Source organism: Corynebacterium sp. 1103A, from assembly GCF_055700955.1.
Genome location: NZ_JASTTF010000009.1, coordinates 1 through 57,234, shown reverse-complemented (window position 1 = coordinate 57,234; position 57,234 = coordinate 1). Strand labels below are relative to the sequence as shown.

Below are 57,234 nucleotides of genomic sequence, written 5' to 3'. Positions count from 1 at the left end.
CGACCCGAAGTTGCGCCCGTACTGATAGCTATCATCACCCCACGCGGAGTTGAGGGAGCTATCGTTTTCCTCCCGCCGCCAGTCGATAAGATCCTCTGGGATCTCGGCGAGGAAGCGACTGGCGGGGTTGGTCATCGGGTTGCCCCAGGAGGAACGAATGATAGCGCGGGTGACGTAGAGCTGCGCCCGCGCGCGGGTAATGCCCACATACGCCAGCCGGCGTTCTTCGCTCAGCTCCTTCGGGTCCCCCAGCGAGCGCATGTGCGGGAACTGGCCGTCCTCCCAGCCGGTAAGGAAGACCACCGGAAACTCCAGGCCCTTCGCCGTGTGCAGGGTCATCAGCGTTACCACGCCGGAGTCTTCATCCGGGATCTGATCGGCGTCAGCAACCAGGGAGACCTTTTCCAAAAACGCCTGCAGGGAGCCCGGCGCTGCCTGCCCGTCGTCGGCCGGGTCGGCCCCCGGCGCGGCATCGGAGCCGTCGAAGGCCATCTGGTTGGCCGCCTCAGAGGAGAACTCCCGCGCCACGGATACCAGCTCGTTGAGGTTGTCCAGGCGCGCGCCGTCCTGCGGGTCGTTGGAGTTTTCCAGCTCGGCCCGGTAGCCCGTGGCATCAAGCAGCAGGGAGATTAGCTCGCCCAGGTCCGGCTGCCCGGTGACCTGGTTGGTCATACCCGGCAGCTGGGCCTGGATGCCGTCCATCATCTCCGTGAACTTGCTCACGGCGTTGACCGCGCGGGTGCCCAGGCCGTTTACCTTACCGGCTGCCCCGTCGAGCAGGGCCTTGCCGAAGCTGACCCCGAGGTTCTCCGCGTGCAGCGCGATCTGGGCCTGGGCCTTGTCCCCGATGGCGCGCTTGGGCACGTTGATGATGCGCCGCAGGCTCACCGTGTCGTCCGGGTTGTCCAAGATCCGCAGGTAGGCCACGACGTCGCGGATTTCCTTGCGCTCGTAGAAGCGTGTGCCGCCCACCACGCGGTAGGCGATCCCGGAGCGGATGAAGATATCCTCCAGCGCCCGGGAGGCGTTGTTGGTGCGGTACATGATGGCGATGTCGTTGAGGTTGCATCCGCCGTCGACCAGCTTGTCGATCTCCGCGGCGATGAAGCGGGCCTCGTCGTGCTCATTGTCCGCGACGTAGCCAATGATCTTCTCGCCCTGGCCGTGGGCAGTCCACAGGTTTTTCTCCCTCCGGTTTTCGTTCTTGGCGATGACCGCGTTCGCCGCGTTCAGGATGGTCTGCGTCGACCGGTAGTTTTGTTCCAGCAGGATTGTCCGGGCCTGCGGGTAGTCCCGCTCGAATTCCTGGATATTGCGGATGGTGGCGCCACGGAAGGCGTAGATGGACTGATCCGAGTCACCGACCACGCACAGCTCCGGCGCTGGGACCGCCTGGTCCGGGCTCCCCTGCCCGTTGTCCGTGGCGGCGCCGTTGCCCTGGCCGACCAGCGCGGCGACGAGCGCGTACTGGGCGTGGTTGGTGTCCTGGTACTCATCAATGAGCACGTGGCGGAAGCGGCGGCGGTAGAACTGCACCACCTGCGGGTGCTGCTGAAAAATCCGGACGACCTCTCCGATGAGATCATCGAAGTCGACCGCGTTGGCCGCGCGCAGGCGGCGCTGGTATTCCGCGTAGACCCCGACGACGGTCGTGTCGAACGGGTTCTTGGTGGCCGCGGCCTCCTCCGCGGCCCGCTGCGGGCCGATGAGCTCGTTCTTGTAATTCGAGATCTGGTTGGCCAGGACTCGCGGGGTGAACTTCTTAATATCCAGCTGCTGGTCCTTGGCAATCATGGACAAAAGGCGGCGGGAATCATCCCCGTCGTAGATGGTGAAGTTGGTATTCAACCCCGGCACCAGCTGCGCCTGGGCGCGCAGGATCCGCACGCAGATGGAGTGGAAGGTGGCCACCCACATCCGCTCCGCGACGGGGCCGACCAGCTGGCCGACGCGCTCTTTCATCTCCGCGGCGGCCTTGTTAGTAAAGGTAATAGCCAAAATCTCCCAGGGCGCCACGTTCCGCGAGCGCATCAGGAAGGCGATCCGGCGGGTCAGCACCGCGGTCTTTCCGGAACCGGCGCCCGCGACGATAAGCAGCGGCGAGCCGGTGTGGGTCACCGCCGCGGCCTGCTGCGGGTTCAGCCCCTCGACGAGCGGGCCTACGTCAGGCTGCGGGGCTTGGCCGGGCTGGGACGCGGCCGCGGGCGCGGCGGGCCGGCCGAAGGGGTTGCGGTCTGCGGGCTGGGAAAATGGCGAGGAATCATTCATGATGACTACCAACCTACTAGCCGGCCCCGACACACAGCCGAGCGGAGTTACTTTTTGGCTGCCCAGGTGGCACAATTGGGTTATGTCAGACGCGGTACACAACGAGCTCGCCAACCTTGAGGTCCGGACGCCCTCGGGCACGGACGATCCCCTCTCGGATCAGGAAATCCAAAAATACCGGGAAGAGATCAACCGGATGGACCAGATCATCCTGGAGGCTATCAAGCACCGCACCGCGGTTTCCCAAGCCATCGGCCGGACCCGCATGGGGTCTGGCGGCACCCGACTGGTGCACACGCGGGAGATCGCCATCCTCAACCAGTTCCGCGACGAGCTGGGCGAAGAAGGCCCCGCCATCGCCTCAGCGCTGCTGCGCATGGGCCGCGGCCGCCTGGGATAATCGTCCCTACCCCCGCGCCCGTTTTGGGCAATCCGTACAGTAATCTATACGCATGAACGCCGTCTTAATAGCCGTCATCGTCATGCTCGTCCTCGCGCTCCTGCGAGTTCATGTGGTCGTTGCGCTCTTCCTCGGCGCCCTCACCGGCGGGCTCCTGGCCGGCATGGGGCTGGACGGCACCATGCTCGCCTTCCAGGACGGCCTCGGCGGCGGCGCCAAGATCGCCCTAAGCTACGCCCTGCTGGGCGCCTTCGCCATGGGCGTGGCCTCGGCCGGGCTCCCCCACCTGCTGGCCAACTTCCTGGTCAAGCGCCTGGGCAACCAAGACGGCGAGCTCAACAAGGCCGCCGTGGCCACCACCAAGTGGATCCTGGTGCTGGGGCTTATCGCCATGGCCGTGATGAGCCAGAACCTCATCCCGGTCCACATCGCCTTCATCCCGCTTTTGGTCCCGCCGCTGCTGACCGTCATGAACAAGCTGCGCCTCGACCGCCGCCTGATCACCTGCTGCCTGACCTTCGGCCTGGTGACCACCTATTTCTTCGTACCGGTGGGCTTCGGGTCCATCTACCTCAACGACATCCTGCTGTTCAATATCTCCGAGGCCGGCTTGGACACCAGCGACCTGTCCATCATGTCCATCATGGCCATTCCGGCCGTGGGCATGCTGGTCGGCCTGCTCATCGCCATCTTCTTTACCTACCGCAAGCCGCGCGACTACGCCGATACCCCGATTTCGGACGACGCCCCGGACTCTCAGGAAATCTCGCCCTACCGGGTGACCATCTCCGTCATCGCGATCATCGCGACCTTCGCGGTCCAGGTCATCATGCAGGCGCTCGACTTCGAGGCCGACGGCCTGCTGGTCGGCTCGCTGATCGGCCTGGGCATCCTGCTCATTTCGGGTACCGTCGACTGGCGCCAGGCCGATGACGTGTTCTCCCAGGGCATGAAGATGATGGCGCTGATTGGCTTCATCATGATTACCGCCCAGGGCTTTGCCTCGGTCATGACCGCGACGGGCGAGGTCGAGACCTTGGTCGACGCCACTGCCGAGATCTTCGGCGAGCACCAGTTCTGGGCCGCCGGCGGCATGCTCCTGGTGGGCCTGGTGGTCACCCTGGGCATCGGTTCCTCCTTCTCCACCTTGCCCATCATCTCCGTTATCTACGTCCCGCTGTGCGTGTCACTGGGCTTCAGCCCCGCCGCGACCGTTGCCATCATCGGCACGGCCGGCGCGCTGGGCGACGCCGGCTCCCCGGCCTCCGACTCGACGCTCGGCCCGACCGCGGGTCTGAACGCCGACGGCCAGCACGACCACATTCGGGATTCGGTCATCCCAACCTTCCTCCACTTCAACATCCCGCTGCTGGTGGCGGGCTGGACGGCCGCTCTCATCCTCTAACGACGCCCGCAGAAGTCTTCGACTACGGTTGTGGTTAGCACTTAGCAAGCGTTTAGACACCGGAAGAAAGGCCGCAGAAGCCAATCGTCATGGATTATTCCAACACCGCCTACGCCACTGTTTCGACCATCACCAGCACTGCCGAGTGGAAGGCACTTTCGCAGCTCGCCGCCGGGGCAACCGCCCTTAACCTCCGCGAGATCTTCCGGGCGGAAGAATCCCGCGCGGACAACCTCTCCTTCGCCGCCGCGGGCCTGCACGTCGATTTGTCGAAGAACCTGGTGGACCAGGAAATCCTCGGCGCCCTCATCGCCCTGGCGGAGGCCGCCGGCGTGGAGCAGGTTCGCGAGGCCATGTTCGCCGGCGCCCACATCAACAACACGGAGGACCGCGCGGTGTTGCACACCGCGCTGCGCCTGCCGGCCGAAGAAGACCTCACGGTCGACGGCCAGGACATTGCCGCCGATGTCCACGAGGTCCTGGGCCGGATGCGCGATTTCGCCACCGCGCTGCGCTCCGGCAAGTGGCTGGGGCACACCGGCCACACCATCAAGAAGGTCGTCAACATCGGCATCGGCGGCTCAGACCTGGGCCCGGCCATGGCGGCCCGCGCACTGCGCTCTTACGAGGTAGCCGGGATTAGCGCGGAGTTCGTCTCCAACGTCGACCCGGCCGACCTAGACGCGGTCCTGGACCGCCTCGACCCGGAGTCGACGCTGTTCATCATCGCCTCGAAGACGTTTACCACCCAGGAGACCCTGGCTAATGCCCACGCGGCACGGCGCTGGCTGCTGGAGCAGTTCGACGGCGACGAGTCGGCTATCCGCAAGCACTTCGTGGCGGTGTCCACCAACGCGGAGAAGGTCGCCGAGTTCGGCATCGACACGGAGAACATGTTCGGCTTTTGGGAATGGGTCGGCGGCCGCTACTCCGTGGACTCGGCCATCGGGCTGTCGTTGATGTGCACCATCGGGCCGCTGGACTTCATGCGCTTTGTGGAAGGCTTCCGGGCCATGGACGAGCACTTCGCCGAGGCACCGTTGAGCACCAACGTCCCGGTGTTGATGGCGCTGCTGGGCATCTGGTACACCAACTTCCTAGGGGCCGAATCCCACGCGGTGCTGCCCTATTCGGAGGATCTCTCCCGCTTCCCGGCCTACCTGCAGCAGCTAACCATGGAATCCAACGGTAAGTCGGTGCGCCGCGACGGCTCAGCGGTGGACACGGCGACCTCTGAGATTTACTGGGGCGAGCCGGGCACCAACGGCCAGCACGCCTTCTTCCAGCTGCTCCACCAGGGCACCCACCTGGTCCCGGCGGACTTCATCGGCTTCGCCCAGCCGCACCGGGATTTCCCGACGGCTGACGGCACCGGCTCCATGCACGATCTGCTGATGAGCAATTTCTTCGCCCAGACCAAGGTGCTCGCCTTCGGCAAGACCGCCGAGGAGCTCGCCGCGGAGGGCGTCGATGCCGCGCTTATCCCCCACAAGGTCATGCCCGGCAACCGACCGAGCACCACCATCCTGGCCGAGAAGCTCACCCCGCAGGCGCTCGGCGCGCTCATCGCGCTCTACGAGCACATCGTTTTTACCCAGGGCGTCATCCTGGGGCTGAATTCCTTCGACCAGTGGGGCGTGGAGCTCGGCAAGCAGCAGGCCAACGACCTGGCCGCCGCCGTGCGCGGCGAGGACACCACCGCTTCGGGCGACGCGTCCACCGACGCGCTCATTCAGTGGTACCGCGCCCACCGGGGCTAGCCCACTAGCTACATCCGGATCATCGGCTCGAAGCCGGCGGGGATGCGGTCGTTCGGCACGATCTGCTTGCCGAACGGGAAGCAGGTGATCGGGATGAGCTTGAGGTTGGCGATAGCCAGCGGGATACCGATGATGGTGATCGCCTGGGCCGCGGCCGTGGTCAGGTGGCTCAGCGCCAGCCACACGCCGGCGACGATAAACCAGACGACGTTGGAAAACGTCGACATGCCGCTGGACCCGCCCACCGGCTGGACCACGGCCCGGCCGAACGGCCAAATGGCGTAGGCCGCCATGCGAAAGCTGGCCACGCCAGCCGGGATGGTGATGATGAAGATGCAGGCCAGAACGCCGAATATGAAATAGGCCAGTGCGAGCCACAGGCCGCCGAACAAGAACCAGATGATATTGAGTAGCAAACGCATACCCGCGATCCTAGCGCGCTCACGGCCGCCGCGTCGGCCCCTAGCCACGCCCCGCTTGCCCTAGTAGTTCGGCTGACAGTGCGGGCAGAACCAGATGACCCGCTCCAGTTCCCCCTCGTCGCCACCCTGGTCCGGCCCGCCCAGGAATCCTTTCTCGATGCGGGTGCCGCACCGCCGGCAGCGTGCCCGATTGCGGCCGAAGACGTAAGAGGTCTCGCCCGCCTGGCGCACGCCGGTGGTCACGCGGATGGGGCTTTCGCGGTTGGCCCACATGATTCGCCGGGCAATATCGATGACGGCGTCCAGGTCCACCCGCCCCACGGGCGTGCCCGGGTGGAGCCCCGCCAGGAAGCAGATTTCGGCGCGGTATTCGTTGCCGATGCCCGCCACGTTGGACTGGTCCAGCAGCGCGGTCCCGATTGACCGCTCCGGGCGGGCCACCAGCCGGCGCAGCGCCTCGTCGCGCCCGCCGGCCCCCTCCCAATTCGGGTCCAAGATGTCCGGGCCCAGGCCGGCGACCCAGCCGGCGTAGTCATCAGCGGCCATCACCTCGACCAGGCCCAGCCAGTGGCCGACCAGCTCGATATCGCGCGGTTGGTGCGCCAGCTGCAGGACCACCCGCGCGCTGTGGCCCGGCTTGCGCCAACGCTGCCCCACATAATGGATGGCCCATTGCCCCTCCATCTTCAGGTGCGTGTGCAGCAGGCGCTGCCCAAACTGCATGAACAGGTGCTTGCCGTAGGGCCACACGCGCTCGCAGATCTCCCCGTCAAAGCGCACGGTGGCATACCTCGGCACCCGCAGGGAGCTGCGTGTGACCTGCCGGCCGCGCATGAACTGCAAGCGGCTGGATAGCTGCAGGACGGAATCACCTTCGGGCATCTCGCCTCCTTAAGTTAGTAATCCTCTTCCCCATTGTCTGCCTCGACCGCGTCGTCGTCGAAGCTGGCGATCACGTCGGTTACCCGCCGGCCCTTCCGCGACGGCACGGATCCCGACCCGGGGCTTTGCTGGGCCCGGCGGCTGCCGCGGGGCGCACTGGTGCGGGGCGCGGCGGCGGTGGCGGCGATCCGCAGGCCGCGGGGGCTCAGACCCGCGCTGGCGGCACGCAGCGCCTCGGCCTCTGGGGCCTGGAAGGCGGCCACGCCGTTGACCTTTTCGACGATCAAGGGCTGGAGGCGGCCAGCGGCGATGAGTTCGCGCAGCCCGCCTAACGCCCGCTGCAATGCCTCGGCCGGGTCGACGCCTTCCGGCAGCACGTGTGGGAAGGTGGTCAGGGACTTGCCGCCGCGGCTTAGGTGCACGATGGGCAGCCCGTCGACCAGCGTCACGAGGGCGCCAGCGGCGCGGTTGGGCTTGCCGGGGGTCTCCGGCCAGGCCAGGGCCGCGCCATAGGGGTTGGCCGGGTCGCAGGCGGCGAGCACTACGGTGTCCGGCTCGTGGCCAGACGGCCAGCCGGTGACATCGGGACTGTCCTGCTCCCCGCGCAGGCGGTCGATGACCGCGGGCACGGAAAACTGCGCCGCGCCGAGGCCCTCAATGACGTAGCCGCGCATGGCCTTGCCGGATTCCTCGAAGCCGGACAGGACCTTGTAGGCTAGGGCGAAACCGCCCAGGACGTCCTCGGCCACGACGCTGCCGCGGGTGACCACGCCGTAACGGTCCAGCCAGGCTTCGCCGTGCGCGACCGAGCGCGCCGTCGGATCCTGCGCGGCCGGCGGGGTGAGCGCCCAACGCCCGCCCACGTCCGGCGGGGTGCTCACCCGCTGCGCTTGTGCAAAGGACGTCCTCCCCATTCGCAGACGCGAGCGGTTCGGCCGGCGCCTGGCGCGGTGGGCTGCCTTGCCGCCGGTCTTGCCGGCCAGGCGGGCGCGCACCGGGGCGAAGGAATCCGGGGAGACCGCGCCGGCCTCCACCAGCTGCCACAGCGCCTGGCGGACCTCCTCCTCGGTGCCCGGCGCGTCGGCGGCCAGTTCCCCGAAGTGGAAGGCCCCGCCCGTGCCCAGGTGTTCCAGGAGCGCACGCTCCAGGATGGAATAGCCTTCCGGCTCGTTCTGCGGCAGCAGCTGGGCGGCGTAGTCCGCCGGCAGGAGCATGATCCAAGGATCGGCCGAGCCAGCCTTGCCCGCGCCGACGATGAGGACCTCGCCGGACAGCGTGAGCTCGTCCAGGTGGGCGGGCGAATAATCCCCCACCCGGGCCGGCAGGATGAGGTTCTCCCAGGCCGAGGCCGGGGCCTTGGCCCCGGCGATCTGTTCGATGACCGCCAGGACCCCGTCGGCCCCGCGCAGCGCCGGGCGAGTGCCGGCCGGGGCGACCTGCTGCCAGACGGGCAGGAAGCGGGCGAAGGCGGTGGCGCTAACCGGCTCGGTCGCCGCGCGGGCGGCGGCCAGGGAACGGCTGCGGATTACCTTGAGGACCTCGGCCGCGCAGTACTCGGTCTCCTCCACCCCGGCGCGGTAGTGGCCCTCAACCACCTTGTCCAGGCCGGTGATGACCCCGTAGGCCGCAGAGACCGACAGCCCGAAGGCGGCCGCGGCCTCGCTGATCAGGAACGGCCCGCGGGTGCGCGCCCAGCGGCTGAGCAGCTGCGGCAGCGCGTCGGTGACCGTGTCCACCTGTGCCGGCACCCCGGGCGGGACCGGGATACCCAGGCCGTCGCGCAGCAGGGCGGCGTCATTGACCTGCGCCAGGTGCTCGGTCCCGGCGATGCGCACGCGCATCACGCGGCCGGCCAGGGCGGCATCGATAGAGCTTAACGGAACGTCCGTGCGCTCCGGCAGATCCTCGATGGCCACCGGGCCCAGGGTGCGCAGCAAGTCTGCCACCTCCTCGGCGGTTCGGGCCCGGCGGTCGGGGGCGGTGCGCTGGAGCTGGGCGTGGACTTCGGCGATGATGTCGGCATCCAGCAGCTCGCGCAGCTCCACCGTGCCCAAAAGCTTGGCCAGCAGGGACGGGTCCAGGGCCAGCGCCGCGGCGCGCTTTTCCGCCAGCGGCGAGTCGCCCTCGTACATAAAGGCGCCGGTGTAGTTGAACAGAAGCGTCGAGGCGAACGGCGAGGGGCTGTCCGTGGTGACTTCTGCGATCCGGATGCGCCGGTGGCCCAGCTCGCGCATGACCTCCTGCAGGGCGGGCAGGTCGTAGACGTCCTGGAGACATTCGCGCACGGTCTCCAGGATGATGGGGAAAGACGGGTACTTCCGGGCCACGTCCAGCAGCTGCTCGGCGCGCTGGCGCTGCTGCCACAGCGGGGCGCGCTTGCCGGGGTTGCGGCGCGGCAGAAGCAACGCGCGGGCGGCGCACTCGCGGAAGCGGGAGGCAAAGAGCGCGGAGCCGCCGACCTGCTCGGTGACGATGTCGGTGATGTCGTCGGCGTCAAAGTTAAACAGGCTGGCGTCCGGTTCTCGGTCGGCCTCCGGCAGGCGCAGGACGATGCCGTCGTCGCCGGCCACGGCTTGGGCGTCCATGCCGGTGTTCTCCGCCACGCGGGCGCCGACCGCCAGCGCCCAGGCGGCGTTGACCCCGCGGCCGAACGGGGTGTGCAACAGCACGCGCCAGTCGCCTAGCTCGTCGCGGAAACGCTCGAGCAGCAGGGTCGTATCATCCGGGATGAGCCCGGTGGCCTCGTACTGCTCACCCAGGTAGGAAACGATGTTGTCCCGCGCGCGGACGTCGACGTCGGCGAGGATTCCCGGGTCCTGGTGGACGTCCCGGCGCCAGGCGCCCAGCGCCCGGCCGAGTTCGTAGGGGCGGCCGGCGGCGTCTCCGTTCCAGAAGGGCAACCGCCCGGTGTGCCCCGGCGCGGGGCTAACGCGCACCTGGTCGCGGGTGATGTCCTCGATCCGCCAGGAGCTAGCACCCAGGGTGATGATGTCGCCCACGCGGGACTCGTAGACCATCTCCTCGTCGAGCTCGCCCACCCTGCGCGGGGCCTGGTTTTCGGCGCCGGAGACCAAAAAGACGCCGAACATGCCGCGGTCCGGGATGGTGCCGGCATTGGTCACCGCCACGCGCTGCGCGCCCGGGCGCGGGGTGAGCACGCCGCCGACGCGGTCGTAGACCACCCGGGGTTTGAGTTCCGAGAAATCCGTCGAAGGGTAAACGCCGCTGACTAGATCGAGCACGGCGTCGAATACCTCACGCGGCAGGTCCCGGTAGGGCCAGGCCCGCCGGACCGTGTCGTACCAGTCCTCCACCCCCAGCCCGTCCGGGGCGGCGGCGACAGCGGCCACAGTCTGCTGCGCGAGCACGTCCAGGGGGTTGGACGGGGTGTGCAGACGCTCGATGAGGCCTTCGCGCATGCGCTTAGTGGTCAGGCTGGCCTGGACCAGGTCGGCACGGTGCTTCGGGTAGAACGAGCCGGTGGACACCGCGCCCACAGTGTGCCCGGCGCGGCCGACGCGCTGCAGGCCGGAGGCCACCGACGGCGGGGATTCGACCTGGATGACCAGGTCGACCGCGCCCATGTCGATGCCGAGTTCCAGCGAGCTGGTCGCCACCACCGCCTTGAGCGTGCCCTCCTTGAGCATGGTCTCAGTCATAGCGCGCTCGTCCTTAGACACGGAGCCGTGGTGGGCGCGGGCGATAACGGCCGGGGCCTTGCCCGCGACGTCGACCTGCTTCATCAGCTGCGCCGGGTCCCGGCGCGTGGGCGCGGACAAAGATTCCGGGTCGTGTTCCTGCGCGTAGAGCTCGTTGAGCCGGCTGGTCATCCGCTCCGCGGTGCGGCGCGAGTTGACGAAGACCAGGGTCGAGCGGTGCGCCATGACCTCGGCGTAGACGTCCTGCTCGATAAAGGGCCAGATGGACTTCGCTGTCGGCAGCGCGGATTCTTCCAGCAGGTCGTCCCCGCTGGTAATGCCAATGGAATCATCCACCGTCAGCTCCCCGATGGGCGAGCCCTGCTCCGGGGTGGGCAGGTCCGCCATGTCGTCTACCGGGCAGCGCACGGCCAGGTCCCAGCGCTTGCTGGCCGGCGTGGCGATGATGTCGACGGGGCGGGACCCGCCCAAAAAATGTGCCACCGTCTCCAGCGGGCGCACAGTGGCGGACAACCCGATGCGCTGGAAGTCCCCGGCCAGCAGCGCCAACCGCTCCAGGCTCAGCGCTAGGTGCACGCCGCGCTTGGAGCCGGCCAGGGCGTGGACCTCATCCACCACGACGGTCTCAACCGAGCTCAAGATGCCCGCGGCCTTGGAGGTCAGCATGAGGTAGGCCGACTCGGGCGTGGTGATAAGGATGTCCGGCGGGCGGCGAACCTGGCGGTTGCGCTCGGCCTGCGGGGTGTCCCCGGAGCGCACGCCCACGGAGATGTCCGGGTGGTCTAAGCCTAGCCGCTCGGCCACGCGGGCGATGCCGGCCAGGGGCGCGCGCAGGTTGTGCTCCACGTCCACGCCGAGGGCCTTGAGTGGGGAAATATAGAGCACTTTCACCCCGCCATGGGTGGAGGTGCGGCTGGCCTCCTGCCCGATGGGCAGGCTGGTCTGGCCGTCGCGCTCGACTAGGCCGTTGAGCGCCCAGAGGAACGCCGCCAGGGTCTTGCCGGAGCCGGTCGGCGCGACGACCAGCGCGTGGTCGCCCTGTGAAATAGCCGACCATGCCTCCTGCTGTACCTCGGTGGGCTGCGCGAAGACCTCGGTAAACCAGTCCCGCACGGGCGGGCTGAAGCGCGACAGGATGTTTTCGGCCATGCCTTACTTTAACGCGGCGGCTAGACTCTACGGGTATGACCGTCCAGCTAGATGATGCCCGCTTGACCAACATGATCGCCGAAGGCTGCGGCGAGATCCTGAAAGGGGTCCGCAAGGGAGGCCTGCTGCGCAGCCGCGCCTTAGGCGACGCCGGGGACGAGCTCGCCCAGGAGTGGATCTCCCGGGTGCTGGCCCAGCACCGCCCCGACGACGGATTCTTGTCGGAGGAGGCCACCGACAACCCGGATCGCCTCTCTAAGAACCGCGTCTGGGTGGTCGATCCGCTCGACGGCACGAAGGAATTCGCCACGGGCCGCCAGGACTGGGCCGTGCACATCGCCCTGACCATCGATGGCCGCCCCGCGCACGCCGCGGTGGGCCTGCCGGACCTGGGCGTGACGTTCAAGTCCTCCGACGTCCGCGCGGTCACCGGCCCGCTGTCCCACAAATTCGTGGTCTCGCGCAACCGCCCGCCGAAGGTGGCGGACTATATCTCGGAGAAGATGGGATTTGAGACCGTCGGCGTGGGCTCGGCCGGCGCCAAGGCCATGCACGTGCTGCTGGGCGACTACGACGGCTATATCCACTCCGGCGGGCAGTACGAGTGGGACCAGGCCGCCCCGGTGGGCGTGGCGCTGGCCGCCGGCCTGCACGCCTCCCGCCTGGACGGCAGCCCGATCACCTTCAACAACGAGGACACCTTCATCCCGGACCTGCTGGTCTGCCGCCCGGAGCTGGCCGACAATATCCTGGCCCACGCGGCGGACTACGCCAAAGAATACGGAGGGTTCTAAACTAGCGCTATGGCATACACCCCGTACGAAGACCTGCTTCGCGATATCCTCGACCACGGCTCCCCCAAGGGCGACCGCACCGGCACGGGCACAACCTCGTTATTCGGCCGGCAGCTGCGCTACGACTTATCCGAGTCCTTCCCCCTGCTGACCACCAAGAAAGTCTATTTCCACGGGGTCATCGGTGAGCTGCTGTGGTTCCTGCGCGGCGACTCCAACGTCAAGTGGCTGCAGGACAACCGCGTGCGCATCTGGAACGAATGGGCGGACGACAACGGCGATCTGGGCCCGGTCTATGGCGTTCAGTGGCGCTCCTGGCCCACCCCGGACGGGGGCCACATCGACCAGATCTCGCAGGCGCTGGAAACACTCAAGTCCAACCCGGATTCGCGCCGTAACCTGGTCTCCGCCTGGAACGTCGCGGAGCTCGACAAGATGGCGCTGATGCCCTGCCACCTGCTCTTCCAGCTCTACGTGGCTGATGGCAAGCTCTCGCTGCAGGTCTACCAGCGCTCCGCCGATATGTTCCTGGGCGTGCCGTTCAACCTGGCCTCCTACGCCGCCCTGACCCACATGTTCGCCCAGCAGGCCGGCCTCGATGTCGGCGAGCTGGTCTGGACCGGCGGGGATTGCCACATCTACGACAACCACCGCGCCCAGGTCGAAGAGCAGCTCTCGCGCACTCCCCGGGACTACCCGCAGCTCAAGCTGCACAAGGCGGCGTCTATGTTCGACTACGACTTCGACGACTTCGAGGTCATCGGCTACGACCCGCACCCGACCATCAAGGCCCCGGTGGCGGTCTAGATGACAAGCTTGGGCTCCATCTGGGCGCAGTCCCTGGACGGCATCATCGGCGACGGCACGGACATGCCGTGGCACGTGCCGGAGGACCTGGCGCATTTCAAGCAGACCACCCTGGGCAGCCCGGTGGTCATGGGCCGCAAGACCTGGGAGTCGCTGAACCCGAAGTTCCGCCCCCTGCCGGGCCGGGAGAATTTCATCATCTCCTCCCGCGCGCCCGGCGAGTGGTCCGCCGGCGGTGAGGTACTGGCCGGCATTGATAAGCTGCCGGAGCTCGACTCCGCCTGGGTGATGGGCGGTGGGCAGCTGTACGCCGCCACGATCGACGACGTCGACGTCATCGAAATCACCTTGATGGGCGTTAACATCGGTAGTATCTACGGCGACGAGGCGGTCTTTGCCCCCGCGGTGCCTGCCCACTTCGGGCTCAGCCGCGACAGCGACTGGCTCACCTCCGACAAGGGCCGGCTGACCATCCCGGGCGCCCCGCCCAGCGATCTTCCTATGAAGTACCGCTTTTTAACCTACGAACGAAAGGACGCTGCTTAGTATGAGCGTTAAGACCCCGGAAACCAACGATCACGTCACCATCTTCTACGCGGACTGGTGCCCGTTTTCCGCCCGCCTGATTAAGCGCCTCGACCGCACGGAGACCCCCTACACCCTGGTCGACGCGGAGGCCGAGGGCACCGAGGACATCAACGAGTGGATCAAGTCCGTCAACGACGGCGACAGGATCGTACCCACCGTCCTCTACTCCGACGGCACCCACGAGACCAACCCGGAGGCCTCTGCCGTGCGCGCCAAGCTGCGCGAGCTGACCGGCGAGGAAGCCTAGTCTTCATCGCCTAGTCCTCTACGTCCTCTTCTTCCCCGAAGAGCTCCACCATATCTGCCGGGGACAAGGTCCCGGCCATCCCGGCCAGCTCCTTGCTGTAGATGGTGTTGAGGTAGGTCTCTAGCACCGCGCGCAGGCGCTGCGCATCATACTTGTTGAGCAGCAGCACGCGCTTGCGCTCCCCGCCCGGCATGGCCTTGTCCACGGCGAGGACCTCCACCCCATCGCGCTGGATGATCTGGGTGAAAATCTCCCGGCGCTGGACATCCACGAATTCCGCGTCCGCCCGCCGCGGCGCGCCGCCAACCTCACTGCCTTGGTGTTCCATACCGCCAACGCTAGCCGATTTCCGCGCCTCGCGCGCCCTCGGGTAACCTAGCTTCCTAGGCCCCAGTAGCTCAGGGGATAGAGCACGGCTCTCCTAAAGCCGGTGTCGGTGGTTCGAATCCACTCTGGGGCACTGCCCAACAAGGGGCTTTCGGTTAACTTTTCCGTTCAATTCAGGAAACTCCTTCCAGGTTAACCCGGGTTTTCAAAATTCGGTAACTTTTGGAGAACCTATCTCCCGCAACGCGAAAACCGGCCGGTTTTAAGCCTGAAAAAGGCTTTGCCGGCCGGTTTTTTGTGTTGAAACTGGTGTCTCTGCACGACCTGTAGGCCACTCGGCGTGAGGTCCTCGAAAACTCAAGGTTCAGCCGGTGGCCTGCGGTTGTTATGCCGCCTTCGGTGGCGCGTTGTCGCCCAACTTCCATTGCTCCATGTCGTTCGAGCTGAGCTTGCGGCCGCCCCGCGGCGGTGGCGGAGTCGGCTTCTGGCTCGTGTGCGGGCGTGACCACGCAGCCGCGTCGAGCATGGCAAGGTTCACGCCCACCGCGGCCATGGCCATGCACAACATTCGCGCTGCCCAGCCACGCATAAGGCGTATGGTCACGTCGCCAGCGCCCTTGGTAGGAGCCGTTCTTGAGCATGGCGCTGCGGGGCTCAATGGTGTTGCGGCGGCCGTACTCCTTGCGCCACTCCACAGTCATAAATGCCGGACCGTGCTGAAGGAACTTCGCGCCGCCCTCGGCGGTGTTCTTCAGCGTCACGGTGCGGTGCTGGCAGACCTTCGGGCAAGAAGCCTTGGGGGCAGTTCACTCTCGCGCTGGATCACAGGTGACGTGTGGCCGTCGCCGACACTGTTGCCGCCGTCGAGGCCGCGGTCCACATGCCGATGTGGCCGTACCAGAAAGCTCCGCCGCGCAGGGGTTTGAAGTCCAAGGGCAGGTACGACTACCCGTAAGCCTTGCGGGTATATGCTGGCGAAAGTTTCGTTGTTTCGCACGGCTAAAACGCTCGCACACTCGCAAAAGCACACCCCCTAGCAGGCGCAAGTCGATCCGATTCGATGTGTCGACAGGGGAGGTCGTAGCGACGTCGACAGGAACGGTGAAAGTGTGCATGTTAGCATTCGCGGATTCCCCCCGTCCGGTGGTATTTGATTGACCTATTCCGAGGGAATTATGCAGGTTCACTTATGTGACGGTGGCACGAACTTTTCGGTGTCGAAAAGAGGTTCGCCGTATAGGCCGTTTTGTCGGGCCAGTGTCGTACCTCCGGCTACTCTGGTAGGCGACGAAAATACACCCGACTAGCGCGAAGGAGACACAGTTGGGCAGACAACAACGCCTTGAGCTGACCTGGACGAATAAGGACAAGGCACTCATTCCCACCGAGCAAGGCCGCTACGGCTACACCTGGGTAGACCCACGCGACCCGCGTTATTGCGAAACGAGGGTCCTCACGGTTGACGAGACGGTGACCGGGACGAGGGCGGAGAAGAAGGTCGGCACCACCTACTCCGAGCGAGCTGACCTGGAGCCGCAAGAAGATAACCTGCTTATTCTGGGCGAGTCTGGCGACGTGCTCGAAGCACTCACCCGCGTACCCGAGTGGTCCGAGAAATACGTCGGCAAGGTCAAGTGCATCTACATTGACCCACCGTTTAACACCGCGCAGACGTTCGCCAATTACGAAGACAACCTGGAGCACTCCGTCTGGCTCACCATGATGCGAGACCGGTTGTTGCACATGCGGGATTTGCTCAGCGAGGACGGCTCGATTTGGGTTCACCTTGATGACGTGGAGAACCACAGAATGAGGGTGCTGCTTGATGAGGTGTTTGGGGCGGGGAATTTCCTGGCCGAAATCATTTGGAAGAAGGGTGCTCAGGTCCGCAATAATTCTGGCGACTTCTCGTCGGATAGCGACTTCATCACGGTTTACGCAAAGGACCGCACCGAATTTGATTTGAACAAACTCGAAGCGACCTCCGAGATGCTCGGCAGATACCGCCAGGACGACGGTGACCCAAACCTCTGGCAGTCCATCGGCAGTGCCGCAGCCCACTCTGTATCGCGGCGTCAGCACCCAAGCGTTTACGGCATTCAACACCCTGTTACTGGTGAGATGATGTACCCGCCGAGCAACTCAAACTGGAGGTATTCTCAGGAGAAGATGCTGAATAGCCTTCGCGAATGGGCTCCCTACGAGTTGGGAGAAGTCACGGACGAGGAACTCACGGAACGAGCTCGTGTGGAAGGGCCGTCCATCGAGCTACGGACAGATGTTCGTCCGCTTGTTATTCCTAGCTGGTCTGAAGAAGTCGTAAACCAAGCTCTTGATCGCCACAAGGAGGGATGCTGGCCCGACGTATTCTTCACCAAGGGTGGCTACGGTGGAATCCGAGTTAAGGGACGAGTGCCGGAGGACTTTGGATCTACTCCGCGAACCATTTGGGATGACGTGGGATTTAACGACACGGCGAAGCGTGAATTGCAGACTATTTTTCCCGGGATAAAGGCGTTTGACACTCCCAAACCCGAGCGCCTCCTCGAACGCATCATCCACATCGCCACGAACCCCGGAGACGTCGTCCTCGACGTGTTCGCCGGTTCAGGAACCACCGCCGCCGTCGCCCAGAAAATGGGTCGCCGTTGGGTGACGTGTGAACTTGTGGAGGACACGTTCAACCGCTTTACTCGCCCGCGCCTGGAGAAGGTCGTAGGCGGCGAGGACCAGGGCGGTATCACGCTCCAGAAGGAAGAGCGCGCCGACGCCACCGAGGACGGTTTACCAGAGGGTCTTACCCCGGAGGAAGCGCAGAAGTTCACCTCGCTGCTGAATAAGACCATCAAGAACTCCGACGAGCTCAAGAAGAACCCCGCGGTCAAGCAACTCAAGGCCATGACCAAGACCAAGCCGGTCAAGGGCGTCGTCAATTGGCTAGGCGGCGGAGGCTTCCAGGTTGCCCACCTTGAGCCGGCATGCTTCGACTACGACCCGGAGGTGGCTTTGACCACCCTGACCGAGCACGCCACCGGCGACCTACTCGTGCGCTCTGTGGCTGCACAACTTCGCTTTGCGCTCACCCCGAACGACTTGCACTTCGACGGCAAGCGCGGCCGCGAGCACCTCGTTGTAGTCGAGGGCGTTTTGGACGAGGAGAAGATTGACGAAGTCATGGCTCACCTCACGGAAGGCCACTCCGTCCTGTTCGCTGCGACCGTGGTCGATGACTTCGCCCGAGAACATGTCCGCTCGTTCAAGAACGGCTCGCGAGTAGTCCACGTTCCGCTTGAAGTCTTCCCGTATTCCGACGCCCACGAGGAGGAGAAGTAACCATGGCACAGAAATTGAACCTCTCCTACGACGAGAATCTGGTTGCAGAACTCTCGAACAAGTTCACTCTCCGCGCACCGAACGCCGAAGCGCTTGCCGAATTGGTGAAGCGAATCGAAAAGGGTGACTACGACGCTTTAGAACCGCTGGTGCTCAACCTCGCAACGGGGGCTGGCAAGACGTACGTTATGGCCGCGTTTATTGAGTACCTGCGCCGCCAGGGACACCCCAACGTCATGGTGGTCACGCCAACGAAGGTCGTGCAGGACAAGACCGTTCTCGACTTCACCGAAGGCTCGCACCGCTACATCGGTGGCTTCGACGTTCCGCCTCGGCTGGTCACTCCGGGTGACGTGTCGAACCTTCGAGTCGATAGCGTCGCATCTGACCTGTTTGTGGGCGAAGGTGCCTCTACGCTGTACGTTTTCAATGTTCAGCAGCTTTTCCCGCCCAAGGAGGGCGGCAAGAACGTCGCAACGGGAGACGAAGCGGCGCGCCGCAAGACGTGGAAGTTCCAGGAGGACTCCGGCGCGCTGGCGCAACGGTTGATCGACACGGAAGACTTGGTCATCATTGCCGACGAGTCGCACCTGTTCGGCTCCACCGCGAAGACATTCCGGAAATCGCTGACTTCGCTGAAACCCGCCGTAACTGTGGGGCTGACGGCCTCGCCGGACAAGGGAGACGACGTTGTCTACCGCTACCCGCTGTGGCGGGCTATCCAGGACGGCTACGTCAAGCAACCGGTGCTGGTCTACCGCGAGTCGGGCTACGACTCGGAAGACCGCCAGCTCCAAGACGCATTGTCACTGTTGGCTATCAAGGAGGAGGCGTACGCGAACTACAGGGCCGCACACCCGAACGGAAAACAGACCAAGCCGTTGCTGTTCGTGGTCTGCTCCGGCGTGCCTCACGCCACCGAGGTTGCCGATAGGCTTCGCGGACCAGGCTTCGTTGGAGATCCGCTTGCGGTGCTCCAGGTGGACAACGAGCACAACGACAACACCACCCAGTCGTTCTTGCGCTACCTCGACACGGACAATTCCCCGGTTCGGGTGATCGTCTCGGTCAACAAGCTGCGCGAAGGTTGGGACACAAAGCGCATCGCCGTGATGTGTACGCTGCGCACAATGGGCTCCGAGGTGCTCACCCAGCAGGTCATGGGCCGAGGCCTTCGCCTGCCGTTCGGGGCACTGACTAAGGTGCCGGCTATTGACGAGCTGGACATTTTGTCGCACGAATCCTTCGTCAAACTGCTGGAAAGTGAGAACGTGCTCAAGCAGTTCGGTATTGAAGACGCGGTGCGAGAGGATGACGACAAAGAGATCATCACCCCGCCTGGCACAACTAACCCGCCACAGGTGGGCACTGGTACTGGCACGGGTGCTACGGGCGACACCTCTACCGATACCGGCGAGAAAGGCACAACGGTGCAACCTGGCGAGGCCTCTCGCACCCGTGGTGCCGGTTCTGACACCCCAGTTGACCGCACCGTCGGCACGCGAGCGCTCACCGACGAAGACGACGTTGCGAAGGGCGTTGAGATTTTCACGCCGGTCGTTGTTCACGTCAACGAGAGGTTCGCTGGCACCACCTTCGACTTCCCGTCGTCGGCTATGACGAAGACGAAGAAGCAGTTCGAGCTGGTTGACATCCCGAACTCCGTCATTGTGGAGCGGGCGGACAAGGTCACCGACACCGACGAGTACCTGGCTCGCACGAAGATCGGCGTGGCAGACGAGGGCAACAAAATCGAACTCGACAACGATGACCGCTCCGCAGTGCCGAGTTTCAAACAGACTCCTTCCCAAGTCGCCGCGGAACTCATTCGCCGCGTTATGGGTTCCGGTGCGGTTGCCGCTACGGCAGAGAACACGAGCCAACTCAAGCGCCGCATCGTGCCAACGTTTATGGAGGCGACGAAGATCGAACAGTGGACGGAGAAGGCCAAGGAGTCTGCGGCCCGACACCTGCGCGAACTTGTTATCGAGGAGTCCAGGAAGGCGAACGCCCAGACGGGGACGACGGTGTCGATCCACCCGGTTACCCTCCCGATTGACGACTCGTTTGCCTTGGACCTCGACAAGAAGGTCCTCGACCTGCTCGACCGGCAGGAAAAGAGCGCGGGCAAGGCAGGTTTTAGCACCGCGGAATACTACGGCACCTGGAAGAAGGGACTTTTTGAGGCCGCACGCTTCGACTCGTTTACTGGCGAGTACCGCCTGGCGGCTTTGCTCGACCTCGACCCGAACGTGGTGTGGTGGAAGCGGATCTACGCCCATGAAGGCGCGCGGGTGGCCTACACTCCGCACAACTCCTACGTTCCCGACTTTGTTGTCTTCGACAAGGACGGCACCCACTGGATCGTCGAGGCTAAAGAGAACCGCGGCCGCGACGACGAGCGTGTCCAGGCCAAGCGAGCGGCCGCCGAGCGCGTGGTGCGCCAGCTCGTGGGCATGCCGGAGTATGAGGACCAGACCTGGGGCTACCTCATTGCTTACGAGGACGACATTGCGTCTTCCGACTCGTGGGCCGACTTGGTTGCCGGTTCGGTGACGGAGCGGATGCCGACACTCTAAGAGCGGGCAAATGAATAGCCGGATCGGAGTTAATTCTTCGGTCCGGCTTTTCCTATGAGGCTGAGGCGTCCCCGCCCATTCGACTCAAAATGAGGGCTCTGAATCTGGACGAGCGTCGCCGTCATCCATGTTTGGACGGTCGGCAAATCCGGTGCGGTGGAACGGCATGTCCGCTACCGCCTTTAGGCGGAATCACATCTCCGCGTCCACGAAATTGCTGAGCACCTGTGCAACCGACAGGTTGTGGCATTTGATGTTGACCACCGGAAGTTTTCCGTCGGAATTCGGTTTCAGCGGGTGTCTTCCTTCGGCCTCTGCATCGAGTTTGTTGACCGCCCACAGATGAACGGAGTCCTCCGAATAGTCGCGGCATCCCGCATGCGAGAGGTCAAGCCCCACGACCATCCACTGGTTTGGGTCGAGTTCAGCCAGGTCGTAGATGCTTATGGCCTGCCCGGTGTCGTCCTTGTAGAGACGCCCAGTGCCTACGTAGTCGGTCTTGAAGTTTGTATCCATCGGTTCAATATCGAACGGATCGTCGTATCGGACATGGAGTTCTTCGTATTTAGTCATAGCCCCAACTTATGTGTCGGTGGTGAAAATGGAGACAAAGAAGAATGTCGTGTGTTCAACCGTTCGGCACTCGACCACCCTCCCTCGTCTCATTAGCCGTGACCAACCATGCGTTCGACTGGCGCATTGCGGCGTCGCGCCGACCGCTACGCTTAACGTGTCGGTTTACGTTTCGAAGGAGAAAAATGCTCGACTACAACGGATTCGCCATGCTTTCACTGGCTAACTACAACGGGCATTGGTCGTTCAGGTTCGATGAAGACCTGGCGCAAAACGATTCAATCACCTGCCCCGTTTGCGGCAAAGGCAAGACCGTGAATATTGCCCTGACCCAAGACAAACGCCCATATGTAGATACGGAATACCGCTGGATGGTCTGTCAAGACTGCTGCGGCGCGTCAATAGCCATCGCATACGATGATGAATGGGCGACGATATACCCACCTCGCCCGAGCGGCCGGCAGATCGAAAGCCTGCCAACCGACCTGATGCAGATGTGGGAAGAGGCGAATCTGACGTACTCGGTGGGTGCCTACACGAGTGCAGTACTGATGTGCCGGAAGATCATTTTCGCTACTGCTGTTCGTTGCGGTCTGCCAGAGAAAAACGATAGGGGCTGGGCACCGAATTTTGATGAGTGCGTGAACTACCTCGTTGACAAGGGGATCATCACGACGCACATCAAGGAGAACTGGGCGGACAGCATCAGAATCTGGGGCAATGCAGCCACTCACGAGATCCAATCAGTCAAAGAATCGACCGCGGACAAGGCCGTAAAATTCACCGAGCAAGTTCTTTTGCTGTCGTTCGAATACCCGGGCGCGGCCAAAGCGGAGAACGAGAACGAAACTGACCAGGCGGGTGAAAATTCTCCCCGCAGCACAGTTCCGCGCACGTCTGGTAACCCGCCCCGCTAACCGCTGCGCAACCCGTTCCGACCGGCGACAATAAACCCATGCCAGCCGCGAAAGAACTCACCCCGCGCCAACGCACCGTCCTGCAATGGGTCGTTGACGGGTGCCCCACCGACCCAGAAGTGCCCTCGACGTACAAAACCACCGCCCGCACACTCGAAGGCCACGAGCTCGTCAAGGTCAAAGGCCACGGCAAGACGTGGCAAGCAACGGTCACTGAGCGCGGCAAGCGGGTGCTGGCAGGGAAAGAACCACTCCGGAAACCGAGACGCAAGCGCGGTGCGGCACCCGAGACGGTGTACGTTGCGCCCGCCTATGTACCTCCAGAGCCACCACCTGCGAGCGAGGTAGCACTCGACTCGCGCGTGACCGACCTGCTGAAAGACTTGGTCGCCTCTCAGCGCGGGTGGGTTGTCAGGCGCGTGGAAAACCGCGACGTGGCGAGATCCGACTGGGACCCCGTAGAAAAGTGGGTCAAAGGACCGCGGAACAACCTTGTCCCGGACGGCAAAGAGTTCAGGATCGAATGGCGCTCCGACTCATGGCACTTCGACTCCCCCGTGACAGTGACCGCTGCGTTGCTCGACACGGACGAGTGGGCGTCACCAGACCCAGGACCTGTCCTGCGGGGCGAAGTTGAAGTCCGCAAATTCCACCCGGTTATCAACCGGCTCCTGCGAACCTCTAAGTGGTACAGCGCAGAGACGAAACAGCGCGCAAAGTTGCTTTTGCACGTCGTTATCACCGAGGCTCAAGCCCGCGGGTGGAGTGTGACGACACACGACACCGAGGACCACAAGGGAAAGAAAGTACTGGAGAAAGTCACACTCGGCACTGACCACCACTCGTATGAAGTGTGGGTAAGCGAGCGCGAAAACAGCGTCGAGCGGCCGCCGACGAAGAAGGAAGTCAAAGCCTACGAGGACTCGCTGCGCTGGTCGTACAACAAGGACAAAGCAATGCCGAAGTACTACAACAAAGAAGGCACGGGCCTGGTGTCGCTTGTCGTCGGCTTTACCAGACGCAACGACACCCCTGCGAAGCCGACGCGGCTGAACTCGGTGCTCGGAGACTTCTTTGCTGACGTCCACCGCAGGGAGCAGTGGTACGCGGTAGTGGAAGAGCGCGACCGCGTCGAGGCCGAACGCCGGCAGCGCCGACTCGACAAGGCAACGGAGCTTGCCCGTGTTCACCATCGGGAAAGTGAACGTCACAAGGTACTTCTCCAGCGCGTCGAGGCCTGGAAAGAGCGGCAGGAAATTGAGGAGTACCTCGCAGCGCTCGAAGGCGTTCCAGAGGCCGAAGAGTGGCTCAACTGGTGCAGGGAAAGGCTGGCCAAGACCAGTGCCCTGGGCGAGACCGACATGCCTATGGACGTCCCGTTTGACGAGCATGAAAACCGAGGACTTATTGCGGCGTTCGAGCAACGGTTGTCGGAAGACGAAAGTCAGTGGTGAGGCTGTTTTGTCGCGGGGCTGGATTCCGGAGCGGGCTGGCGAAGCGGGAGTCGTGACGGGCTCGGTGCGGGAGGGTGCCAGGGGTTGGAAGTGGAGCGTTGGCCTGGAGGGGCGCGTCAATCGTGGCATCGGAGTCCCGAGTTGGGACAAGGTGCGACCCCCGCTGTAGCGGTTCGCCTCGCACGACGACACAATGCCCGTCCATGACTGCGCAACGACATGAAAATGACGGTGGCGGGCATAGTGCTGAGTGGTCGCAGGCGGCCGCACCAGAGACGTTCTACGCCAAGAAAATGCGTTCTCTTTCCGACACGTACCCATACACCGCGGTCCGCGTCGAGGTGCGGGACGGGGACTTCACGCTGCTGTCCGTCCACTGGTCCGCAGCGCTGGCGCTCAAGGAGGTCGGTAAGCGCCTCGCCCGTGGCGAGAAGGCCGCTGCGTACCTCGCACGCTGGGACCGCATTGAGTCAGACAACGACCCGCGGTTAAAAGAGACGTCCTAACCTGCGTCGAACTGCCTGCCCCTGGTTGAGTGGGCGGCTTTTACCGGTAAGGCAGGCTACTTTCTATGACCCACCACAACTCGAACGCGGTGACACCACACCGCTGCACCGAAGAAAAGAAAACTACGACCCCACGCACGCCTAAGGAGGTGCTGCTGTCCCTCGACGTGTTCTTCAACCGGGACGAACTCGTCACAATGAACAGGTTCCTCCGCCGTCACTCCGACAGTGTCCGCGTTGTTGGCGCTGACGGTGAGCACGTTTCGCTCGACGTCTTCCAGGCAATGAGGTTTTTGACCACGCTGGTCAAATACTCCGACCAGGACAACGGCATGCTCACACTGGAGGCCGACGCAAACCCGCGTCACCTGACGTACTACGAGCGGGACAACCTTGTGGACGCAGATAAGTTCGACCCGAAGGAGCTGGCGACCGGCGACGCTCCGAAAGAAGACGCACCCCGCGAGCTCCTCAACGCAATGTTCTGCCAGGACACCTGGGAGGTCTGGACCGCAGAAGGTATTGACTTCCTTGCCCGCTGCAACGACTTCGAGGAGGCCCGTCGCATTACCCAGTCGTTCCGGGACGAAGGGGTGCCGGCGCAGTTGAGTAGAACTTCTCGCACGGTCTACCCAGTCTAATTGGCAAACACAAAGCCCGTCTAGGTGAACGAGGAGTGAGTTCACCTAGACGGGCTCTTTTATGTAGTTGTCCGCCAGAGCGCGGAGGAGTGTGAAAACGCGCCCTGGAGGTTCTTTTACTGGTGCGCCACCTTGCGGCGGCTTACCACAGCAAGCGCGACCAGGGCCGCGAGGACTGCACCCAGGCCAGCCAGTGCGTAGGAGCTCGCACCGGTGGCGGCAAGCGTCATGCGCACGGTCTCAACCGGAGTAGCAGGTTTGCCTTCCTCGACCGGAACAGGCGCGTCCTCGCGGACGAAGCCCCAGTCGTTGCCGGTGTCTTCTTCGCCGGCAACCACGGTGGCCGCCTTGTCTTCGAAGAACAGCTCACCGCCGTCCGGACCGTAGACGGCAATGCCGTACTCGCCAGGCTCAAGACCGTCGAACTTGTAGAAGCCGTTTTCGTCCGTAGTGGTGCGGGCAATTTCCTTACCGTCCTTGTAGGCCACCACGGTCAGGCCAGGAATGCGCTCGTCGCCGGCGTTGACGCGCTTGGAGCGGTCCTCGTCCCAGACCACGGTGCCGGAGAAGGCGCCCGGAATAACCGGGGTGTCAGGCGTGTCAACGACCGGAGCATTCGGAGTCGTTTCTTCGACTACGGCCGGAACGTCCGGAGCAGGCTGCTTCGGGCTCTCGGTCACGGTCTCGCGGACCGTGGTCGGCTCACCAGGAGACGTGACGGTAACAGTCGCCTTCTCCGGAGTCTCGGTCACCGTTACCGGAGGTACTTCCACAACCTTCGTCTTGTCCTTAACCACGGTGGTTGGCACCTCCTTGGTTACCGTATCGGTCACCGGAGGCGGCGTTACCGTCACCGTCTTCGGCGGCACAGTCACCGTCGTTGGTGTGCAGTCGTAGCCTTCCGTCACGGTAGACGTTGTGGTCTTCACCTCGGTCGTTCCAGGTTCGGTGGTGACAACGGTGGTTGGCACAACCTCCGTCGAGGTCTTCGGCTCAGGTGTTTCGGTGGTCGTGACAGTTTCGGTTTCCGGAGGCAGTGTCGTGGTCTCCGTTGGAGGTGTAGAGGTCACAGTAGTAGTCACTTCGCTCGTGGCCGTGGTCGTTTCCGTCTTCGGGGCTTCCGTTACCGTCGCTGGCGGAGAGGTGACGGTCGTGACCACGGTGCTTGGCGGCAAGGTGGTTGTAACCGTCGGCGGAGTTGTAGTCACGGTGGTTGGCTCGGTGACCGTTGCGGTGGCCGTAGACGGGGTCTCTGTAACGGTGGTGGTTTCCGTTTCGGCTTCTCGGGTCGTGGTGGTAGTCGTGGTGGTCACCGTGGTGGGGGGGAACTTTGCGGTTAACCACCTCACCCAATGGAATAGCTGAGGATTCATCAGCAACGTCAAAGCGTATTGGCTGTTTCGACAGGATGTAGCCCAGGGGTGCTGTAGCTTCTGTTAGTTCGTAGGAACCGGCCTCCAGTTGAACGCTGACCACACCCGGGGCAGGGTCTTGGTCGATTTCGGGCGATTCGAGGAGCCGATAGTACTCGTCAATCTCCTTCCGCTGCTCTGGGGTCACACCAACCCCCCACCAGTCGATTGCGCCCCAGTCGGGTTCTTTAATAGGTTCATCGGAATCCGTTACATGGTACGTTTCACCTGTATCGAGGTTTTTGACTGACCATGAAGACCCGTACAGCAGTTCGGATGTCTCGTCCACTTTTCCCAGCTGGCACCACCTGGTACGTCAGCACTGATAAGGTAGTCATCCGGAAGCCCGGGCCCCATCTCCAGGGTCCAGGTTTCCCCGAAAAGTCGCATCGCCTATCATGGTTCTCTTCATCCATACGTAGGGAATACAAGGATCATCCATATCATCTCCGTATAAGGTCTTTCTACGCAGCTCAAATAGGTCGGGTTGCGAGACGAAATACTCAAGTTTCTCGTCAAGTGGCGCCCATCTGCTAAATGCTTGAATCAAGCCTGGTTTCACAGTCGGCCACGGCGAAGCTTGCTCGAATGGAACATCCGGAATGTCCAGAAGTTCCCGCGGAATGAAGTCACTCTCGGTAATTCTTCTGAAATATAACGGGTTCTTTGAGCCGTCGGGGTTAGGCCGGGACAGAAGACTCTCGTAGTAGTGCTCACCGGAAGACTCAGCAAAGTGAAGGGCAGGCCTTTTATCCGGTTCGTAGTGACTTACGAGATGTCTGTACTTCTCTACGTCCGTCCAATTTACCTCGACTAATGAGTTGACCTCTTCTTGCGTGGGGTAGATGAAATGGTAGTACTCATTTGAACTAGGGACCCACGCGGAAGGGAGCTGTTCGTATCCAGGAATAATGTCGCAGAAATCCGTCTTAACTTCCCTAAACCCGCTCACATCCTCCTGCGCCTCGGCCACCGGAACGCCAACAGTCACGGACCCCGCCGCGAGCATTCCCGCGGCGACAACCGCAGCGATACGCCGGCCAATCGACCGGTTTGGAACTTGGCTTTTCATTTTCTTGCACTCCTCTGCGTTGAAGTCGAACACCTAGACGACTGACCAGGCGTTTTCCTATTCACACTAAGTCAACACCCACCAATTCAACGAAGAAACGTGCGCAACCGGAGAAGGTATGTTCGTCCAGGCCAGCGGCAAATTTCAGGCGCTCAGGAGCCACAGGCAGGGACTTCACATCCTCCACAGGAGCAAACTTGAGCCGTTAGCAGGTACGTTCTAGTCCCCTACCCGCATGTCGACTCGTCATGCAACACTGGGCCTATGACCAACCCTCACGAGCACGACGAGACCCCTGACCAGCCAGACAACGCCAACAACAACCACCCCGAGAACTCCGGCGACAGCACCGACGAAAACGCTCCCGATCCCGACTTTCTCGACCGCCCTATCTCTGACTTCAAGGACGGTGAACTCGACGACCTCTGGCGCAAAAATGACCCAGAGGGCTACGCCAAGTTCCAGGAGACCGCCCGCAACGCGCTCGGTTCGCTGTTCCAGAAAATCGACATGCCCGGTATTAACCACGTCGTAGACACCCCGAAGTTCGCAACCGCATTGACCGCCGACGCATGGAAGTCAATGGCTGGTATCAATCCACCTCGCCTCACCCCGCTCATTGAGCCAAACATGCTCGCAAAGTTCTCCGGCGCCTACCCGGACCCGTCGAAGTGGGCTGTACCTGGCTTGGCCGAATACGCCTCAGACATGGCCGCCGCGGCAACACCAGCCGTGAACATGAGAAAGTTCTACGGCCCGGTCGTGGACGCCCAGAAGCTCTTTGCGTCCAACGGCGCACTCAAACTTGGAGAGCAACTCCAGCGCTCACTCGACAAGACCTATGCGGACATTGCGAAGTCATTCGCGAACCTCGGCGTTATTGACTCCTCCCTGCTTAAGGAAGCACAGCGTGTTTCCGAACGGTACGCCGACCTACCCGGCGTCAACGAAGACCCGCTGCCGTACTTGGAGCAATTCCACAGCGACTTCCTGGTCCTGTACGCCTCGCTCGTGCTTGCGGCCGGTCACCTTGAAAACCTGGTCGCCGACCTGTGCGAAGAACTCCTCAGAAAAGAGCAATTCCACGGTGCCAGCGTGGCCGCCCAGCAAAAGGTGGGGAACATGCGCGAAACGCTGGAGAAGCAAAAGAGATGCACCACTTGCAGCGAACTCGCCAAAGAAGCCAAGGACCCATTAGACCGCCGCAACCTCCTTGTTCACGGCGACTGGCTGGTTGGAGAAGAAATTGCCTCCGACGAACTAAAGGAGCGCCACGCTTGGTACTGGCGTATTTCACGCACGTCTCGGGTCACGAAGCGGAAGTTGATGAAAACGGAGGAAATGCAGGCCTTGGCCGACGAGTGGAACGCGGGCAAGGAGAAGACCTTGGGCGACTTGTTCCACTCGGAGGTTGTCTCGCTCGGTCTGGTGACCGCCTACGTCAACAAGTTCGCTGGGCTCAACGAGAAGTTGGAGGAGGAACTCGCTCGGCACGAAAACGAGGCGTAGCTCGGACAACGCACCAGCAGCAGTAAAACAACCTCCATGCGGAAGCCCCGCATGACCCCAGCGCCCTTCGCGTCGAATAGCGAAACGCAGCCAGAAGCAACTACACAATGAAGAAGATCTACTACAGCGCCCACAACGTCCACCCACGAGCCGTCCTAGCGAGCAAGAACGACAACGGCACCTGGACCGTCGAGAACGAAGCTAAAACGGTGTCCGTTCCGCTCAACGAGGACGGGTTCCGTTACGCATACCGTGACGAGCCCCGTGACGGAGACAGTTGGACCACCGGCCATGAAGGATTTGGTGGGACCAAGGGCATTGCTCGGGCTATTGCAGACGGAGCCGAACCGCGCTGGCTCACGACGAAAGAAGAAGTCAAGCAGTGGGCAGAAAAGCACCCTGAAGCCTGGTTCCTCGACCTCAACATTCTCGACGCGCTCAAGCGCGTGGACTTGCCGTGGGGTCACATGTCCAAGACTCCGCACGGGTTGCAGTCGGAAGAAAACGAACAGTGGGCACTGCCGCTTGTGGTGCTAGTCCCCGCCGAGGAAGCCGCTGGCCGGCAGGGTTAGTGGTCATATGTCGTGTAACCGGAGGCGGAACCCGGTGTAACCGGGGTGTAACCGTGGACCTGATATAGCCCCGTCAGGAGTCTCGTGAAAGTCGCTCTACAGCCAGCACGTTCAACGTCCCCCGCCCACCGTCACGGAACCCCGCTACCGTCAGAAAAGCCACCCGCCCCAAACCGCGCCCCGACCCGTCTCGGCAACCGCTCCGGCTAACGTGTCGGACTCCGAAGCGGTGAACACACCCCGTAACGGCAACCGGGGCGGCTCCCGAGGTGAAACCCCACCGGGCACCGAGACGAGCCTCGGGGCGACATCCGCGGCGCGCCCCGTTTCGACTCGTCCGCTCGGGACGGAAAACGAGACGGGACCCGGGGCGGGAGTCGGTGGGTCAGACGGGTTTTCGAGGCGGTAGGCGTGACACAGGCCGTGGCGGTTGGCGGTTCGGGTCTCGACTCGGGGTTTCGGCGCGGGGTGCGTTACGGGGTTTCCGTAGCGGGGTTCGGTTCGGGGTTCCGAGACGGTGGGCGTGGCGGGAGTCGGCACGGGGGTTCCGGAGCGGAGCTCGCTGCGAGGCGCGTTACGGGACGGTTTTCGGGGCGGTGGGCGTAGCGGGGTGCGAGGCGGTGAGCGTTTTGGTTCTCGGTGCGGGGTGCGGTTCAGGACTCGGGGAGGTGGACGTGGCGGGTTTCGAGACGGGGGCGTGGCGGGGCTCGGGGCGGGTTTCGAGACGGTGGGCGGTACGTGTTTTCGCCTCGGAACTTGGTTCGGAACTCGCGGCGGGGTTCGAGACGGTGGGCGTTGCGGGGTGTGTAAGGAAGCGGCGGAAAACGTGTAAGCCGCCGTGTAAACGGCGGCGGAGCTAAAGGTTGGGGAGTTTGCTAAATGTCCCAACAATCGACTCGAGGCCCGAACGGTTGTATTTTCCGCTGCAACGGACAACTAAGTTGGGAGCGCTGCGGCAACAAATAATAAGTAACCTGTCCCTTATACCCGCGCACTAATCCCCCCCCCTGTTAGTCGCGCTCATCGCTGGCCTTTTGTACCTGAATGGCGTTTTGTCAACGACCGCGTTCATCGGCGCGGCCAGCGTCATGGCCGGAACGGCCCTCATCTTGGTCGGGGTCTCCTACTTTTCGCGGCGCCAAGGGCTTTCGCTGCGATAAATGCTCCGACAAAGGTCATTCTTTGCCATCATTGAGGCATGGACTTCCTCGATTATGACACTGCCTTTGACCGTCTCAACTACCCGTCTGCGGTGGCCGCCTTGCGGGGTGCGCTGCAGGAAGGCTTCGACCCGGCAGGGGATCTCGCGCGCCAGGCCATCGACGTCCCCGGCGGGGAGTTTCTGCTCATGCCCGCGGCCACCCCGGCCGGGTTCGGGATTAAGTTGCTGTCGGTCAACGCCAAGGCCCGCGGCAACAACCCGCGCATCCAGGGCACCTACGTGCTCTTCGACCAGCAAACGTTCGCCCCCAGGGCAACCATCGACGGCATCGCGCTGACCAACCTGCGCACGCCGGCGGTCTCCCTGGCCGGTATTGCCGACGTGTTAGAGCCAGGGTCCACCGGCCCCCTGTCCGTCGCTATCTTCGGTACTGGCCCGCAGGCGCGCGCCCACACCGCGGCGGTGCGCGAGGTCTACTCCAGGCGCGAAGTCGGGGTGACCTTCCTCAGCCCCAGCCAGCCGGAGGATCTGGAGCCGTGGGCCCAGGCCGGCACCGAGCAGGCCGACAAGGTGCTTCGCGGCGCGGAGCTCATCATCACGACCACCACGGCGGCCGAGCCGGTGTTGGAGGATACCGCGGTGCGCGACGACGCCGTCGTCGTAGCGGTTGGCTCCCACTCCCCGTCCGCGCGGGAGCTGCCCGGCGCGCTGCTGGGGCGTTCCCAGGTCATCATCGAGGACCCGGAGACCTGCTTCCGGGAGGCCGGCGACGTCATCCAGGCCGTGGACGAAGGGGCCCTCGAGCGCGAGCGCCTGGTCACCTTCCGGGACGTCGTGCGCGGCGAGGTGCGCCTGGATAGGACACGGCCGGTGGTCTTCAAGTTCACGGGCATGCCCTGGGAGGATTTGGTTCTGGCTGAGGCCGTCGCCAGCGCGCGTTAGCCTCGAAGGCACTGGTGGGCGTGATATGATACCCCTGTTACAGATGTGACTATTGTGGTCAATTCTAATTCTTGCGAGGTCTCCTATGCCCACCCCATCTATCAGCAACCGTTCCCTGTCCCGGCGCGGCCTCTTTAAGGCCGGCGCTCTGACCGCTGCCTTCGGCGCTTTCGGCGCATACAACCTGCAGGCCGCCCCGCAGGCCCAGGCGCTAGGCCCCATCCTGGGCACCGTGCTGGACTATTCCGCCGGTGTGCCCTCCGGCGCCGCGGTCAAGGCCGCCGGCCACCTCGGCGCGGTGCGCTACGTCTCGCAGCGGCGCCCCGGCGCGAACTGGATGCTAGGCAAGCCAGTCAGCCTGAAGGAAACCAAGGACTTCGCCGCCCACGGGCTGGCCACCGCCTCGGTCTACCAGTTCGGCCGGGCCGGCAACGCCGACTGGCTGGCCGGCGCCGCCGGTGCCGCCACCCACGCCCCGCAGGCCATCGCCCTGCACAAGGCGGCCGGCGGCCCGACCGGGCGCCCCATCTACATCGCCATCGACGACAACCCGACCCGCGCCCAGTACACCAACCAAATCAAGCCCTACCTGCAGGCCTTTTCCGCCGCGCTCAAGGCCGCCGGCTACCAGACCGGCATCTACGGCAACTACAACGTGATCGACTGGGCCAGCAAGGACGGCATCGGCAGCTTCTTCTGGATGCACGACTGGGGCTCGGGCGGAAAGATCCACCCGCGCACCACCATCCACCAGCTGCCCAAGGCCCAGCAGCGCAACGTCGGCGGCGTGGTCGTGGACATCAACCACGTCTACGCCAAGGACTGGGGCCAGTGGACCCCGGGCCAGCCGGCCGGCGAGCGGCCTGCCCAGAACCGCCCCACCACCCCGGCGCCGCAGGCCCCGGCGGGCAATTCCACGACCGACGCCATCAACCACCTGAGCTCCCGCCTGAACGAGACGGTGCCGAGCATGCCGAACCTGCCGCGCGTGGACGGCAACAGCATCAGCTACAACGGCTCCTCGGTCTCCATGAATCAAATCCAGCAGGCCGCAGACCTGGCCAAGCGCTTTAGCGGCCGCTAAACCTCACTAGCAATCAGGGGCAGAAGAACGCCTTCTGCCCCCCTTTCTTATGTCCCTAGCCGACGGGAGAGCCTACTTGTCCTTGGAGTTTTTATCCTTAGAGTCCTCGCCCTGCGACTTTCCGCCCCGCGGCTTGGAGTCATCGGACTTTTCTGGCTTTTTCTCGTCGCTCTTGTCCTTCTTCTGGTCCTTCTTACCGGACTTGTCTTTGTCCTTTTCGTCGCTGTCTTTCGACTCGGACTGCTCGGCCGCTCCCTGCGGGTCTTCGGTCACGGTCACCGGCGCGGACTTCCGGGCGGCAGCGCTGGCCTGCTCCAGGTAGTCGTCGGTGACGTGGTCGGTGACGAAATCGGTCAGGTCGTCGGCGTCGCCGTAGTAGTTGGCCGCGACCACGAAGTCGTGCCCGAAGGAGACGGTCGAGTGAATGTCGTGCTCGTTGGACCAGCCGAACTTCGTGCCCACCACGTCGTCGAGCTGCGAGGTCCCGTAGTCCTGGGCGTAGCCGTCCTCGGCAAAGCGGTCGCTGTGCGACATCGCCACCAGCACTGGGTGCAGCGGGTCCTTGTCCATCAGCTGGGCGATGAAGCTGGCCACGTCAAAGGTCGAGGTCTTCGAGTATCCCCAGCGTTTATCCGGCTGGGTGGACTTGAGGAAGTAGCGCTTCGCGACGTCTTCGATGGAGTCCGGGTATTTTCCGTAGAGCTCCTCAGCGCTTTCGTCCGAGGAATTGGCCACCATGTCTAGAGCCTCAAACTGTTCTTCGGGCTTGCCGTTTTCCACCACGTATTCGGCGATGTAGAGCTTGATCAGGCTCAGCGCCGGCCGCGATGCCCGCTCATTGGCGGTGGCCATGTGCATGCCATCGCTCAGGCGCACGTAGGTCAGTTGACCGGGCTGGTCCGGGAAGGCATCGGCAGCGGCAGACTCTTCGGAACCCGCGGCGCCCGAGGTAGTCGTCTCCCCCGCCGAGGTCTTCTCCGCCTTGTTTGAGTCTTCGCCAGTGCCGCCCTTGTCTTTTTCGCCCTTTTCACCCTTTACTTCCCTGAAGTCCTTGGATCCTTTGGAGTCCTTGGCTCTGGATTCTGCGGTCGCTGACTTGGTGGTCTTAGGGCTCTTTTCTTTCGAGCTCGGAGAGTCTTTGCTGTCCTTGCCGTCCTTGCTGCGCTTACTGTCCTTGCTGCTGGTGGCTTCGGTGGTCGCGGTGGCCTCCGAGGACTCGGTGGTTTCGGAGTCTGCGGCGAAGACGAGGTCGGGCCGGTCGCTTTCGCCTAAGATCCGCGTTTCCTGCCAAGCGTGCAGATGCGGGATTTTGTTTTTACTAGCGCCGGCCTGGACGGGAGTGTCCTGCCCGTCGAAGCGCCCCAGCGCCCACGCGGCTGCGGCCAAGGCGACGATGACCAGCACGGCGATGGCAGGCAGCAGCAGGTGGCGCGAGGAGGATTTAGTGGACACGGATTACATAATACAAAGAGGCGCCGCGGGGGTATTGACCGCGGCGCCTGACTGGACTAGTTGCCAGATTCTGGTTTAGTGATCGACTGGGGCTTCCACGCCCACGCCGGTCAGGGAGCGAACTTCCATCTCGGCGGCGAGTGCTTCCAAGCGATCCGGCTTGCCCACCAGGGTGCCGATGTACCCCGCCAGGAAGGCCAGCGGGATGGAGACCAAGCCCGGGGAACTCAGCGGGAAGATGGCCCAGTCCGCGCCCGGGAACATGGAGGTCTCAGAGCCGGAGACGGCCGGTGAGAAGAAGATGAGCACCAGGCAGGAGACCACGCCGGTGTAGATGGAGGCCACCGCGCCGGTGGTATTGAAGCGGCGCCAGTACAGCGAGTACAGGATGGTCGGCAGGTTGGCGGAGGCGGCCATCGCGAACGCCAAGGAAACCAGGAAGGCGACGTTCTGGGTCATGGCCAGGATACCCAGGATGATGGAGGCGATACCCAGGATCACGACGGTGATCTGGGAGACGCGCACCTGCTCTTCCTCGGTGGCCTGGCCGTCGCGCAGCACGGCGTCGTAGACGTCGTGGGCGATGGAGGCCGAGGCCGTAATGGCCAGGCCAGCGACCACGGCCAGCACGGTCGCGAACGCCACCGCGGAGATGATCGCCATGAAGATGGAACCACCCAGCTCCAGGGCGAGCAGCGGGGCCGCCGAGTTCGCGCCACCCGGCGCGTTGAGAATCCGGTCCGGACCGACCAGGGCGGCTGCACCGTAGCCCAGGATGAGCGTCATCAGGTAGAAGGCGCCGATGATGACAATCGCCCAGGTCACCGAGCGGCGGGCCTCAAGGGCGGTCGGGACGGTGTAGAAGCGCATGAGCACGTGCGGCAGGCCGCCCACGCCCAGCACCAGGGAGATTCCCAGGGAGATGAAGTCCAGCTTGGTGGTCAGCGTCGCGCCGTATTTCAGGCCTGGCTCTAGGATCTGCTCGGCTTGGTAGCCCTCCTTGGCGAGGTTCTCCGAGCCGGCGTGCATGTCGATGGCGTCCTGGAAGAGGGTGCTGAACCCGCCGCGGATGGAGATGAAGACCAGCGCGCACATGATGACCACGCCGGTCACCAGGAGCACGGCCTTAATCATCTGCACGTAGGTGGTGCCCTTCATGCCGCCGATCAGGACGTAGATAATCATGATGATGCCCACCACACCGACGACGACGGCCTGCCAGACGAATTCGTGGATGTCCAGCAGCACGGCCACCAGGGAGCCGGCGCCGGCCATCTGCGCAACCAGGTAGAACAGGGAGACGAACAACGTCGCAATGGCCGCGGCGACGCGCACCGGCTTCTGCCGCAGGCGGAAGGACAAAACATCGGCCATGGTGAACCGGCCCACGTTACGCAGGGGCTCAGCCACCAGCATCAGGGCCACCAGCCAGGCCACGAAGAAGCCGACGGAGTACAAAAAGCCGTCGTAGCCGGTCAGGGCCACCGCGCCCACGATGCCCAAAAAGGACGCCGCAGACAGGTAGTCGCCGGAGATAGCCAGGCCGTTCTGGCGCCCGGAGAAGCTGCCGCCACCAGTGTAGAAATCAGAGGCTTCCTTGGTGGACTTGCCGGCGCGCAGCACCAGCCACATGGTCACCACCAAGAAGGCGAGGAAGATGGCGATATTCAAAAGCGGGTTGCCGGCCGAGGTTTCCTGGGCCACAATCATCGTCGAGTTCACGGTCTAGCCCTCCAGTTCTTCGCGAATAGCGGCCGCGCGCGGCTCGATGTTCCTATTGGCGTACTTGACGTAAATCCAGGTGATCAAGAACGTGGTCGCGAACTGCAACAGTCCAAAAACCAGGCCCACGTTCCAGTTGCCGCCTAGGGATTGCCCCATAAAGTCCGGCATGAACACGGCCATCACCACGTAGAGGACGTACCACACGAAAAACGCCACCGTCATGGGGAAGGCGAACTTCCGGTAAGAGCCGCGCAGTTCAGAAAATTGCGGCGCCTTTTGCATCTCCATGAAGTCTTCCGCTGTGGGTTCGCGCCGTTGGGTCGGCGGAGTATCTACTTCAGACACTGCTTTCTCCTTCACTAAACGTATTTCCTCGTCCGCGGTTCCAGCCGCGGACTTTCACACACGCTTCACAGATAACTGGCAATGAGTTACCTGTCACATTTGCGTTGCCAGGTAAGTTACCTTAGTCACACTGCAAGGTTGTGAAATCCGCCAAGTTTTTCACCTTAGCAGAAGTTAGCTACCCCCACTCCCCCACCTGACCTGCATCAGTATTGCTTAGCAAATTACCCCCAGATACGGTCAAACCCCCGTCTGCAAAGGTTGCAAACGGGGGCTATCGCAGAAGCCGTGGACTTAAGCGCCCTCTCCCGGGAACTCGCGCGGATCCTTAAACATGCGCCCGAAGCCCGGCTGGCCCTCCAGGCCGTCGATGACCTCGATGTCGGCCGCGTCCAGCTCGACGTCGACCGCGCCCAGGTTTTCCTTGAGGCGCTCGGACTTCGCCGACTTCGGGATGACCGAAATCCCCTTGTCCATCAAGTAGGCCAAGGCGACCTGGCCCGGGGTCGCGGAGTGCTTGCGGGCAGCCTCCTCGATGACCGGGTTGCCCAGTACGACGCCGCGGGCCAGGGGCGACCAGGCCTCGGTGATGATGTCGTGTTCGGCATGGAAGCGGCGCAGCTCCGGCTGGGTAAAGCCCGGGTGCAGCTCCACCTGGTTGAGCACCGGCACCACGCCGGTCTGGTCGATGATCTCCTGCAGCGGCTCCTCGTAGAAGTTCGCCACGCCCACGGAGGCAATCTGCCCCATGCCCTGCAGGCGGGCGATGGACTCGAAGGTCTCCACGAACAGCCCGCCCTGCGGCCACGGCCAGTGGATCATGTACAGGTCCAGGTAGTCCAGGCCGAGCTTCCGCAGCGACTCGGTAAAAGCCTCCTGGACCTTCTCTGCGCCATGGTGATCGTGCCACGCCTTCGAGGTCACGAACAGCTCATCGCGGGTGACGTCGCCAGCACTGATGGCGTCGTTGAGCGCCTTACCCAGCGCTTCTTCGTTCTCGTAGAGGGTGGCGGTGTCGAAATGACGGTAGCCCAGCTCAATGGCCTCGCGCACCACGGAGATGCACTCCTCGCCGTAGAGCTTGTAGGTGCCCAGGCCCAGCTGCGGCATAGAGCGGTCGTCGTGGAAGTTAACTGATGGAACTGTCATAGTCTCCATTGTGCCTGGAAACCCCGCGCCCGTGTGGGCTAAGCAGAAGAAAATTCCCCTTCCCAGAGTCTCCGGGAAGGGGAATGCACGGAATGCGCGGCGGGCCGCGGGTGCGCCTTAGCTAGGAGGCGCGCAGCAGGTCAATGATGAAGACCAGCGTGCGACCGGACAGCGGGTGCCCGCCGCCGGCCGGGCCGTAGGCCTTCTCCGGCGGGATGATGAGCTGGCGACGCCCGCCCACCTTCATTCCGGGGATGCCCTCCTGCCAACCGGCAATGAGGCCGGTCAGCGGGAACTCGATGGACTGGCCCCGGTCCCAGGAAGAGTCGAATTCCTGGTTGGTCTCGTAATCCGCGCCCACGTAGTGAACCTCGACCAGCCCACCCGGTTGTGCCTCCTCTCCGTCACCGACGACGATGTCCTCGATGACGACGTCAGTTGGCGCCGGCTCCGTGTGGGCTTCAATCTGTGGCTTATCCATGGGGAGTTCTCCTTGGGAGTATTGGGAAGATTTGGCATGTTCAGCGCAGTGAGCACTGAACCAAATATTCCCTAGTATAAGGCAACTGCCCACCCAGCCGAAGCCGGGCCAGGCAGTCGTCCTGCGGAATTGTGGGTTTTAGCGCTCTGCGCGCGGGGACACCTTGCGCAGGGTTTCGCCGGTGAAGACCTGACGCGGGCGGTTGATCTTGGTGTTGATCTCCAGCTGCTCGCGGTACTGGGCGATCCAGCCCGGCAGGCGGCCGATGGCGAACAGGACGGTGAAGAAGTCCGTCGGGAAGCCCATGGCGCGGTAGATCAGGCCGGTGTAGAAGTCCACGTTCGGGTACAGCTTGCGCTGGATGAAGTAGTCGTCGTTCAGGGCGATCTCTTCCAGCTTCACGGCCAGGTCGAGCAGGTGGTCGCCGCCCAGGTGCTCCAGGATCTCGTGCGCGGTGTCCTTGACGATGGCCGCGCGCGGGTCGTAGTTCTTGTAGACGCGGTGGCCGAAGCCCATCAGGCGGACGCCCTTTTCCTTATTCTTCACGCGGTTCATGAAGTCGGTGGCGTCGCCGCCGTTGGCGTGGATCTCCTCCAGCATCTCCAGCACGGCCTGGTTAGCGCCGCCGTGCAGCGGGCCGGACAGGGCGTTGATGCCGCCGGCGATAGAGACAAACATGTTCGCCTGCGCGGAAGCAATCATGCGCACGGTGGAAGTGGAGCAGTTCTGCTCGTGGTCGGCGTGCAGAATGAGCAGCTTGTCCAGGGCCTTAGCCACAACCGGGTCGACCTCGTAGGGCTCGGTCGGGTAGCCGAACATCATGCGCAGGAAGTTCTCGCGGGCGTTCAGCGCGTTGTCCGGGTACATGTAGGGCTTGCCCTGGGAGGCACGGTAGGCGTAGGCGGCCAACATCGGCACCTTGGCCAGCAGGCGGACCGTCGCCTTGTCCAGCTGCTCTTCGTCCAGCGGGTTCAGCTGGTCCTGGTAGTAGGAGGACAGAATGTTAACCGAGGAGGCCAGCACGGCCATCGGGTGCGCGTCGCGCGGGAAGATGTTGAACTGGGCCTTGAAGTCCTCGTCCAGCAGGGTGTGGTGGCGGATCTCCTGGTTGAAGCGGGACAGCTGCTCCTCGGTCGGGAGAGCGCCCTTGATAAGGAGGTAGGAGACCTCATTAAAGGTGGCGTTTTCCGCCAGGTCCGCGATGTCGTAGCCGCGGTGGCGCAGAATGCCCTCTTCGCCGTTAATAAAGGTGATCTTGGACTCGGTGGAGCCGGTGGAGGCATAACCCGGGTCAAAGGTGACCAGGCCGGTCTCGTTGCGAAGTTTGGAGATATCGAAACCGGAGTCGCCTTCGGTGGACTGCTTGATGTCCATCTCGTACTCGCCACCCGGGTAGTGCAGTACAACCTTGTTGTCTTCAGAAGCCACGTGCTTGTCCTTTCTGTAATCCTTCATGCGCTTGGGAGCCAGAGAAAAAGATGCAGTCGGCTTTACCCAGCGATACTATGCCCGAAAAGCGTTCGGGCATACCAGGCACCACTTTACCAATTGTCTGTGACCCCTACTACACCAACCGGACGAGCGTCCTGTTAAACGCCCCTACCGCCTTGTTTCCCGTTACGGGCACACCCATTCTAGGTTAAATTCTAATAACTGACAGAAAATAGGTTGGTCGCCGTTTAGGCTATGCGCATGACGACGCCCGAGTTAACTTTGCCAACTGAACTTCTCCCCTCCGATGGACGCTTCGGCTGCGGCCCGTCCAAGGTGCGCCCCGCCCAGATCGACTACCTCGCCCGGCACGGCCAGGACATCATGGGGACCTCCCACCGCCAGCCCGCGGTAAAGAATCTAGTGGGCTCCATCCGGGACGGCCTGAGCACACTCTTCCAGCTGCCGGAGGGCTACGAAATTATCCTGTCACTGGGCGGGGCCACGGCCTTCTGGAATTCCGCGGCCTTCGGACTCATCGAGCGCCGCAGCGCCCACCTGACCTACGGGGAGTTTTCCTCCAAATTCGCCAAGGCCACGGCCAAGGCCCCGTGGCTGGAGGAACCGGTCATCACCGACGCCCCAGTCGGTACCGCCCCCGATCCCCTCCACGCGGACACCACGGACTGCGACTGCGTGGCCTGGGCACATAACGAGACCTCCACCGGCGCAATGGTCCCGGTTAGCCGGCCGGAGGCTAGCGGAAACCAGCTGGTTCTGGTCGATGCCACCTCGGGTGCCGGCGGCCTGCCCGTAGACGTCAGCGCCGCGGACGCCTATTACTTCTCCCCGCAGAAATGCTTCGCCGCCGACGGCGGCCTGTGGCTGGCGGCCTTTTCCCCCGCCGCCCTCGAGCGGGTCGACAAGATCGCCACCACGGATCGCTACGTCCCGGAGTTTCTGGATCTGAAAATCACGGTGACCAACTCGCGCAAGAATCAGACCTACAACACCCCGGCTATCGGCACGCTGCTGCTTCTGGACGAGCAGGTCCGCTGGATGAACGACAACGGCGGCCTAGACGGCATGACGCAGCGCACCCGCGCCTCCTCCGAGATCCTCTACGGCTGGGCGGACAGCCACGCCCTGGCCCAGCCCTTCGTGCAGAACCCAGCGGCCCGCTCGCTGGTGGTCGGCACCATCGACTTCGACGAGACCGTCGACGCTGCCCGCCTAGCCGCCGTCCTGCGCGCCAACGGCATCCTGGACGTGGAGCCCTACCGCAAGCTGGGCCGCAACCAGCTCCGGGTGGGCATGTTCCCCGCCATCGAGCCGGACGACATTCGCACCTTGACCCAGGCTATTGACTACTGCCTGGAGGCCGGTGCCGCCAACATACCCACTGACTTGGCATAAATTCTGCCTTGGGTCGACTACAGTGGAGCCCATCACAAGTAACCCTGTCCTCCACGGCTGAAGGAGACTCGCATGCGCGAGCTGTTTTTAGTTAACAGCGACTCAACCGAATCATCCCTGGTGCTGCGCGCCGACGATGGGGAGGAGTTCTTCCTCGCCGTCGACGACGCGACTCGCTCCACGCTGGCCTCGACCATCCGGCCGACGGATACCGAGACCAGCGCCGGGGACCTGAGCGCTGACAGCTCGCAAGAGACCTCCACTGGCGGCAGCGAGGCCGGCGAAGGCTCCTTCACCGGTCAGGACCACGGCCACGCCGATCACGCCGACGCTGGTGCGGGGGCGGCCAGTACGCCCACGCGCCTGCATGCGGCGTCGCCGGCGGGGACCTCCAGCACCGGGCGGGCCCGGCCGGCCACGCACGCGGAGTCCAAGAAGACCCTGCCGCTGCGCCCGGCGGAGATTCAGAACCGCATCCGGGCCGGGGCATCGGCCGCCAGCCTGGCCGAGGAGCTGGGCGTGGACGAGTCCCGCCTCGAGTCCTTCGCCCACCCGGTGATGCTGGAGCGCTACCGGGTGGCGGACCTGGCCAAGCAGGCCCACCCAGTCCGCGAGGACGGTCCGGCCAAGCTGACCCTCTGGGAGGTGTTGGCCACCGCCTTCGCCGCCCGCGGGCACACCCTGGCCGAGGCCGAGTGGGACGCTTACCGCGAGAAGGGCGAGCCCTGGGTGGTCTGCCTGCGCTGGCGGGCGGGCCTGTCTGATAACGAGGCCGAGTGGCTGTTCAAGCAGACCATGACCTCCGAGCCGACCGTCGAGGCCCGCAACTCCGTGGCCGCAGATCTGACCGACCCGGACTTTGCCCAGCCGGTGCGCTCGCTGACCTCGGTCGGCCGCGGCAACCGCTATGAGACCGCGGTGCTGGGCGACGGCTGGGACGACGAGCACGACGCCGCGGCTGTCTCCGCCGCCAACGGGGAGTCCCTGCACGACGCCTCCGCTCCCGCGGAGCCCGACGACGCCGGCCGCGACCGCCCGGACTCCGCGGAGCACAGCGGTGCGGAGGAGGGCTTACCGGAGGAATTCCTTCAGAACCCGGATCCGGAAAAGAAACCGACCAAGCGCCGCCGCAAGGCCGTGACCCCGCACTGGGAGGACGTGCTACTCGGCGTGCGTGCCAACACGAAGCGCCCGAAAAACTAAGCGACTACCAGGACCATGGATATTTCCCGCGCCGTCATTACCTTGTGGTACGTGACCTCCCCTAACCCCGCCGCCGTTCTCGAAGCTGAGCCCAAGGCCGATCGCGGCTATGGCCGCAAATTCCTGGCCCAGCTCAACCCAGCCTTCCCCATCACTCCCATCGGACAGTTCCCTTTTAACCGCTCCGCCCCCGCGGACAGCGCCGAGTACTACATCGGCGGCTACCCGGGCGTGACGGTGGTCCAGACGGTGATTGAGGGCGAGGGCATCATCCTCTCTCAGCTGCCGCAGGCCCTGCGCAAGGCGGCGCCGTGGGACAACCTCTACGCCTTCGTCCACCACGACGAGGACACCTACGCCGGCTTCGCGCACTTCCAGGACAGCGAGCTGAAGCGCTCGCTGTGCTGCACCCGCATGGAGGTGCTGGAAGACTCCGGCCTGCCCGAGCCCTTCGAAGGCCCCTACTGGGCCGGCGAGCACAACGACTCCACCGGCGGCATCGCTCTGCCCTTCCGCCCGCGCGATCTGATGGAGGAGGCCCAGCGCGCGTGGCTGGGCGTCGACATCAGCGCCCAGGGCCCGGACCTGGACGTGGTGGGCTACGCCGTGGACGGGCGCCCGGAGCCGAAGCTCGACAAGCCCCAGCGCCCCACCATCGCGCGGGTGACCTCCGCCTCGGCCGCGAAGCTGGGCATCGGCCCGGGCAACACCGACTACGACGACTACGAGGACGCCGCGGCCGAAGAGGAATCCACCGGCGACGAGTTCCGCGCCCTGGCGCTGGCCTCCGCGGCCGCCGCCCGGCGCGTGGGCGCCACCGCGAACAAGTGGTGGTCCAAGGCCTCGCGCAAGGTCTCTCAGTCCCTCAAGGACCGCTGGCGCTCGTAGAAGGCCACGGCCGCGGCGGTGGCCACGTTGAGCGAATCCGTGTGCTGCGACATGGGGATGCTCGCGCGCACGTCGGTCGCGCGCATCGCGTGCTCGGTCAGCCCCGGGCCCTCCGCGCCGACAAGCAGCGCCACCTTCTCCGCCCTGGCGACGGCGTCTGCGATGTGTGTGTCCCCGCCCGGGGTCAGCGAGACCAGCCGGAAGCCGGCCTCGCGCATCACGTCCAGGGAACGCTGCCAGGTGGTGTACCCGCCCTCGAAGCGGGCGAACGGCAGGCGCAGCACGTGCCCCATGGACACGCGCACGCTGCGGCGGTATAAGGGATCGGCCGCCCCGCTGCCCAGCAGGACCGCGTCCACGCCTAGGCCCGCCGCGTTGCGGAAGATGGAGCCGATGTTTTCGTGGTCTCCCACCCCCTCGAGCACGACCACCGTGCGCGCCTTTGCCACCACGTCCCCAACTGCTGGCAGCGTCGCGCGGTCCGCGGCGGCGACGAGCCCGCGGTGCATATCGAAACCGGCGACTTGAGCCAGCGTGTCCCGCTCGACCTCGTAGACCGGGCAGCCGGGCTCGCCGTAGGTCTCGACGTACTGGTCGATCTTGTTGGCAAAGCCCACCAGGCAGCGCACCGGGAACGGGGATTCGACCAGGCGGGAGACCACCAGGTGGCCCTCCGCAATGACTAAACCCTCGCCGGACTTATCGGACTTGTTCAAGTCCCGGATATCGTCCAGGCGAGGGTCGTTCGGGTCGGAGATGAAAGTTCTATCCATGCCCCTAATCTAGCGCACGCTATTCCACCAAACTCATGATGGGATCCATGGCGAAGTAGACCACGAACAGGCCGGAGATGAGCCACATCAGCCAGTGGGTCTCCTTGGCCTTGCCGGCGAAGGTGGACATCAGGGCAAAGGAGATGAACCCGATGCCGATGCCGTTGGCGATGGAGTAGGTAAACGGCATCACGACGATGGTGAGGAAGGCCGGGATGGCCACGTACATCTTGTCCCACTCGATGGCGGTGAGCTGGCCGGCCATCATCACGCCTACGACCACGAGGACCGGGGAGGCGGCCTCGATGGGCACGACCTCGTAGAGCGGGGTTAGGAACATGGCCAGGATGAACAGAACGCCGGTGGTGATATTGGCCAGGCCGGTGCGGGCACCGTCGCCGATACCGGCGGAGGAATCCGCGAAGACGGTGTTTGACGAGGCCGAACCCAGGCCGCCGACGACGGCGCCGAAGCCCTCGACGACCAACGCCTTCTTCAGGTGCGGCAGGTTGCCCTCGGAGTCGGTCAGGTTGCCGTGCCGGCCGAGTGCCGTCATGGTGCCCATGGCGTCGAAGAAGTTGGTCAGCACCAGGGCGAAAACCAGCAGGGTCGCGGCGACCACGCCGATGCGGCTAAACGCCCCTAGCAGGTCGACGGCGCCGACAATTGACAGGTCCGGCACCCCGCCCAGGGAATCCGGCACCTTCGGCACCGCCATGTTCCAGCCGCCGGTGTTCTCCGCGGCGGAGCCGGCGCCGGTGAGCGCCTCGACGACCATGGCGATGATCGTGGTGGCGATGATGCCGATGAACAGCCCACCCGGCACGTTGCGGATGACCAGGGCCGCACAGATGATAAGCCCCAGCACGAAGACCAAGCTCGGCCACGTGGAGAAGGAACCGCTAATACCCAGGCTGACCGGCACGGTGGTGTTCGCCGCGTCCGGCACGCGGGTGACGAAACCGCCGTCGACGAAGCCGATCATGGCGATGAACATGCCGATGCCCACGCCCATCGCGGCCTTCATGGAGGCCGGGATGGCCTTGAAGACCGCGGTGCGGAAGCCGGAGACAGCCAGGATGACGATGATGATGCCGTCGATGACCACCAGGCCCATGGCCTCCGACCAAGTCAGGCCCTCCGTGGCCACAAGGCTGACCGCCACGAAGGTGTTCAGCCCCAGCCCGGCGGCGAACGCAAAGGGGTAGTTAGCGATGGCGCCGAAGGCGATGGTCATCACGCCGGCCACGAGCGCGGTGGCGGCTGCTACCTGGGGTACTCCCAGGGTGTTTCCATCGACGTCCTGGGAGGTGCCCAGGATGAGCGGGTTGAGGAGGATAATATAGGCCATCGCGAAGAACGAGACGGTACCGCCTCGGATCTCGGCGCCTATGGTGGATCCGCGTTCGGAGATTTTGAAATAGCGATCGAGCGTCGCGCGCATGGAGCTGACTTCCCTTTACTAATGTCACCGTGCCCTATTGATTTACCGCTAACAGTTTCATACTTGTCAGCCCCGCGCACAAAATCCTCCACCCCCGCCCGGCTCCGGCGCGCCCACCCCACCCCACCGCACCCGTCGCGCGCCGCGACTGCCAACGAAGGCGAGCGGCACGCCGCTACTCGATGAGAGCGGGCTGCTAGTGGAAGGGAGCTTCGTCGTCGAAGACGGTGTCCGGGTCCACCGCCGGCTCCGGGGCGATGGTGGTCCGGGAATGGGCGCCGCAGCCGTAGCGGGCGTGGACGGCGCGCCCGTCGGCGGAGTACTCGTTGGCGCACACGCCGAAGCTGTCCTTCAGCGGCAGGAAGAACGCGCAGGTCGCGCACTGCAGGTGCGCCTGGGCGGCCATGAGCGCTTCCGGCCCGTAAGAAGCCAGCCAGCGCTGGGCCGCCTCCTCCCAACCGGCCTGGCTCAGCGCGCCGTCGTCGCTCAGGCGGCTATCCCCCGGCGCGGGCGGCATGACGTCGCCTGGCTCTAGGTCCCCGGGGCGCACCCGGTCGGTATAGGGCACCCAGTCCGGCGCCTGCAGGGCCTCCCCGCCGGGGACGAGGGCTAGCTCGCTGACGGTGACCTCGTCGCTGCCGGCGGCGCAGGCCAGGACCGCCTGCCATTCCCACCCGTGGTAGCCGGGCACGTCGGCGGCGAAGCGGTGGGTGACCGCGTGCGGGCTCAGCCCGCCGACGCCAATGTGGCGGCCGACATCGCCGTCGCCTAGTTCTTCCAGGGCCCACCGAGCGGTGTCGACGGCCGCCGAGCCTAGCAGCGGGTTGGTGGAGGTGGATTGGCGCTTTTTAGAGGACACATCGAATCATTATGGTGCATATGGGGCACAATATGGTGTATGGGTTCCCTCTTGTCGCCAGCACGTCACCGCCAGCGCCCCCGCAATCGCCAGCAAACGCGCCGGTGGGGCGTGCTTCTGACCTGCGCCGGCCTGGCCTTAAGCGCCTGCAGCAGCTTGCCTGACGCAGACCGCAACGCCGACAACGCTGCCTCCTCCCCGGAAGGCGGGGCCACCACGGCCGCACCCGCGGTCGAGTACCTCAAGGCGCAGGTGGTCGAACGCCTGGACTACGACGAGAGCCTGTTCACGCAGGGCCTCGAAGTCGACGAGGACGGCACCCTGCTGGTGGGCACCGGGCGCTACGGCGAATCCGGCGTGCACCGGCTGGTCCCGGGCGAGACCTCCCCGCAGCAGTCCACCGCGCTGGCTGGCGATCAGTTCGGCGAAGGCATCACCCGTAGCCGCGACACGCTTTGGCAGTTGACGTGGAAGTCGAGCACCGCGCTGTCCTTCGACGCGGAAACCCTCCAGCCCACCGGCTCCGCGGAGTATTCCGGCGAGGGCTGGGGCTTGTGCGATATGGGCGACCGGCTGGCGCTTTCCGACGGCACCTCCACACTGCGCTTCGTGGACCCGGAAAGCTTCGACGAGCTGGACCGGGTCACGGTCACCTTGGAGGGCAAGGAGGTTGATGAGCTCAACGAGCTCGAATGCGTCGACGGGCAGATCTACGCCAACGTCTGGTTTTCCACGGACATCCTGCGCATCGCCCCGTCCACCGGGATGGTCAACGCCGTCATCGACGCCTCGGGGCTGGATAATAACGCCGCGGCCAACCCCGACAACGTGCTCAACGGGATAGCGCATATCCCGGGCACCGACGAGTACTACCTCACCGGTAAGCGGTGGCCGGATCTGTACCGCGTGACCTTCGAGTAAGATCTATGCCCATGGCCACCCGCAAAGAGGCAAAACGCAAGCAACTGATCCAGGTCTTGGCGCTGATCATCGCCGTCATCGTCATTGTGGTGGCGGTGGTGTTGTTCCAGAATTGGTGGAACAGCCGCCCGGGCCCGGAGCCGGAGGATGTCGCGGTTACCGCCCGCGTCGGAGACAAGGAGCTCGAGGTCCATCCCTATATGTCCTGTGAGCCGGGCACGGAGTGCGAGGAAAAGGACGTCCCCAACCTGGAGGTCCGCCCCGACGACAACCTCGTGCTGGACATCCCGGAGGCCATTCATAACCACGAGTGGCGGGTACTGAGCATCTACGACGACCCTGCCGCCAATGATGAGACCACCCACGGCGCCTACGACACCGAGACAGTAGAAATCCCCGGGTCCGTGGATCCGATTGAGGAATCCACGTCCGGGGAAAATAAGGAGCGCCCGAAGCTGATGGTGGTGGAGGTCTCCTCCATCATGATTGGCACGGACGCTAAGGGGGAGGAAACCCCCTACACCACGGTCTGGTCACTATCGACGATGTCCGACGCCGAGCGCGCCGCGCAGGAGCAGCAGAACTAGCCGCCCAGGCGCTGGACGATCCGTCCAGCGCGGGCCCAGCTGTCCAGCCACAGGCCTAGCTGTCCAGGTCCTTGGCGATGACGCGCAGGATCTCTGCGACCTGCCGGCCGGTCTTGCGCTCCGGGTAACGCCCGGCGCTCAAGGCCGGCTGTACTTGTGTTTCCAGGACGGTCATCACGTCCGAAATCATGCTGCCGAGCTCTTCCGGCTTGCGGGCGGGGCTGCGGCGGCGCGGGCTATCCAGCACCTTCACGCGCAGCGCCTGCGGGCCGCGGCGACCGGCCGCGAAATCGAATTCAATACGCTGGCCAGGGTGCAGATCGGTGACACCCTTGGGCAGCACGTTGCGGCCGATGTAGACGTCCTCATCCCCCGGGTTGGAGGCGAAGCCGAAGCCCTTCTCCGCGTCAAACCACCTGACCTTACCGATGGGCACGTTGGTTCACCACTTTCTTCTTCTCATAATGGAACCAACCATTCTAACCCCTGGCGGCACCAAAAATGAAGTCAATAATCGGACTACAAAAACACCGTGGTGATCCATCTCACGTCGATAAAATTTTCCTGGGACTAGATCGCCTCACCTGCGCTTTCCACTTTAAGGTTTTCACACGCGCCACTCGGGGCCCATCGACGTGTGTCGAAAAGTGTCGAGAACGTGACACTTTCGTTATAAACCGATAGTCTGTCTGCTAGGCACTTGGCCCCACGTTGGTCGAAGACATCCCCGACTAACCGCCTTCCCGCGCTGGTGGCCAAATTTTTACGTGCAAAAGAATTGTAACCGACCGGGGAAATAGAGAGGACCTACAACAATGGGACGCCACTCGGCAAAGACTACTTCCGTAGCCACCAAGTTCGCCGCTAGCACCGTCGCAGTCGGTGCAGCCGCTGCCATCATGGCACCGGCCGCCTCGGCCGCTCCGGACTCCGACTGGGACCGCCTGGCCCAGTGCGAGGCCGGCGGCAATTGGAACATCAACACCGGCAACGGCTACTACGGCGGCCTGCAGTTCAACGCTGGCACCTGGCAGGCCTACGGCGGCAACGAGTTCGCCCCGACCGCCGATGGCGCTACCCGTGAGCAGCAGATCTTCGTTGCCGAAAAGGTCCTGGCCAACCAGGGCTGGGGCGCATGGCCGGCCTGCTCCGCTAGCTTGGGCCTGAACTCCGCCCCGACCGACCGCTCTCACCCGAACGCTGCCCCGGCTCCGGCCGCTCCGGCTGACGCCCCGGCCGCCGTTCAGGAGGCCGCCAACGCCGGCTCCAGCGAGCTGGCCGTCGACGCCCTCTACAGCGCCGTGAAGTCCAAACTGGCCACCTACGGCATCCAGGTCCCTGCCCCGATCCAGCAGTTCTACGAGGCCAACCGCCACGACTTCAACGCTTTCTACACCGCCAACCGCGGCCAGATCGACTCCATCCTGAGCCTCTAAGAAAGTTCCCCGCCGGGCCCCGCCCCGGCCGGAGTCATCTCCAACAAACAAAGGAAAGGCGCCCCCACCCCGGGTGGCGCCTTTTGGTATCTCTACTGCAGCACCTTAAGCCAAGTGCCCAGATCAGAGCCCGCACAGGGCCCACACCACCGGCGCAGGGATGGCCAGGGCATAGAAAATGCCCGGTCGCCAGACCGGGCATTGCTGCGGGCGAACTACTTGTTGATGCGGGTGTAGGGGTGCACGTAGTCCAGCTTGTCCGCCGGCAGCGGCAGGACGGTGTCGTCACCGTACGGGCTGGAGGCACCCGCAAACGGAGCGGTAACTTCGGTAATGGCATGTTCGCGGCCTTCCATGTTCTGCGGCCAAGCCGGAGAAACAAAGCCCTTCTTCTCTACATTCGACATACTCCTTATTGTGCCAAACCCGCGCGAAAAAAGTAACTCAAATGGCACTAAACTTGTCTTCTACGATGAGTATCACCCCTTCTGACCCCAGCCGCACCGCGCAGTACCGGGATTTCCTCGCTAAATTGGACACGGATCAGCTCACTACTTTGTTTGGGCACCGCCCCGACGCCGCGGTCCCTCCCCCGCCGGGGCCGGCGCCACTGGCCACCCGCTTGCTGCTGCGGACCTCCATCGCCCGCGCGCTGGGCAACTGCTCGGCTGACCTGCTAGCTGCACTAGAACGCGCGGCCAACCTCGGCGCGGAGCTAGAAGAGGTCCACGCCGGTGAGGTTGCGGCGCCGGAAGTCACCGACGCTCTGTGCGAGCGCGCCCTGCTGTACCGCACCGGCCCGGACAAGGTGATGCTGCCGGCCGAGGTGATGCCGGCTCTGCCGACTGGCTGGTCGTTGCTCAACCAGGTGGAGGTTACCCCCGCGGGCCTGGCGCAGCTGCCCGAAGAACAGCTCGAGGTGCTTTACGGGATTGCCCACGCCGGCGGCGCCAGCGCGGCCAGCACGTTCGCGGAAGGCCCCGTGGCGCAGCTCGAAGAGCGCGGGTTCGTCCTCCGCCCCGAGCCGGGCACGCTGCGCCTGCCGCGGGCGGTCCTGGGGGCCGTGCACGGGCGCGAGCACCCGGTCATTCCGCTCGAGCCGATTGCCCCGCCCGAGGCGCCGCGCCCGGATGCGGCTGCTGATGCCGCCGGGGCTGCCAGCGGCCTCGACGTCGCCCGCGAACTCGAGCGCTTAATCGAGTACCTGGGCCGCAGCCCGGTCAGCCTGCTCAAGGACAAGTCCGTGGGCAAGACGAGCGTAAAACAACTGGCCAAGGCACTATCACTACCGGAGCCGGGCATCACCCGGCTGATCCACCTGGGCTATAGCGCGGGCCTGCTCGGCCGCGGCGAACCCATCGGCTACGAGGGCAACTTCCTGGCCCCCACCGCGGCCGCGGCGGACTGGCAGGACCTGGCCCTGGGCGAGCGCTGGCAGGCGCTCATCGAGGCGTGGATGGCCAGCCCGTGGCAGTCGTGGTCGACTGAGCACCCCTTGGACAAGGAGGCCTGCGACCCGCACCTGCCCGGCTACCGGCAGCGCGTCCTTAAGGTTTACCGGCACCGCGCGCGTGCGCTCAGCGCGGAAGAATTCTCCGCCGAGCTGCGCTTTTCTTCGCCGCTTTTCGCGCGCCTAACCAGCCCGGAGACCATCGCCGCCCTCGCCGCAGAAGCGCAGTGGCTGGGGCTTATCGCCCGCGGGCGCGCCACCACCGCACTGACCGGCAACGCCACCGATCTCGCGCCGGAGGAGATTTCCTATTTCCTCCTGCAGGGCGACCTCAGCATCATCGCCCCGGGACCGCTGACCAGCCCCGTCCAGGCGAAGCTAGCCCTGATTGCCGATCTCGAATCACCCGGCCTGGCCAGCACCTACCGGCTGAGCGAGGAGTCGCTGCGCCGTGGCTTCGACGCGGGCTGGTCGGCCACCGATTTCCAGGAGTTTCTGGCCGAGCACTCCGCGGGCGAGGTCCCACAGCCGGTGAGCTTCCTGATCCAGGACAGCGCCCGGCGCCACGGCGCCCTGCGCGCCGGCCCGGCCAACGCGTATCTGCGCAGCGACGACCCGGCAGTGCTCGCCCAGGCGGTGAGCGCCGTGCCGGAGCTGCGCCTGCTCGCCCCCACCGTGGCCGTATCCCAGGTTCCGCTGCGAACACTGCTGGACAAGCTCCACCGCGCTGGCCTGAGCCCCGCCGCCGAGGACGCCGCCGGCGCGACGGTGCAGGTCGCCCCGCCGCGGGCGACCGTGCCCCCGCCCAAAGCCTTCCACCCGCCGGCGGACCGACTCGCCCCGGCCGCCTTAAACGCCGCGGTCGACGCTGTCCGCGCCGGCAGCCCCGACGAGCCGGCGGCGGCAACCGGCCCCGACCTGGATCTACTGCAGGCGGCCGTGCGTTCCGGGCGGGCCGTAGTCATCGGTTACGCCACCAAGACCGGGGCGCAGAAATCCTTGCGCGCCACGCCGCTAACGGTCTCCGGCGGACAGGTCGACGCCCGCACCCAGGCGCGGACCGTGCGTATCCCGCTGTCCCGGATTACCTCGCTCACCCTGGACTAATCGGGCCGGCCCGGCCCTCGCCGCGAGGCACGCGGCGGGGCTATCCCGACGGTAATATTGCAAGTGCCCTTGACGCAATGTTGTGTTTATGCAATATTTTACTAAGAACATCGACCCGACCCGGAAGGCTCCCGAGTGCCACGACTGGAAATAGACCAACTCAATAAGTCCTACGGTGACCACCGCGTCCTCCACGATCTTTCGCTCAACGTCGGCGCGGGTGAAATCTACGGCTTCGTCGGCTCCAACGGCGCCGGCAAGTCCACCACCATGCGCATCGCGCTGGGCGTGCTGTCCACCGACTCCGGCCAGGTCCGTTTGGACGGCGAGCCGCTGGATGACAGCAACCGCCGCCGGATCGGCTACATGCCGGAAGAGCGCGGCCTCTACGGAAAGGAGTCGTTGGTCAGCCAGCTGACCTTCTTCGCCTCGCTGCACGGCATCCCGGCCGCGAACGGCAAGGCCAAGGCCGGCGAGCTGCTCGAGCGTCTCGGCCTGGGCGAGCGCAAGGACGACAAGCTGGATGATCTGTCGCTGGGCAACCAACAGCGCGTCCAGCTGGCCGCCTCGCTGATCCACTCCCCGGACGTGCTCATCCTAGACGAGCCCTTCTCCGGACTCGACCCGGTGGCCATGGAGGTTATGAGTGAGATGCTCGTCGAGCGCGCCCGCTCCGGCGTGGCCGTGCTCTTCTCCTCCCACCAGCTGGACCTGGTTCAGCGCCTGTGCGACCGCGTAGGCATCCTCTCCCACGGCCGGCTCGTCGCAGAAGGCGGAGTCGAAGAGCTGCGGAACTCCGGCCCGGTGCGCTACCGCGTGGCCACCGAGGCCCGCGGCTGGTACCCGCCCGGCTGCGAGGTCGTCGAGGAAGGCCCTGAACACGTGGTGCTCACCGCCGAGGACGTGGATGACCAGACCATCCTCCGCGCCGCCCTCCAGGCCGGGCCCGTCCACGCCTTCGGCCGCGTAGTCCCTGACCTGACCGAACTGTTCCGCGACGTCGTCTCTTCGACCAACCAGGAGGCCTAAACCCATGCGCTATTCTTCCCCCGCCACCATCTGGACCGTGGCCAAGCGCGAGATGGCCATCACGGCCAAGACCCGCGCCGTCCAAATCACCGTTGCCCTCTTGCTACTGGTGACCATCGGCGGCATCACCGCCGCTAACTTCTTCTTGGGCTCCGATGACGAGGCCGACACCGTCGCCGTCGTCGAGATGCCCACCGAGGCCTTCGACAACAGCGGACTTGACACCCGCGGGGCTGACGATGCCGACCAGGCCGCCGAGCTGGTCCGCAACGGCGACGCCGAGGCCGCCCTGGTCCCCGGCGACGAGGGCTGGGACCTTATCAGCCAGGACGGGGATCCCAGCCAGACTATGACCGCCACCATCAACCAGGTGGTCGAGGCGTACGCCAGCCAGACCGCCCTGCAGGAGCTGGGGGTCAGCCCCGCCGACTACGCCCAGGCGCTGCCGGAGACTACGGTCAACGTCGTCAGCGTGGACGAAGCCGACGGCACGGCCAACAGCGAGGACGACATCGTCTCAGTGCTGACCGTGCTGGCCGCGGCGATGATCATCATCTTCTCCGTCATCAACTTCGCCAGCCTGGTCGGCGGCCGAGTGACCGAGGAGAAGTCCTCCCGCGTGGTGGAGATCATCCTCTCCTCCGTCCGCCCGCTGGACTTTTTGGCCGGCAAGATCCTGGGGGTTACCATCTTCGGTTTCGTCACCACCCTGGTGCTCGTCGGCGCCGGCGCCGCCGCCCTGGCGTTTACCGAATTCTCGGACCACTTCTCGCTCGACTGGAGCCTCTTCGGCGTCATGCTGGTCGGGTGCCTGCTGGGCCTGCTCTTCTTCGGCAGTCTCTACGCCGCGGCCGGCTCCCTCATCCAGCGCACCGAGGACCTCCAGTCCACGCAGACGCCGATCCTCATCCTGCTCATCCTCACCGCCTACGTGCCCGCCTTCGGCTGGAACAACCTGGACTCCACTCTCATGCAGGTGGCCGGCTGGCTGCCGCCATTTTCCATGCTGACCGCCCCGATGCAGTACGCGGTGGGCAATTTCGGCGCCGCCCAGCTGGCGCTGTCCTACCTGCTCTTCGCAGCAACCACCGCCGCGGTCATCTGGTTGGTTGCCCGCATCTACCGCGGCGCTATCCTCAATAACGGAAAGAAAATGACCTGGCGCGCTGCCCTCAAGAGCTAAGCCAACCTCAAGGCTCAAGCCGCGCTGGGTTGTCCCCGACCGTTTTTCGAGGAGAACCACCGCCCTATGCCCGGCCCGCTCATCGTCCAATCCGACAAGACCATCCTGCTGGAGGTCGATCACCCGGAAGCCGATAGCGCCCGCCGGGCGCTTGCCCCCTTCGCCGAACTCGAGCGCGCGCCGGAGCATATCCACACCTACCGCATCACGCCCCTGGCGCTGTGGAACGCCCGCGCCGCCGGCCACGACGCCGAACAGGTCGTGGACGTGCTGGAGAGCTACTCCCGCTTCCCCGTCCCGCAGGCGCTGCTCGTCGACGTCGCGGAGACGATGTCGCGCTACGGCCGCGTCAGCATTGACAAGCACCCAGCCCACGGTCTCATCCTCACCTCGGCGGAGCCGGCCATCCTCGCGGAGCTGGAGCGCCACAAGAAGGTCGCCCCACTGCTGGGCGCCCGGATTGACGAAAACACCTTTGCGGTGCCACCCTCCCACCGCGGGCGCCTGAAGCAGGCGCTGCTGCAGGTCAGCTGGCCGGCCAGCGATACCGCCGGCTACGTCGACGGCGAGTCCCACCCGATTGCCTTAACCGAAGACGGCTGGCAGCTGCGCGACTACCAGCGCCGGGCCACGGATTCCTTTTGGGAGGGCGGCTCCGGCGTGGTGGTGCTCCCCTGCGGTGCGGGCAAGACCCTGGTCGGCGCGGCCGCCATGGCCCGCGCGCAGGCCACTACCTTGATCCTCGTGACCAACACGGTGGCCGGGCGCCAGTGGCGCGACGAGCTGCTGCGCCGCACGAGCCTGACCGCCTCGGAGATCGGCGAGTACTCCGGCGAGAAGAAAGAGATCAAGCCGGTGACCATCGCGACCTACCAGGTGGTCACGCGCAAGACCCGCGGGGAATACGCCGCACTGGACCTGTTCGACTCCCGCGACTGGGGTCTAATCATCTACGACGAGGTCCACCTGCTGCCCGCCCCGGTCTTCCGCATGACCTCCGACCTGCAGTCGCGGCGCCGCCTAGGGCTGACCGCCACCCTCATCCGTGAAGACGGCCTGGAGGGCGACGTCTTCTCGCTAATCGGGCCCAAGCGCTACGACGCCCCCTGGAAGGACCTGGAAAACGCCGGTTTTATCGCCACCGCCGAGTGCACCGAGGTCCGCGTGGAGATGACTCCTGAGGAGCGCATGACGTACGCGACCGCGCCGACGCGGGACCGCTACCGCCTAGCAGCCAGCGCGGAGGCAAAATACCGCGTGGTCGACCAGCTCGTTGCCTCCCACCCGGGCGTGCCGACGCTAATTATCGGCGGCTTTATCGACCAGCTCAAGACCATCGGTGAGCACCTCGGCGCGCCCGTTATTGACGGCCGGACCTCGACCGCCAAGCGCGAGGAGGCCTTCCGCTCCTTCCGCGCCGGTGAGACCACCACCCTGGTGGTCTCCAAAGTGGCAAACTTCAGCATCGATCTCCCGGAGGCCGCCCTGGCCATCCAGGTCTCTGGCACCTTCGGCTCGCGCCAGGAAGAAGCCCAGCGCCTGGGCCGCCTGCTGCGCCCCAAGGCCGACGATAACGAGGCCGAGTTCTACACCGTGGTCACCCGTGACAGCGTGGACGCTGAGTTCGCCCTCCACCGGCAGCGATTCCTCGCGGAGCAGGGATATGCCTACCGCTTGGTCGACGCAGTAGACTTGGATGGCAATGAAGATCTTTAAATTTGAGGTCGATGAGGCCTTCGCGAAAAAGCACAACGAACTGCTCCGGGACTCCAAGCGGCTGCTGATGTCCGGGCTCATCATGGGCGTGCTCCTGGTGATTATCGGCGCGGCCCTTTGGTACTTCGTCGAGTCCGCGTGGGGCTTTACCGTCGGGCTGGGCATCATCCTGTTCGGCATCATGTGTGCCGTGGTCGGCGTTCTCTCCTCCCGCAAGGTGGGCACCGCCCAGCAGCTCTACGACTCCTACCCGCTGGCCCCCGGCGTCATTGCTGAGGTCACCGACCGAGAGATGTACCTGCTAGCCCTAGTCAACACCAACGTCGATCCGGAAGCCGAGCCCCGCTGGGGCGCCGCACTGCGCCGGGTGAATTCCATCCCGGGCGTGGACCGCAAGGTCGGCACCAAGGTCCCCGTCGCCGCGATTGGCGGGCACCACACCAACTCAGACAAGAACCACTGGCAGCAGATCTCCCCGATGCCCATCGCGTGGGGCACCCCCGACCAGGAGGTCGTCGCCATCGCCCGCAAGTCCATCCCCCAGGACCAGTGGCAGCGCCTCGAGCGCGCCCGCAAGCGCCTGAGCGACGTCAAGGCCACCAAGTTCGACCTGTTGGTCCTCTAGTTGACTAGCTCCCAATCATCGCCCGTGCTATTAAATGGCGCGGGCGATTTCGCTTGCTAGACCCGTGTAATTTTCCGGCCGTTGGATTTCCGTGAGATCCACGAACTTTAGTTGGTCTGCGACCTCGGGGCGGCCCGCAATATAGTTTTCCAGGCTAATCCCCGTGTCCCGGTACTGGGTGGCAAAGTCCTGGACCAAGTCGTGGGCCGGACCGTGGCCAATAACCTTGGCAAACTCCATCATGATGGCTTCGGTCATGGTCAAAACGCCCTCGTCTTCGACGTTGGCGCGCAGCGCAACGGCATCGAAGGAAAGGTTGCCGAGGAGCTTTTCCAGCTTGCGTCCGGCGCCTTCCACCGCGGCGAAAATACGCGGCAAACAATCGCGCTCGACCTCAATGGCGCGGTGGTCGCGCTCATCCGCGCTAGGCGTCTGGGTGAGCATAGTGGACGCCGCTCCTGCCGCCATACGAGCGGCGGCGGAGATCTTCATAGTTGTAAACGGGTTTCGCTTTTGCGGCATGGTACTCGAACCCGAAAAATGCGGGTCGAGTTCTTCCTCCGCCTCGCCGGTGTCGGAGCGCTGCATCTCAAAGAGGTCCTCCGCGATCTTGGCCAAGGTCTGGCCGTAGATGCTGACGATGCAAGCAAGCTCCGTGATCGTGTCTCGCTGTGCGTACCAGGCGATTTCCTCGAACTCGAGCCCCAGGCGGCGAGCGACCAGGCGCGCGACAGTCGAGCCGTGCTCTCCCATCGCGGCATAGGTGCCCACCGCGCCGGAGAATTGCACGAGCAAGACGTGATCGCGAGTGTTCTGCAGGCGCCCGTAACAACGGCGCAGCGCCTTGACCCACGTAGCCACCCGGTAACCCAACGTAGTGGGCAAAGCATATTGTCCGTTGGTGCGCGCGACCATTACCGTCTCCGCGTGCTTGTGCGCCAAGTCCACGAGTACGTCGATGAGGCGACGCAGGGTACGCATGATCAGATCCAGGCTCGCCTTGATCTGCAACGCGCGTCCAGTATCAAGAATGTCTTGGGTCGTCGCCCCGAAGTGAGCCCAGCCCCGGGCGTCCTCGGGTAGCTCCGCGCGGAGCGCATCCAGGCCTAGGGTGAAGGGGTTGCCCGTTGCACCGCGGCTAATTGCCTCCTCTACCTCCGAACTAACCGAGGAGTTGTCTACGACGGCAGCCGCCGCGGATTCCGGGATCATCCCCACCTGTCCCTGTGCCGCCGCCAGCGCCGCCTCCACGGCATACCAGCCGGCAATGGTCTCCCTCACCGACCACACCTTCTCCATCTCAGGAGTGACGTAGCCGCGGCTGCTGATCGCATTGTCAAAAGAACTAAAGGGCATGGTGCAATTCCGAACTTTCTAAGGAAGTAGGCAATAGTTCGTAATTCTAGACCCGCCGATGACAGCGACCACAATCAGCTAGATTCGCTAGCCCAAAACCGAGCTGGTGCCCTCCTCTGGGCATGCGAAAGCACCCGGTAGAAAGCTATGGTGGTGGTTTCTACCGGGTGCTTTGGTTATTGAATTATGTGTTG

50 protein-coding genes and 1 tRNA gene (1 of these 51 only partly in view) are annotated in these 57,234 nt (G+C 64.3%); 29 read left to right on the top strand and 22 right to left on the bottom strand.

Features of this window, described 5'->3' with window-relative positions; all coding sequences use genetic code 11:
- A protein-coding gene (gene pcrA / locus QQS52_RS07805; protein ID WP_472773333.1) for a DNA helicase PcrA crosses the window boundary here: on the bottom strand, positions 1–2,268 show its 5' portion. It extends 264 nt beyond the left edge of the window; the window shows 2,268 of its 2,532 coding nt (coding positions 1–2,268); the start codon lies at positions 2,266–2,268; its stop codon lies off the left edge, out of view.
- 82 nt (positions 2,269–2,350) lie between these two features.
- Here pcrA and QQS52_RS07800 point away from each other — a divergent pair, with 82 nt between their 5' ends.
- The 3 genes from QQS52_RS07800 (at position 2,351) to pgi (ending at position 5,833) form a co-directional block, all read left to right on the top strand.
- Positions 2,351–2,668, top strand: a complete 318-nt coding sequence (locus tag QQS52_RS07800) for a chorismate mutase (protein WP_296204472.1) — start codon at positions 2,351–2,353, stop codon at positions 2,666–2,668.
- Between the two features lie 52 nt (positions 2,669–2,720).
- Entirely contained in the window at positions 2,721–4,073 is a 1,353-nt protein-coding gene (locus tag QQS52_RS07795; protein ID WP_472773332.1) for a Na+/H+ antiporter family protein, read from the top strand.
- 89 nt (positions 4,074–4,162) lie between these two features.
- The gene (gene pgi, locus QQS52_RS07790; RefSeq protein ID WP_472773331.1) at positions 4,163–5,833 is read left to right on the top strand and encodes a glucose-6-phosphate isomerase; all 1,671 of its coding nucleotides are present in this window, start codon (positions 4,163–4,165) and stop codon (positions 5,831–5,833) included.
- A gap of 8 nt (positions 5,834–5,841) precedes the next feature.
- Here the strand turns inward: pgi and QQS52_RS07785 are convergent, their stop codons facing one another.
- Genes QQS52_RS07785 through QQS52_RS07775 form a run of 3 tightly spaced genes read right to left on the bottom strand, consistent with a single transcriptional unit; the run spans position 5,842 to position 11,945 of the window.
- Entirely contained in the window at positions 5,842–6,255 is a 414-nt protein-coding gene (locus QQS52_RS07785) for a YccF domain-containing protein (protein ID WP_070767908.1), read from the bottom strand.
- A gap of 60 nt (positions 6,256–6,315) precedes the next feature.
- Positions 6,316–7,137 (bottom strand): DNA-formamidopyrimidine glycosylase family protein, encoded by an 822-nt coding sequence (locus tag QQS52_RS07780; protein ID WP_472773330.1) that lies wholly within the window; start codon positions 7,135–7,137, stop codon positions 6,316–6,318.
- Positions 7,138–7,151: 14 nt separating this feature from the next.
- Positions 7,152–11,945 carry an ATP-dependent helicase gene (locus QQS52_RS07775; protein WP_472773329.1) on the bottom strand — a complete coding sequence of 1,598 codons (4,794 nt, stop codon included), beginning with the start codon at positions 11,943–11,945 and terminating at the stop codon, positions 7,152–7,154.
- A 35-nt stretch (positions 11,946–11,980) separates the two neighbouring features.
- Between QQS52_RS07775 and QQS52_RS07770 the strand changes: the two genes are divergently transcribed.
- From QQS52_RS07770 to QQS52_RS07755, 4 genes are read left to right on the top strand one after another with little or no spacing between them, the layout of a single operon-like run.
- Positions 11,981–12,739 carry a 3'(2'),5'-bisphosphate nucleotidase CysQ gene (locus tag QQS52_RS07770; RefSeq protein ID WP_472773328.1) on the top strand — a complete coding sequence of 253 codons (759 nt, stop codon included), beginning with the start codon at positions 11,981–11,983 and terminating at the stop codon, positions 12,737–12,739.
- A 9-nt stretch (positions 12,740–12,748) separates the two neighbouring features.
- Positions 12,749–13,546, top strand: a complete 798-nt coding sequence (locus QQS52_RS07765; protein WP_472773327.1) for a thymidylate synthase — start codon at positions 12,749–12,751, stop codon at positions 13,544–13,546.
- The gene (locus tag QQS52_RS07760; protein ID WP_472773326.1) at positions 13,547–14,092 is read left to right on the top strand and encodes a dihydrofolate reductase; all 546 of its coding nucleotides are present in this window, start codon (positions 13,547–13,549) and stop codon (positions 14,090–14,092) included.
- 1 nt (position 14,093) lies between these two features.
- Positions 14,094–14,381, top strand: a complete 288-nt coding sequence (locus QQS52_RS07755; protein ID WP_472773325.1) for a glutaredoxin domain-containing protein — start codon at positions 14,094–14,096, stop codon at positions 14,379–14,381.
- A 10-nt stretch (positions 14,382–14,391) separates the two neighbouring features.
- Here QQS52_RS07755 and QQS52_RS07750 read toward each other — a convergent pair whose 3' ends face one another.
- Positions 14,392–14,709 (bottom strand): cg0963 family protein, encoded by a 318-nt coding sequence (locus tag QQS52_RS07750; RefSeq protein WP_296204496.1) that lies wholly within the window; start codon positions 14,707–14,709, stop codon positions 14,392–14,394.
- Positions 14,710–14,768: 59 nt separating this feature from the next.
- Between QQS52_RS07750 and QQS52_RS07745 the strand changes: the two genes are divergently transcribed.
- Positions 14,769–14,841: transfer RNA gene (locus QQS52_RS07745), tRNA-Arg, on the top strand.
- A 40-nt stretch (positions 14,842–14,881) separates the two neighbouring features.
- Here QQS52_RS07745 and QQS52_RS07740 read toward each other — a convergent pair.
- Entirely contained in the window at positions 14,882–15,469 is a 588-nt protein-coding gene (locus QQS52_RS07740; RefSeq protein ID WP_472773324.1) for a hypothetical protein, read from the bottom strand.
- A 562-nt stretch (positions 15,470–16,031) separates the two neighbouring features.
- Here QQS52_RS07740 and QQS52_RS07735 point away from each other — a divergent pair.
- Together QQS52_RS07735 and QQS52_RS07730 are read left to right on the top strand one after the other, a co-directional pair.
- Entirely contained in the window at positions 16,032–18,041 is a 2,010-nt protein-coding gene (locus QQS52_RS07735) for a site-specific DNA-methyltransferase (RefSeq protein ID WP_472773323.1), read from the top strand.
- A 2-nt stretch (positions 18,042–18,043) separates the two neighbouring features.
- A complete protein-coding gene (locus QQS52_RS07730; RefSeq protein ID WP_472773322.1) occupies positions 18,044–20,620 on the top strand; it encodes a DEAD/DEAH box helicase in 2,577 nt (858 codons plus the stop codon).
- Positions 20,621–20,812: 192 nt separating this feature from the next.
- Here QQS52_RS07730 and QQS52_RS07725 read toward each other — a convergent pair whose 3' ends face one another.
- Positions 20,813–21,193, bottom strand: coding sequence for a hypothetical protein (locus QQS52_RS07725; protein WP_472773321.1), 381 nt, complete (start codon positions 21,191–21,193; stop codon positions 20,813–20,815).
- A gap of 185 nt (positions 21,194–21,378) precedes the next feature.
- On the opposite strand from QQS52_RS07725, the gene QQS52_RS07720 reads away from it, so the two are divergent.
- The 4 genes from QQS52_RS07720 to QQS52_RS07705 all read left to right on the top strand — a co-directional run bounded on the left by QQS52_RS07720 (position 21,379) and on the right by QQS52_RS07705 (position 24,711).
- Entirely contained in the window at positions 21,379–22,110 is a 732-nt protein-coding gene (locus tag QQS52_RS07720) for a DUF4145 domain-containing protein (protein ID WP_472773320.1), read from the top strand.
- A gap of 38 nt (positions 22,111–22,148) precedes the next feature.
- On the top strand, positions 22,149–23,564 hold the full coding sequence (locus QQS52_RS07715) for a hypothetical protein (RefSeq protein WP_472773319.1): 1,416 nt from the start codon (positions 22,149–22,151) through the stop codon (positions 23,562–23,564).
- 293 nt (positions 23,565–23,857) lie between these two features.
- Positions 23,858–24,070, top strand: a complete 213-nt coding sequence (locus QQS52_RS07710; RefSeq protein WP_472773318.1) for a hypothetical protein — start codon at positions 23,858–23,860, stop codon at positions 24,068–24,070.
- A gap of 197 nt (positions 24,071–24,267) precedes the next feature.
- Complete coding sequence (locus tag QQS52_RS07705; RefSeq protein WP_472773317.1) at positions 24,268–24,711, top strand: hypothetical protein; 444 nt, start codon at positions 24,268–24,270, stop codon at positions 24,709–24,711.
- Between the two features lie 116 nt (positions 24,712–24,827).
- Here QQS52_RS07705 and QQS52_RS07700 read toward each other — a convergent pair whose 3' ends face one another.
- From QQS52_RS07700 to QQS52_RS07690, 3 genes are read right to left on the bottom strand one after another with little or no spacing between them, the layout of a single operon-like run.
- Complete coding sequence (locus tag QQS52_RS07700) at positions 24,828–25,682, bottom strand: SdrD B-like domain-containing protein (RefSeq protein ID WP_472773316.1); 855 nt, start codon at positions 25,680–25,682, stop codon at positions 24,828–24,830.
- A gap of 22 nt (positions 25,683–25,704) precedes the next feature.
- The gene (locus tag QQS52_RS07695; RefSeq protein ID WP_472773315.1) at positions 25,705–26,412 is read right to left on the bottom strand and encodes a SpaA isopeptide-forming pilin-related protein; all 708 of its coding nucleotides are present in this window, start codon (positions 26,410–26,412) and stop codon (positions 25,705–25,707) included.
- Positions 26,413–26,457: 45 nt separating this feature from the next.
- Complete coding sequence (locus tag QQS52_RS07690) at positions 26,458–27,228, bottom strand: hypothetical protein (protein WP_472773314.1); 771 nt, start codon at positions 27,226–27,228, stop codon at positions 26,458–26,460.
- A gap of 231 nt (positions 27,229–27,459) precedes the next feature.
- Between QQS52_RS07690 and QQS52_RS07685 the strand changes: the two genes are divergently transcribed.
- From QQS52_RS07685 to QQS52_RS07670, 4 genes are all read left to right on the top strand, one after another.
- The gene (locus tag QQS52_RS07685) at positions 27,460–28,704 is read left to right on the top strand and encodes a hypothetical protein (protein WP_472773313.1); all 1,245 of its coding nucleotides are present in this window, start codon (positions 27,460–27,462) and stop codon (positions 28,702–28,704) included.
- A gap of 107 nt (positions 28,705–28,811) precedes the next feature.
- On the top strand, positions 28,812–29,276 hold the full coding sequence (locus QQS52_RS07680) for a hypothetical protein (RefSeq protein ID WP_472773312.1): 465 nt from the start codon (positions 28,812–28,814) through the stop codon (positions 29,274–29,276).
- Between the two features lie 1,198 nt (positions 29,277–30,474).
- Positions 30,475–31,380, top strand: coding sequence for an ornithine cyclodeaminase family protein (locus QQS52_RS07675; protein WP_472773311.1), 906 nt, complete (start codon positions 30,475–30,477; stop codon positions 31,378–31,380).
- An 85-nt stretch (positions 31,381–31,465) separates the two neighbouring features.
- Complete coding sequence (locus QQS52_RS07670; protein WP_472773310.1) at positions 31,466–32,464, top strand: DUF1906 domain-containing protein; 999 nt, start codon at positions 31,466–31,468, stop codon at positions 32,462–32,464.
- A 72-nt stretch (positions 32,465–32,536) separates the two neighbouring features.
- On the opposite strand, the gene QQS52_RS07665 is transcribed toward QQS52_RS07670, so the two are convergent.
- From QQS52_RS07665 to QQS52_RS07640, 6 genes are all read right to left on the bottom strand, one after another.
- On the bottom strand, positions 32,537–33,916 hold the full coding sequence (locus tag QQS52_RS07665) for a hypothetical protein (RefSeq protein ID WP_472773309.1): 1,380 nt from the start codon (positions 33,914–33,916) through the stop codon (positions 32,537–32,539).
- A gap of 75 nt (positions 33,917–33,991) precedes the next feature.
- Positions 33,992–35,626, bottom strand: a complete 1,635-nt coding sequence (locus tag QQS52_RS07660; RefSeq protein WP_472773364.1) for a solute symporter family protein — start codon at positions 35,624–35,626, stop codon at positions 33,992–33,994.
- A gap of 15 nt (positions 35,627–35,641) precedes the next feature.
- Complete coding sequence (locus QQS52_RS07655) at positions 35,642–35,929, bottom strand: DUF485 domain-containing protein (RefSeq protein WP_472773363.1); 288 nt, start codon at positions 35,927–35,929, stop codon at positions 35,642–35,644.
- 351 nt (positions 35,930–36,280) lie between these two features.
- The gene (locus QQS52_RS07650; RefSeq protein ID WP_472773308.1) at positions 36,281–37,144 is read right to left on the bottom strand and encodes an aldo/keto reductase; all 864 of its coding nucleotides are present in this window, start codon (positions 37,142–37,144) and stop codon (positions 36,281–36,283) included.
- Between the two features lie 112 nt (positions 37,145–37,256).
- Entirely contained in the window at positions 37,257–37,616 is a 360-nt protein-coding gene (locus tag QQS52_RS07645) for an FKBP-type peptidyl-prolyl cis-trans isomerase (protein ID WP_070769354.1), read from the bottom strand.
- 138 nt (positions 37,617–37,754) lie between these two features.
- The gene (locus QQS52_RS07640) at positions 37,755–39,071 is read right to left on the bottom strand and encodes a citrate synthase (protein WP_472773307.1); all 1,317 of its coding nucleotides are present in this window, start codon (positions 39,069–39,071) and stop codon (positions 37,755–37,757) included.
- Positions 39,072–39,308: 237 nt separating this feature from the next.
- Between QQS52_RS07640 and serC the strand changes: the two genes are divergently transcribed.
- From serC to QQS52_RS07625, 3 genes are all read left to right on the top strand, one after another.
- Positions 39,309–40,463 (top strand): phosphoserine transaminase, encoded by a 1,155-nt coding sequence (serC, locus tag QQS52_RS07635; protein ID WP_472773306.1) that lies wholly within the window; start codon positions 39,309–39,311, stop codon positions 40,461–40,463.
- A gap of 72 nt (positions 40,464–40,535) precedes the next feature.
- Positions 40,536–41,666: a septation protein SepH gene (sepH, locus tag QQS52_RS07630; RefSeq protein WP_472773305.1), complete on the top strand. Its 1,131-nt coding sequence runs from the start codon at positions 40,536–40,538 to the stop codon at positions 41,664–41,666.
- Between the two features lie 15 nt (positions 41,667–41,681).
- Positions 41,682–42,554, top strand: a complete 873-nt coding sequence (locus QQS52_RS07625) for a DUF6928 family protein (RefSeq protein WP_472773304.1) — start codon at positions 41,682–41,684, stop codon at positions 42,552–42,554.
- Here the strand turns inward: QQS52_RS07625 and QQS52_RS07620 are convergent.
- The 3 genes from QQS52_RS07620 to QQS52_RS07610 all read right to left on the bottom strand — a co-directional run bounded on the left by QQS52_RS07620 (position 42,524) and on the right by QQS52_RS07610 (position 45,630).
- Positions 42,524–43,327 (bottom strand): TrmH family RNA methyltransferase, encoded by an 804-nt coding sequence (locus QQS52_RS07620; protein ID WP_472773303.1) that lies wholly within the window; start codon positions 43,325–43,327, stop codon positions 42,524–42,526. The genes QQS52_RS07625 and QQS52_RS07620 overlap by 31 nt on opposite strands.
- A gap of 19 nt (positions 43,328–43,346) precedes the next feature.
- Positions 43,347–44,771: an NCS2 family permease gene (locus QQS52_RS07615; protein WP_472773302.1), complete on the bottom strand. Its 1,425-nt coding sequence runs from the start codon at positions 44,769–44,771 to the stop codon at positions 43,347–43,349.
- A gap of 196 nt (positions 44,772–44,967) precedes the next feature.
- The gene (locus tag QQS52_RS07610) at positions 44,968–45,630 is read right to left on the bottom strand and encodes a DUF3027 domain-containing protein (protein WP_472773301.1); all 663 of its coding nucleotides are present in this window, start codon (positions 45,628–45,630) and stop codon (positions 44,968–44,970) included.
- A gap of 111 nt (positions 45,631–45,741) precedes the next feature.
- Between QQS52_RS07610 and QQS52_RS07605 the strand changes: the two genes are divergently transcribed.
- Positions 45,742–46,551, top strand: coding sequence for a glutaminyl-peptide cyclotransferase (locus QQS52_RS07605; protein ID WP_472773300.1), 810 nt, complete (start codon positions 45,742–45,744; stop codon positions 46,549–46,551).
- An 11-nt stretch (positions 46,552–46,562) separates the two neighbouring features.
- Positions 46,563–47,138 (top strand): DUF2771 domain-containing protein, encoded by a 576-nt coding sequence (locus QQS52_RS07600; protein ID WP_472773299.1) that lies wholly within the window; start codon positions 46,563–46,565, stop codon positions 47,136–47,138.
- A gap of 55 nt (positions 47,139–47,193) precedes the next feature.
- On the opposite strand, the gene QQS52_RS07595 is transcribed toward QQS52_RS07600, so the two are convergent.
- The gene (locus QQS52_RS07595) at positions 47,194–47,574 is read right to left on the bottom strand and encodes a cold-shock protein (protein ID WP_472773298.1); all 381 of its coding nucleotides are present in this window, start codon (positions 47,572–47,574) and stop codon (positions 47,194–47,196) included.
- Positions 47,575–47,953: 379 nt separating this feature from the next.
- Between QQS52_RS07595 and QQS52_RS07590 the strand changes: the two genes are divergently transcribed.
- Positions 47,954–48,574 carry a resuscitation-promoting factor Rpf1 domain-containing protein gene (locus tag QQS52_RS07590; RefSeq protein ID WP_472773297.1) on the top strand — a complete coding sequence of 207 codons (621 nt, stop codon included), beginning with the start codon at positions 47,954–47,956 and terminating at the stop codon, positions 48,572–48,574.
- A gap of 215 nt (positions 48,575–48,789) precedes the next feature.
- Here QQS52_RS07590 and QQS52_RS07585 read toward each other — a convergent pair whose 3' ends face one another.
- On the bottom strand, positions 48,790–48,981 hold the full coding sequence (locus tag QQS52_RS07585; protein WP_472773296.1) for a hypothetical protein: 192 nt from the start codon (positions 48,979–48,981) through the stop codon (positions 48,790–48,792).
- Positions 48,982–49,046: 65 nt separating this feature from the next.
- On the opposite strand from QQS52_RS07585, the gene QQS52_RS07580 reads away from it, so the two are divergent.
- The 5 genes from QQS52_RS07580 (at position 49,047) to QQS52_RS07560 (ending at position 55,684) form a co-directional block, all read left to right on the top strand.
- Positions 49,047–51,131 carry a helicase-associated domain-containing protein gene (locus tag QQS52_RS07580; protein WP_472773295.1) on the top strand — a complete coding sequence of 695 codons (2,085 nt, stop codon included), beginning with the start codon at positions 49,047–49,049 and terminating at the stop codon, positions 51,129–51,131.
- Between the two features lie 135 nt (positions 51,132–51,266).
- Positions 51,267–52,160, top strand: coding sequence for an ABC transporter ATP-binding protein (locus QQS52_RS07575; RefSeq protein WP_472773294.1), 894 nt, complete (start codon positions 51,267–51,269; stop codon positions 52,158–52,160).
- Between the two features lie 4 nt (positions 52,161–52,164).
- Positions 52,165–53,343 (top strand): ABC transporter permease, encoded by a 1,179-nt coding sequence (locus tag QQS52_RS07570; RefSeq protein ID WP_472773293.1) that lies wholly within the window; start codon positions 52,165–52,167, stop codon positions 53,341–53,343.
- A 66-nt stretch (positions 53,344–53,409) separates the two neighbouring features.
- Positions 53,410–55,059 carry a DNA repair helicase XPB gene (locus QQS52_RS07565; protein ID WP_472773292.1) on the top strand — a complete coding sequence of 550 codons (1,650 nt, stop codon included), beginning with the start codon at positions 53,410–53,412 and terminating at the stop codon, positions 55,057–55,059.
- On the top strand, positions 55,046–55,684 hold the full coding sequence (locus QQS52_RS07560) for a DUF3239 domain-containing protein (protein ID WP_448872945.1): 639 nt from the start codon (positions 55,046–55,048) through the stop codon (positions 55,682–55,684). The genes QQS52_RS07565 and QQS52_RS07560 overlap by 14 nt, the downstream gene beginning before the upstream one ends.
- A gap of 30 nt (positions 55,685–55,714) precedes the next feature.
- Here QQS52_RS07560 and QQS52_RS07555 read toward each other — a convergent pair whose 3' ends face one another.
- The gene (locus tag QQS52_RS07555) at positions 55,715–57,040 is read right to left on the bottom strand and encodes a lyase family protein (protein WP_472773291.1); all 1,326 of its coding nucleotides are present in this window, start codon (positions 57,038–57,040) and stop codon (positions 55,715–55,717) included.
- Positions 57,041–57,234: the final 194 nt, after the last annotated feature.

Excerpts from the sequence above, each read along its gene's own strand:
- QQS52_RS07800 (WP_296204472.1), top strand. The coding sequence starts at position 2,351 with ATGTCAGACGCGGTACACAACGAGCTCGCCAACCTTGAGGTCCGGACG.
- QQS52_RS07795 (WP_472773332.1), top strand. The coding sequence starts at position 2,721 with ATGAACGCCGTCTTAATAGCCGTCATCGTCATGCTCGTCCTCGCGCTC.
- pgi (WP_472773331.1), top strand. The coding sequence starts at position 4,163 with ATGGATTATTCCAACACCGCCTACGCCACTGTTTCGACCATCACCAGC.
- QQS52_RS07785 (WP_070767908.1), bottom strand. The coding sequence starts at position 6,255 with ATGCGTTTGCTACTCAATATCATCTGGTTCTTGTTCGGCGGCCTGTGG.
- QQS52_RS07780 (WP_472773330.1), bottom strand. The coding sequence starts at position 7,137 with ATGCCCGAAGGTGATTCCGTCCTGCAGCTATCCAGCCGCTTGCAGTTC.
- QQS52_RS07775 (WP_472773329.1), bottom strand. The coding sequence starts at position 11,945 with ATGGCCGAAAACATCCTGTCGCGCTTCAGCCCGCCCGTGCGGGACTGG.
- QQS52_RS07770 (WP_472773328.1), top strand. The coding sequence starts at position 11,981 with ATGACCGTCCAGCTAGATGATGCCCGCTTGACCAACATGATCGCCGAA.
- QQS52_RS07765 (WP_472773327.1), top strand. The coding sequence starts at position 12,749 with ATGGCATACACCCCGTACGAAGACCTGCTTCGCGATATCCTCGACCAC.
- QQS52_RS07760 (WP_472773326.1), top strand. The coding sequence starts at position 13,547 with ATGACAAGCTTGGGCTCCATCTGGGCGCAGTCCCTGGACGGCATCATC.
- QQS52_RS07755 (WP_472773325.1), top strand. The coding sequence starts at position 14,094 with ATGAGCGTTAAGACCCCGGAAACCAACGATCACGTCACCATCTTCTAC.
- QQS52_RS07750 (WP_296204496.1), bottom strand. The coding sequence starts at position 14,709 with ATGGAACACCAAGGCAGTGAGGTTGGCGGCGCGCCGCGGCGGGCGGAC.
- QQS52_RS07730 (WP_472773322.1), top strand. The coding sequence starts at position 18,044 with ATGGCACAGAAATTGAACCTCTCCTACGACGAGAATCTGGTTGCAGAA.
- QQS52_RS07725 (WP_472773321.1), bottom strand. The coding sequence starts at position 21,193 with ATGACTAAATACGAAGAACTCCATGTCCGATACGACGATCCGTTCGAT.
- QQS52_RS07720 (WP_472773320.1), top strand. The coding sequence starts at position 21,379 with ATGCTCGACTACAACGGATTCGCCATGCTTTCACTGGCTAACTACAAC.
- QQS52_RS07715 (WP_472773319.1), top strand. The coding sequence starts at position 22,149 with ATGCCAGCCGCGAAAGAACTCACCCCGCGCCAACGCACCGTCCTGCAA.
- QQS52_RS07710 (WP_472773318.1), top strand. The coding sequence starts at position 23,858 with ATGCGTTCTCTTTCCGACACGTACCCATACACCGCGGTCCGCGTCGAG.
- QQS52_RS07705 (WP_472773317.1), top strand. The coding sequence starts at position 24,268 with ATGAACAGGTTCCTCCGCCGTCACTCCGACAGTGTCCGCGTTGTTGGC.
- QQS52_RS07685 (WP_472773313.1), top strand. The coding sequence starts at position 27,460 with ATGACCAACCCTCACGAGCACGACGAGACCCCTGACCAGCCAGACAAC.
- QQS52_RS07680 (WP_472773312.1), top strand. The coding sequence starts at position 28,812 with ATGAAGAAGATCTACTACAGCGCCCACAACGTCCACCCACGAGCCGTC.
- QQS52_RS07675 (WP_472773311.1), top strand. The coding sequence starts at position 30,475 with ATGGACTTCCTCGATTATGACACTGCCTTTGACCGTCTCAACTACCCG.
- QQS52_RS07670 (WP_472773310.1), top strand. The coding sequence starts at position 31,466 with ATGCCCACCCCATCTATCAGCAACCGTTCCCTGTCCCGGCGCGGCCTC.
- QQS52_RS07660 (WP_472773364.1), bottom strand. The coding sequence starts at position 35,626 with ATGATTGTGGCCCAGGAAACCTCGGCCGGCAACCCGCTTTTGAATATC.
- QQS52_RS07655 (WP_472773363.1), bottom strand. The coding sequence starts at position 35,929 with ATGGAGATGCAAAAGGCGCCGCAATTTTCTGAACTGCGCGGCTCTTAC.
- QQS52_RS07650 (WP_472773308.1), bottom strand. The coding sequence starts at position 37,144 with ATGGAGACTATGACAGTTCCATCAGTTAACTTCCACGACGACCGCTCT.
- QQS52_RS07645 (WP_070769354.1), bottom strand. The coding sequence starts at position 37,616 with ATGGATAAGCCACAGATTGAAGCCCACACGGAGCCGGCGCCAACTGAC.
- QQS52_RS07640 (WP_472773307.1), bottom strand. The coding sequence starts at position 39,071 with ATGAAGGATTACAGAAAGGACAAGCACGTGGCTTCTGAAGACAACAAG.
- serC (WP_472773306.1), top strand. The coding sequence starts at position 39,309 with ATGACGACGCCCGAGTTAACTTTGCCAACTGAACTTCTCCCCTCCGAT.
- sepH (WP_472773305.1), top strand. The coding sequence starts at position 40,536 with ATGCGCGAGCTGTTTTTAGTTAACAGCGACTCAACCGAATCATCCCTG.
- QQS52_RS07625 (WP_472773304.1), top strand. The coding sequence starts at position 41,682 with ATGGATATTTCCCGCGCCGTCATTACCTTGTGGTACGTGACCTCCCCT.
- QQS52_RS07620 (WP_472773303.1), bottom strand. The coding sequence starts at position 43,327 with ATGGATAGAACTTTCATCTCCGACCCGAACGACCCTCGCCTGGACGAT.
- QQS52_RS07615 (WP_472773302.1), bottom strand. The coding sequence starts at position 44,771 with ATGCGCGCGACGCTCGATCGCTATTTCAAAATCTCCGAACGCGGATCC.
- QQS52_RS07600 (WP_472773299.1), top strand. The coding sequence starts at position 46,563 with ATGGCCACCCGCAAAGAGGCAAAACGCAAGCAACTGATCCAGGTCTTG.
- QQS52_RS07590 (WP_472773297.1), top strand. The coding sequence starts at position 47,954 with ATGGGACGCCACTCGGCAAAGACTACTTCCGTAGCCACCAAGTTCGCC.
- QQS52_RS07585 (WP_472773296.1), bottom strand. The coding sequence starts at position 48,981 with ATGTCGAATGTAGAGAAGAAGGGCTTTGTTTCTCCGGCTTGGCCGCAG.
- QQS52_RS07580 (WP_472773295.1), top strand. The coding sequence starts at position 49,047 with ATGAGTATCACCCCTTCTGACCCCAGCCGCACCGCGCAGTACCGGGAT.
- QQS52_RS07570 (WP_472773293.1), top strand. The coding sequence starts at position 52,165 with ATGCGCTATTCTTCCCCCGCCACCATCTGGACCGTGGCCAAGCGCGAG.
- QQS52_RS07565 (WP_472773292.1), top strand. The coding sequence starts at position 53,410 with ATGCCCGGCCCGCTCATCGTCCAATCCGACAAGACCATCCTGCTGGAG.
- QQS52_RS07560 (WP_448872945.1), top strand. The coding sequence starts at position 55,046 with ATGAAGATCTTTAAATTTGAGGTCGATGAGGCCTTCGCGAAAAAGCAC.
- QQS52_RS07555 (WP_472773291.1), bottom strand. The coding sequence starts at position 57,040 with ATGCCCTTTAGTTCTTTTGACAATGCGATCAGCAGCCGCGGCTACGTC.